Origin of the sequence: Pseudomonas marvdashtae, from assembly GCF_014268655.2 — a bacterium.
GTDB classification, from domain to species: Bacteria; Pseudomonadota; Gammaproteobacteria; order Pseudomonadales; family Pseudomonadaceae; genus Aquipseudomonas; species Aquipseudomonas marvdashtae.
On record NZ_JABWQX020000001.1, the window covers coordinates 3,333,699 to 3,390,283 of the forward strand.

Annotated in this window: 52 protein-coding genes (2 of these 52 cut by a window edge); 24 read left to right on the forward strand and 28 right to left on the reverse strand. The window is 61.2% G+C overall.

Translation table 11 applies throughout. The features are described 5' to 3' along the window. The 4 genes in view from HU742_RS14925 to fabI are tightly spaced (at most 19 nt apart) and all read left to right on the forward strand, a layout consistent with a single transcriptional unit that may run on beyond the window. Positions 1-854, forward strand: partial view of a microcin C ABC transporter permease YejB gene (locus tag HU742_RS14925; RefSeq protein WP_186644610.1) — the 3' portion only. The gene continues 220 nt to the left of window position 1, outside the view; only the last 854 of its 1,074 coding nucleotides appear in the window; its start codon lies beyond the left edge, outside the window; the stop codon is at positions 852-854. Position 855: 1 nt separating this feature from the next. Further along, a complete protein-coding gene (locus HU742_RS14930; protein WP_186614950.1) occupies positions 856-1,875 on the forward strand; it encodes an ABC transporter permease in 1,020 nt (339 codons plus the stop codon). Between the two features lies 1 nt (position 1,876). Further along, positions 1,877-3,487: an ABC transporter ATP-binding protein gene (locus HU742_RS14935; protein ID WP_186640117.1), complete on the forward strand. Its 1,611-nt coding sequence runs from the start codon at positions 1,877-1,879 to the stop codon at positions 3,485-3,487. A 19-nt stretch (positions 3,488-3,506) separates the two neighbouring features. Beyond that, entirely contained in the window at positions 3,507-4,301 is a 795-nt protein-coding gene (fabI, locus tag HU742_RS14940) for an enoyl-ACP reductase FabI (RefSeq protein WP_150802880.1), read from the forward strand. A 53-nt stretch (positions 4,302-4,354) separates the two neighbouring features. On the opposite strand, the gene HU742_RS14945 is transcribed toward fabI, so the two are convergent. From HU742_RS14945 to HU742_RS14955, 3 genes are all read right to left on the reverse strand, one after another. Next, positions 4,355-4,768 (reverse strand): hypothetical protein, encoded by a 414-nt coding sequence (locus HU742_RS14945; RefSeq protein ID WP_186644611.1) that lies wholly within the window; start codon positions 4,766-4,768, stop codon positions 4,355-4,357. Between the two features lie 6 nt (positions 4,769-4,774). Continuing rightward, complete coding sequence (locus HU742_RS14950) at positions 4,775-5,599, reverse strand: lipid II-degrading bacteriocin (protein WP_186644612.1); 825 nt, start codon at positions 5,597-5,599, stop codon at positions 4,775-4,777. 300 nt (positions 5,600-5,899) lie between these two features. Then, positions 5,900-6,859: a GGDEF domain-containing protein gene (locus HU742_RS14955; protein WP_186644613.1), complete on the reverse strand. Its 960-nt coding sequence runs from the start codon at positions 6,857-6,859 to the stop codon at positions 5,900-5,902. Between the two features lie 118 nt (positions 6,860-6,977). Between HU742_RS14955 and HU742_RS14960 the strand changes: the two genes are divergently transcribed. Then, positions 6,978-7,802 carry a helix-turn-helix transcriptional regulator gene (locus HU742_RS14960; protein WP_186644615.1) on the forward strand — a complete coding sequence of 275 codons (825 nt, stop codon included), beginning with the start codon at positions 6,978-6,980 and terminating at the stop codon, positions 7,800-7,802. 18 nt (positions 7,803-7,820) lie between these two features. Here the strand turns inward: HU742_RS14960 and HU742_RS14965 are convergent, their stop codons facing one another. Then, a complete protein-coding gene (locus tag HU742_RS14965) occupies positions 7,821-8,408 on the reverse strand; it encodes a LysE family translocator (protein ID WP_186640112.1) in 588 nt (195 codons plus the stop codon). A gap of 173 nt (positions 8,409-8,581) precedes the next feature. Between HU742_RS14965 and HU742_RS14970 the strand changes: the two genes are divergently transcribed. From HU742_RS14970 to HU742_RS14985, 4 genes are read left to right on the forward strand one after another with little or no spacing between them, the layout of a single operon-like run. Beyond that, positions 8,582-10,036 (forward strand): TrkH family potassium uptake protein, encoded by a 1,455-nt coding sequence (locus tag HU742_RS14970; RefSeq protein WP_186644617.1) that lies wholly within the window; start codon positions 8,582-8,584, stop codon positions 10,034-10,036. Between the two features lie 59 nt (positions 10,037-10,095). Further along, positions 10,096-11,178, forward strand: coding sequence for a bifunctional transcriptional activator/DNA repair enzyme AdaA (locus HU742_RS14975; RefSeq protein ID WP_186644618.1), 1,083 nt, complete (start codon positions 10,096-10,098; stop codon positions 11,176-11,178). A 23-nt stretch (positions 11,179-11,201) separates the two neighbouring features. After that, complete coding sequence (locus HU742_RS14980; RefSeq protein ID WP_186644621.1) at positions 11,202-11,819, forward strand: DNA-3-methyladenine glycosylase family protein; 618 nt, start codon at positions 11,202-11,204, stop codon at positions 11,817-11,819. A 45-nt stretch (positions 11,820-11,864) separates the two neighbouring features. Beyond that, entirely contained in the window at positions 11,865-12,353 is a 489-nt protein-coding gene (locus HU742_RS14985; protein ID WP_186644622.1) for a GFA family protein, read from the forward strand. Here HU742_RS14985 and HU742_RS14990 read toward each other — a convergent pair. After that, on the reverse strand, positions 12,350-12,952 hold the full coding sequence (locus tag HU742_RS14990) for a MiaE family protein (RefSeq protein WP_186640102.1): 603 nt from the start codon (positions 12,950-12,952) through the stop codon (positions 12,350-12,352). The two genes, HU742_RS14985 and HU742_RS14990, sit on opposite strands and share 4 nt — an antisense overlap. 160 nt (positions 12,953-13,112) lie before the next feature. Between HU742_RS14990 and HU742_RS14995 the strand changes: the two genes are divergently transcribed. After that, the gene (locus tag HU742_RS14995) at positions 13,113-13,976 is read left to right on the forward strand and encodes a universal stress protein (protein ID WP_186640100.1); all 864 of its coding nucleotides are present in this window, start codon (positions 13,113-13,115) and stop codon (positions 13,974-13,976) included. Between the two features lie 335 nt (positions 13,977-14,311). On the opposite strand, the gene HU742_RS15000 is transcribed toward HU742_RS14995, so the two are convergent. After that, positions 14,312-14,782: a DUF1289 domain-containing protein gene (locus tag HU742_RS15000; protein ID WP_186614915.1), complete on the reverse strand. Its 471-nt coding sequence runs from the start codon at positions 14,780-14,782 to the stop codon at positions 14,312-14,314. Positions 14,783-15,190: 408 nt separating this feature from the next. Here HU742_RS15000 and acnB point away from each other — a divergent pair, with 408 nt between their 5' ends. After that, entirely contained in the window at positions 15,191-17,791 is a 2,601-nt protein-coding gene (gene acnB / locus HU742_RS15005; RefSeq protein WP_186640225.1) for a bifunctional aconitate hydratase 2/2-methylisocitrate dehydratase, read from the forward strand. A gap of 81 nt (positions 17,792-17,872) precedes the next feature. On the opposite strand, the gene HU742_RS15010 is transcribed toward acnB, so the two are convergent. Continuing rightward, complete coding sequence (locus HU742_RS15010) at positions 17,873-19,153, reverse strand: serine/threonine transporter (RefSeq protein WP_186640098.1); 1,281 nt, start codon at positions 19,151-19,153, stop codon at positions 17,873-17,875. 297 nt (positions 19,154-19,450) lie between these two features. Between HU742_RS15010 and HU742_RS15015 the strand changes: the two genes are divergently transcribed. The 4 genes from HU742_RS15015 to HU742_RS15030 all read left to right on the forward strand — a co-directional run bounded on the left by HU742_RS15015 (position 19,451) and on the right by HU742_RS15030 (position 23,667). Further along, positions 19,451-20,404, forward strand: a complete 954-nt coding sequence (locus HU742_RS15015) for a 2-hydroxyacid dehydrogenase (RefSeq protein ID WP_186644624.1) — start codon at positions 19,451-19,453, stop codon at positions 20,402-20,404. 184 nt (positions 20,405-20,588) lie between these two features. Beyond that, positions 20,589-21,656, forward strand: a complete 1,068-nt coding sequence (locus tag HU742_RS15020; RefSeq protein WP_186644625.1) for a phosphotransferase family protein — start codon at positions 20,589-20,591, stop codon at positions 21,654-21,656. A gap of 24 nt (positions 21,657-21,680) precedes the next feature. Beyond that, positions 21,681-22,448 (forward strand): SDR family oxidoreductase, encoded by a 768-nt coding sequence (locus HU742_RS15025; RefSeq protein ID WP_003180553.1) that lies wholly within the window; start codon positions 21,681-21,683, stop codon positions 22,446-22,448. Between the two features lie 103 nt (positions 22,449-22,551). Beyond that, the gene (locus HU742_RS15030; protein WP_186644626.1) at positions 22,552-23,667 is read left to right on the forward strand and encodes a Gfo/Idh/MocA family protein; all 1,116 of its coding nucleotides are present in this window, start codon (positions 22,552-22,554) and stop codon (positions 23,665-23,667) included. Between the two features lie 36 nt (positions 23,668-23,703). Here HU742_RS15030 and HU742_RS15035 read toward each other — a convergent pair whose 3' ends face one another. Continuing rightward, the gene (locus tag HU742_RS15035) at positions 23,704-25,155 is read right to left on the reverse strand and encodes an FAD/NAD(P)-binding protein (protein ID WP_186644627.1); all 1,452 of its coding nucleotides are present in this window, start codon (positions 25,153-25,155) and stop codon (positions 23,704-23,706) included. Between the two features lie 15 nt (positions 25,156-25,170). Further along, positions 25,171-25,734: a helix-turn-helix domain-containing protein gene (locus HU742_RS15040; RefSeq protein WP_186640088.1), complete on the reverse strand. Its 564-nt coding sequence runs from the start codon at positions 25,732-25,734 to the stop codon at positions 25,171-25,173. A gap of 91 nt (positions 25,735-25,825) precedes the next feature. Between HU742_RS15040 and HU742_RS15045 the strand changes: the two genes are divergently transcribed. Further along, entirely contained in the window at positions 25,826-26,758 is a 933-nt protein-coding gene (locus tag HU742_RS15045; RefSeq protein WP_189664456.1) for a DMT family transporter, read from the forward strand. 40 nt (positions 26,759-26,798) lie between these two features. Here the strand turns inward: HU742_RS15045 and HU742_RS15050 are convergent, their stop codons facing one another. The 3 genes from HU742_RS15050 to HU742_RS15065 all read right to left on the reverse strand — a co-directional run bounded on the left by HU742_RS15050 (position 26,799) and on the right by HU742_RS15065 (position 31,937). Further along, a complete protein-coding gene (locus tag HU742_RS15050) occupies positions 26,799-28,634 on the reverse strand; it encodes a pyocin-S2/colicin E7-DNase domain-containing protein (RefSeq protein ID WP_186640084.1) in 1,836 nt (611 codons plus the stop codon). 253 nt (positions 28,635-28,887) lie between these two features. After that, positions 28,888-29,364 (reverse strand): DUF6392 family protein, encoded by a 477-nt coding sequence (locus HU742_RS15060; RefSeq protein WP_186644628.1) that lies wholly within the window; start codon positions 29,362-29,364, stop codon positions 28,888-28,890. Further along, a complete protein-coding gene (locus HU742_RS15065) occupies positions 29,364-31,937 on the reverse strand; it encodes a pyocin-S2/colicin E7-DNase domain-containing protein (RefSeq protein ID WP_186644629.1) in 2,574 nt (857 codons plus the stop codon). The genes HU742_RS15060 and HU742_RS15065 overlap by 1 nt, the downstream gene beginning before the upstream one ends. Positions 31,938-32,195: 258 nt before the next feature. Between HU742_RS15065 and HU742_RS15070 the strand changes: the two genes are divergently transcribed. The 6 genes from HU742_RS15070 to HU742_RS15095 are packed head-to-tail and all read left to right on the forward strand — an operon-like array spanning position 32,196 to position 38,253. Then, positions 32,196-35,117, forward strand: coding sequence for a monovalent cation/H+ antiporter subunit A (locus HU742_RS15070; RefSeq protein WP_186640080.1), 2,922 nt, complete (start codon positions 32,196-32,198; stop codon positions 35,115-35,117). After that, positions 35,117-35,461: a Na+/H+ antiporter subunit C gene (locus HU742_RS15075; protein ID WP_038579788.1), complete on the forward strand. Its 345-nt coding sequence runs from the start codon at positions 35,117-35,119 to the stop codon at positions 35,459-35,461. Before HU742_RS15070 ends, HU742_RS15075 begins: the two co-directional genes overlap by 1 nt. Next, positions 35,458-37,143, forward strand: coding sequence for a monovalent cation/H+ antiporter subunit D (locus tag HU742_RS15080; RefSeq protein ID WP_186644630.1), 1,686 nt, complete (start codon positions 35,458-35,460; stop codon positions 37,141-37,143). The genes HU742_RS15075 and HU742_RS15080 overlap by 4 nt, the downstream gene beginning before the upstream one ends. Continuing rightward, positions 37,140-37,628: a Na+/H+ antiporter subunit E gene (locus HU742_RS15085; protein ID WP_186640076.1), complete on the forward strand. Its 489-nt coding sequence runs from the start codon at positions 37,140-37,142 to the stop codon at positions 37,626-37,628. The genes HU742_RS15080 and HU742_RS15085 overlap by 4 nt, the downstream gene beginning before the upstream one ends. Further along, positions 37,625-37,903 (forward strand): K+/H+ antiporter subunit F, encoded by a 279-nt coding sequence (locus HU742_RS15090; protein ID WP_186640074.1) that lies wholly within the window; start codon positions 37,625-37,627, stop codon positions 37,901-37,903. The genes HU742_RS15085 and HU742_RS15090 overlap by 4 nt, the downstream gene beginning before the upstream one ends. After that, complete coding sequence (locus HU742_RS15095; RefSeq protein WP_186640072.1) at positions 37,900-38,253, forward strand: Na+/H+ antiporter subunit G; 354 nt, start codon at positions 37,900-37,902, stop codon at positions 38,251-38,253. Before HU742_RS15090 ends, HU742_RS15095 begins: the two co-directional genes overlap by 4 nt. Before the next feature lie 173 nt (positions 38,254-38,426). On the opposite strand, the gene HU742_RS15100 is transcribed toward HU742_RS15095, so the two are convergent. From HU742_RS15100 to HU742_RS15110, 3 genes are all read right to left on the reverse strand, one after another. After that, entirely contained in the window at positions 38,427-38,864 is a 438-nt protein-coding gene (locus HU742_RS15100; RefSeq protein WP_186640070.1) for a DUF3995 domain-containing protein, read from the reverse strand. A 137-nt stretch (positions 38,865-39,001) separates the two neighbouring features. Then, positions 39,002-40,012, reverse strand: a complete 1,011-nt coding sequence (locus tag HU742_RS15105; RefSeq protein WP_186644632.1) for an ABC transporter substrate-binding protein — start codon at positions 40,010-40,012, stop codon at positions 39,002-39,004. A 189-nt stretch (positions 40,013-40,201) separates the two neighbouring features. After that, complete coding sequence (locus tag HU742_RS15110) at positions 40,202-40,651, reverse strand: hypothetical protein (protein WP_186640221.1); 450 nt, start codon at positions 40,649-40,651, stop codon at positions 40,202-40,204. A 783-nt stretch (positions 40,652-41,434) separates the two neighbouring features. Here HU742_RS15110 and HU742_RS15115 point away from each other — a divergent pair. Both HU742_RS15115 and HU742_RS15120 read left to right on the forward strand, forming a co-directional pair. Then, positions 41,435-41,665: a hypothetical protein gene (locus HU742_RS15115; protein ID WP_186640066.1), complete on the forward strand. Its 231-nt coding sequence runs from the start codon at positions 41,435-41,437 to the stop codon at positions 41,663-41,665. Between the two features lie 87 nt (positions 41,666-41,752). After that, positions 41,753-41,989: a DUF2789 family protein gene (locus HU742_RS15120; RefSeq protein WP_186640064.1), complete on the forward strand. Its 237-nt coding sequence runs from the start codon at positions 41,753-41,755 to the stop codon at positions 41,987-41,989. A 146-nt stretch (positions 41,990-42,135) separates the two neighbouring features. Here the strand turns inward: HU742_RS15120 and HU742_RS15125 are convergent, their stop codons facing one another. The 13 genes from HU742_RS15125 to iolE form a co-directional block, all read right to left on the reverse strand. Then, the gene (locus tag HU742_RS15125; RefSeq protein WP_186640062.1) at positions 42,136-43,743 is read right to left on the reverse strand and encodes a methyl-accepting chemotaxis protein; all 1,608 of its coding nucleotides are present in this window, start codon (positions 43,741-43,743) and stop codon (positions 42,136-42,138) included. A gap of 171 nt (positions 43,744-43,914) precedes the next feature. Further along, the gene (locus HU742_RS15130; protein WP_186640060.1) at positions 43,915-44,319 is read right to left on the reverse strand and encodes a TraR/DksA family transcriptional regulator; all 405 of its coding nucleotides are present in this window, start codon (positions 44,317-44,319) and stop codon (positions 43,915-43,917) included. 326 nt (positions 44,320-44,645) lie between these two features. Further along, positions 44,646-45,668, reverse strand: a complete 1,023-nt coding sequence (locus HU742_RS15135) for an ABC transporter permease (RefSeq protein WP_186640058.1) — start codon at positions 45,666-45,668, stop codon at positions 44,646-44,648. 34 nt (positions 45,669-45,702) lie between these two features. Beyond that, entirely contained in the window at positions 45,703-47,256 is a 1,554-nt protein-coding gene (locus HU742_RS15140) for a sugar ABC transporter ATP-binding protein (RefSeq protein ID WP_186640056.1), read from the reverse strand. Between the two features lie 74 nt (positions 47,257-47,330). Beyond that, positions 47,331-48,257, reverse strand: coding sequence for a sugar ABC transporter substrate-binding protein (locus HU742_RS15145; RefSeq protein WP_186615374.1), 927 nt, complete (start codon positions 48,255-48,257; stop codon positions 47,331-47,333). Positions 48,258-48,309: 52 nt separating this feature from the next. Then, complete coding sequence (locus HU742_RS15150; RefSeq protein WP_186615376.1) at positions 48,310-48,462, reverse strand: hypothetical protein; 153 nt, start codon at positions 48,460-48,462, stop codon at positions 48,310-48,312. Positions 48,463-48,586: 124 nt separating this feature from the next. Continuing rightward, positions 48,587-49,657: a Gfo/Idh/MocA family protein gene (locus HU742_RS15155; RefSeq protein ID WP_186644634.1), complete on the reverse strand. Its 1,071-nt coding sequence runs from the start codon at positions 49,655-49,657 to the stop codon at positions 48,587-48,589. 33 nt (positions 49,658-49,690) lie between these two features. After that, on the reverse strand, positions 49,691-50,701 hold the full coding sequence (gene iolG / locus HU742_RS15160; RefSeq protein ID WP_186615380.1) for a bifunctional inositol 2-dehydrogenase/D-chiro-inositol 1-dehydrogenase: 1,011 nt from the start codon (positions 50,699-50,701) through the stop codon (positions 49,691-49,693). Between the two features lie 31 nt (positions 50,702-50,732). Continuing rightward, positions 50,733-52,664: a 3D-(3,5/4)-trihydroxycyclohexane-1,2-dione acylhydrolase (decyclizing) gene (gene iolD / locus HU742_RS15165; protein WP_186644636.1), complete on the reverse strand. Its 1,932-nt coding sequence runs from the start codon at positions 52,662-52,664 to the stop codon at positions 50,733-50,735. Positions 52,665-52,769: 105 nt separating this feature from the next. Then, on the reverse strand, positions 52,770-53,591 hold the full coding sequence (locus HU742_RS15170) for a TIM barrel protein (RefSeq protein ID WP_186640048.1): 822 nt from the start codon (positions 53,589-53,591) through the stop codon (positions 52,770-52,772). A 32-nt stretch (positions 53,592-53,623) separates the two neighbouring features. After that, positions 53,624-55,126 (reverse strand): CoA-acylating methylmalonate-semialdehyde dehydrogenase, encoded by a 1,503-nt coding sequence (locus HU742_RS15175; RefSeq protein ID WP_186644637.1) that lies wholly within the window; start codon positions 55,124-55,126, stop codon positions 53,624-53,626. Between the two features lie 30 nt (positions 55,127-55,156). After that, entirely contained in the window at positions 55,157-55,966 is an 810-nt protein-coding gene (gene iolB / locus HU742_RS15180) for a 5-deoxy-glucuronate isomerase (RefSeq protein WP_186640044.1), read from the reverse strand. After that, positions 55,963-56,585: the 3' portion of a myo-inosose-2 dehydratase gene (gene iolE, locus HU742_RS15185; protein WP_186644639.1), read on the reverse strand. Its footprint extends 271 nt past the window's final position; 623 of the gene's 894 nt are visible here — the last part of the coding sequence; its start codon lies off the right edge, out of view; it ends in the stop codon at positions 55,963-55,965. The genes iolB and iolE overlap by 4 nt, the downstream gene beginning before the upstream one ends.

Genomic DNA, 56,585 nt, shown 5'->3' on the forward strand with positions numbered 1-56,585 from the left:
CGGCGCTGGTCAAGGAAATCGAGCGCATGTACGGCTTCGACAAGTCGGCCCCCGAACGCCTGTGGATCATGATCAAGAACTACGCCAGCCTGGATTTCGGCGACAGTTTCTTCCGCGACGCCAAGGTCATCGACCTGATCAAGGAAAAGATGCCGGTGTCCATTTCCCTCGGGTTATGGAGCACGCTGATCATGTACCTGGTGTCGATCCCGCTGGGGATCGCCAAGGCGACGCGCCACGGCAGTCATTTCGATGTATGGACCAGTTCGGCAATCATCGTCGGCTACGCGATTCCCTCGTTCCTCTTCGCCATCCTGTTGATCGTGGTGTTCGCCGGCGGCAGTTATTTCGACTGGTTTCCGTTACGCGGGCTGACCTCCAACAACTTCGACGAATTGAGCATGGGCGGCAAGGTCCTCGACTATTTCTGGCACCTGGCCTTGCCCGTGACGGCGCTGGTAATCGGCAACTTCGCCACCATGACCTTGCTGACCAAGAACAGCTTCCTCGATGAAATCAACAAGCAATACGTGGTCACCGCCAAGGCCAAGGGCCTGACGCGCAACCGCGTGCTGTATGGCCATGTCTTTCGCAACGCGATGCTGCTGGTGATCGCCGGTTTCCCGTCGGCATTCATCGGGATTTTCTTCACCGGCTCGTTGCTGGTGGAAGTCATTTTCTCCCTCGACGGCCTCGGGCTCATGAGTTTTGAAGCCGCCATCAACCGCGATTATCCAGTGGTGTTTGGCACCCTGTTCATCTTCACCTTGCTGGGGCTGGTGGTGAAACTGATCGGCGACTTGACCTACACCTTCGTCGATCCGCGCATCGACTTCGAAAGCCGGGAGCATTGAGATGAACCTGTCCCCTCTCAATCGCCGACGCTTCGAACTGTTCAAGGCCAACAAGCGTGGCTGGTGGTCGCTGTGGCTGTTCCTGATCCTGTTCGGGCTGAGCCTGGGCGCCGAACTGATCGCCAACGACAAGCCACTGGTGGTGCATTACGACGACGGCTGGTATTTCCCGGCCCTCAAGCGCTACCCGGAAACCACCTTCGGTGGCGAATTCCCCTTGGAAGCCAACTATAAAAGCCCGTACATCCGCGAACTGCTCGCCGCCAAGAACGCCTGGGTGCTGTGGGCGCCGATTCCGTTCAGCTACCAGAGCATCAATTACGATTTGAAGGTCCCGGCCCCCGCGCCGCCCTCCTCGGTGAATTGGCTCGGCACCGATGACCAGGGCCGCGATGTAATGGCGCGGGTGATCTATGGCTTTCGCATTTCGGTGCTGTTCGCGCTGACGCTAACGGTGCTCAGCTCGATCATCGGCGTGATCGCCGGCGCCCTGCAGGGCTTCTATGGCGGCTGGGTGGACCTGGCCGGCCAGCGCTTCCTGGAAATCTGGTCCGGGCTGCCGGTGCTTTACCTGCTGATCATCCTCGCCAGTTTCGTCCAGCCGAACTTCTGGTGGTTGCTGGGCATCATGTTGCTGTTTTCCTGGATGAGCCTGGTGGACGTCGTGCGCGCCGAGTTCCTGCGCGGGCGCAACCTGGAATATGTGCGGGCGGCACGGGCGCTGGGCATGCAGAACGGCGCGATCATGTTCCGCCACATCCTGCCCAATGCCATGGTCTCGACCATGACCTTCATGCCGTTCATCCTCACCGGCGCCATCGGCACCCTTACCGCCCTGGACTTCCTCGGTTTCGGCCTGCCGGCTGGTGCGCCGTCCCTGGGCGAACTGGTGGCCCAGGGCAAATCAAACCTGCAGGCGCCGTGGCTGGGTATCAGCGCGTTCGCCGTACTGGCGATCATGCTGAGCCTGTTGGTGTTCATCGGCGAGTCCGCTCGCGATGCCTTCGATCCGAGGAAGTGATATGAACCAGGACAATCTGATCGAAGTGCGCGATTTAGCCGTCGAATTCGTTGTCGGCGAACGCCGCCAGCGCGTGGTTGAGGGTGTCAGCTTCGACATCAAGCGTGGCGAAACCCTGGCGCTGGTAGGCGAAAGCGGCTCGGGCAAATCGGTGACGGCGCATTCGATCCTGCGCTTGCTGCCCTACCCGCTCGCCCACCACCCCAGCGGGACCATTCGCTACGCTGGCCAGGATCTGCTGGGCCTGAAGGAAAAAACCATTCGCCATATCCGGGGTAACCGGATCGCGATGATTTTCCAGGAGCCGATGACCTCGCTCAACCCTTTGCACTGCATTGAAAAACAGATCAACGAGGTGCTCGGTATCCACAAGGGCCTGACCGGCAAGGTCGCGACCCGACGTACCCTCGAACTGCTGGAGCTGGTCGGCATCCCTGAACCGCACAAGCGCCTCAAGGCCTTGCCCCATGAACTGTCCGGCGGCCAGCGCCAGCGGGTAATGATCGCCATGGCCTTGGCCAATGAGCCGGAGCTGCTGATCGCCGACGAACCGACCACCGCGCTGGACGTCACCGTGCAGCTGAAAATCCTCGACCTACTCAAGGAATTGCAGGCGCGATTGGGCATGTCGCTGCTGCTGATCAGCCACGATTTGAACCTGGTGCGAAGAATTGCGCATCGCGTATGTGTCATGCAGCGCGGTTGCATCGTCGAACAGGCATCGTGCGCAGAGTTGTTTCGCGCGCCGCAACATCCGTACACTCGGGAACTGCTGGCCGCCGAGCCCAGCGGCAACCCGGCGACCAACGTCGTCGGCCCGCCGTTGTTGCAGGTCGAGGACCTGAAAGTCTGGTTTCCGATCAAGAAAGGCCTGTTCAAGCGCACGGTGGATTACATCAAGGCCGTGGACGGGATCCGCTTCAGCCTGCCCCAGGGCCAGACCCTGGGCATCGTCGGCGAGAGCGGTTCGGGTAAGTCCACGCTGGGGCTGGCGATCCTGCGGTTGATCGGAAGCCAGGGCGGGATTCGCTTCGAAGGCAAGCAGCTCGACAGCCTGACGCAACAACAGGTCCGGCCATTGCGCCGGCAGATGCAAGTGGTGTTTCAGGACCCGTTCGGCAGCCTGAGCCCGCGGATGTGTGTGAGCCAGATCGTCGGCGAAGGCTTGCGGATCCACAAGGTCGGCACCGAAGCCGAACAGGAACAAGCGATAATCGCGGCATTGAAGGAGGTAGGCCTGGACCCGGAAACCCGGAACCGCTACCCCCATGAATTTTCCGGAGGGCAACGGCAGCGTATCGCCATCGCCCGGGCCCTGGTGCTCAAGCCGGCGTTGATTCTGCTGGATGAACCAACGTCAGCCCTGGACCGCACCGTGCAACGCCAAGTGGTGGAGCTGTTGCGGTCGTTGCAAACCAAGTACAACCTGACGTACCTGTTTATCAGCCATGACCTGGCTGTTGTCAAAGCGCTGAGCCACCAGCTGATGGTGGTCAAGCATGGCCAAGTGGTCGAACAAGGTGATGCCCGCAGCATATTCGCCGCGCCGCAACACCCCTATACACAGCAGTTGCTGGAGGCCGCTTTCCTGGCTCCAACAACTGCCGAATAACCTGAAAGAGGAGCAACACATGGGTTTTCTCGCCGGTAAGCGCGTACTGATCGTCGGTGTCGCCAGCAAGCTGTCCATCGCATCCGGCATCGCCGCCGCCATGCATCGCGAGGGCGCTGAGCTTGCCTTCACTTATCAGAACGACAAACTCAAGGGTCGTGTCGAAGAGTTCGCGCAAGGCTGGGGTTCGAGCCCTGAGCTGTGCTTCCCGTGCGACGTGGCCAGCGATGAAGAAATCGCCAAGGTCTTCGAAGCACTGAGCAAGAAGTGGGACGGCCTGGACTGCATCGTGCACTCCGTAGGCTTCGCCCCGGGCGACCAACTGGACGGCGACTTCACCGAAGCCACCACCCGCGAAGGTTTCCGCATTGCCCACGACATCAGCGCCTACAGCTTCGTGGCCCTGGCCAAGGCCGGTCGCGAAATGATGAAAGGCCGCAACGGCAGCCTGCTGACCCTGTCGTACCTGGGCGCCGAGCGCACCATGCCGAACTACAACGTCATGGGCATGGCCAAGGCCTCCCTGGAAGCCGGCGTACGTTACCTGGCCGGTTCCCTGGGCCCGGACGGCACCCGCGTCAACTGCGTATCGGCTGGCCCGATCCGCACCCTCGCCGCTTCCGGCATCAAGAACTTCCGCAAGATGCTGGCCGCCAACGAAGCGCAAACCCCGCTGCGTCGCAACGTCACCATCGACGAAGTCGGCAACGCCGGCGCCTTCCTGTGCTCGGACCTGGCGTCCGGCATCAGCGGTGAAATCATGTACGTGGACGGCGGCTTCAACACCACCGCCATGGGCAACCTCGAAGAGTAATCTTCACGTTGCAACAAAAACGCCGCTTGCCCTGGAAAGGCCAAGCGGCGTTTTTAATTCGATTTTTGTGGAATGGCCAGCAGCAGCGAGGCGAAGGAAAACAGAAACATCAACGCCGCCAGCACCCCGGATACGGTGTCGTACGAGTAGGCCAAGGAGACTACCCCACCCAAGAGTGACGTAAAAAATAGCGGAGCATTGGCAAATACATACACGCCAATACGCAGTGTGAAAGATCGATGCCTGAGAAACTGCTGGGCGAAACTGCCTAATCCCGTCAGGGCCACAGACGTCGCAGTCAGCATGATCAATATGACCAAGTACATCGCAACTGCGGGAACTCCTTGAGTATCGTTGGGGTTCTCAGGGTTCTCCATCACAGTGTCCGCTGGAAAAAAAAACAGCATTGCGCACGCTGCCATTATGCAAATGATAGCGCCCCCCAGTCCTTTCTCTTCGCGCAACATCGTGGGTCACCTTGAAAAATTAATGGGAAGCTCGCCAGTAATTCGTATTTCATAATCCTGCGCTCGGGCAACTCGCCCCACTTGACGCAGCGCAGTCGTCACCTTTTCATCAAATACCGGACGATGATTGCTGGCATTCGCGTCGTAGCGATCCGAGAAAGCTTTGGCAGTACCGGTAAACTTAAGGCTACCTGATGTATTGCGAATCACCTTACCGGTGATTTGAAGCGTGATGTTTCCAAGATAGATCCTTGCGATATTCGAGTCTTGAGCTGTGGAGTAAGGAACCTTCAGATCTACAGTGGTTACTCCTATTCCGGCGGTGTTGATAACCGCCATCAAGTCGGGAATTTTATTCGGCGCCGGGCTGATTCCCGTTCGGTCGAGTCGAACGCTGGCCGGTTTACCTTTCCCGAGTAGCCAATGGCTTATAGCTTTGAAAGGAGTGAAAACGCCTCCAGAAAACTCCTGCTCGATAGCCAATTGTTCTATTTTTTTGATCTTCGCCCCCTCCTTTATCCCGAGCCTCCAGGCACTGGCTGTGTCAAGCTTGGAGTTTTTCAGCATCAATAAATCAGCGCCGTGTGCGACCTTCAATTCACCAATGATGATACCGTCCAGTCCATAACGTACAGGTGAGTTATTACGCATGGCTACAAGATGGCGCCCCAGCATTTGAGGCCAATGACCTCGTGCGTACGCCACGTTGCGTTCTTCGATCATTTTTCCAATCATCGCCATTGGGGCAGGTGATGGAAGTCCTCTCCCGCTTCCGCGCGACGTGCCGAACTCATCGGGATAAACAAATGTGATGGGTAATTCATTGTTCATAGGGGTACCAGTCAAGTCGAATGATCGATAACGCTGCGGTTACAAGTCAGCATTACGCCGCGTAAAACTCATTCTGCGTGCTTACCGCACCCCTCGTGCGGTACATATGTATCGCGTTGTGCCGGTTAAAATGTCGCGCTGTTTATAACCGCGCCTTCGAACTCAACCCCTTCAATACCCCTCCGGAAACGTCGGCAACGTCACCAGGGGTAGCATTCCAGCAGCTTTCGAAACGCATAAAAAAACGCCGCTTGCCCTGGAAAGGCCAAGCGGCGTTTTTTGTCTTCCGTAAATCCCTTCTCAGTGCCGTCCCTGCTTCTGCGCATACATCGCCGCATCCGCGTCGGCCAACAGGCTGTCGATCGATGCGTGCCGCTTGGGGTCGTATTCGATCTGGCCGACGCTGAAGCGAATGTCATAGCCGCGCTGCAAGGTCGCGTTGCGCTCTTCCGGGATCTCCCCGAGCCGCGCCATGATCGCCGCGGTCTCGACATGGGAAGCGCCGGTGAGCAAGGCGACGAACTCATCGCCGCCCAGGCGACCGATGACATCGCTTTCGCGAAAGGCGATACGCAGCACGTCGGCAAAGGTTTTCAGGGCGCTGTCACCCTCGGCATGGCCGAAGCGGTCGTTGATCGGCTTGAAGTCATTGAGGTCGAAGAACAGCAACGTGGCCGGTCGCGACAGCCGATTACACACGCCCAGCGCATGCTGGGCCAGCGTCTTGAAGCCTCGCCGGTTGGACAACAGCGTCATTTCATCCATGCTCGCCATCTGCACGGCAATCATTTCCTGCTCGGCCATGCTTGCCAGGTCGCGCAGCATTTCGCGTTCGTCGTCGCTGAGCTTTCGCGGCTTGGTGTCCAGCAGGCACAAGGTGCCCAACTTGCTGCCATCCTCCAGGCCCAATGGATGCCCGGCGTAGTAGCGAATACCCGGCCTGTCCGTGACCAGCGGATTGTCGTAAAACCGTTCGTCCTGTTCCGCGTCGCAAATCTCCAGGATTTCATCCTTTAGGATCGCATGTCCGCAGAAGGAAACCTCGCGCGGGGTTTCACTGGCGTCCAAGCCCGCATTGGACTTGAACCATTGCCGGTTGGCATCCACCAGCGACACCAGGGCAATGGGCACGTTGAACAAGCGTCGGGCGAGACGGGTCAAGCGGTCAAATCGTTCCTCGGGTGCAGTATCCAGCAGCTTGAGCGACTGCAGGTGCTTGAGACGGACGGCTTCATTGTCCGGTTTGCGTGGTTCAAGCATCGTGAGCTCCGTTGGCGAGACTCACTGCAGTCTAGTTCACTGCCGTAGCGAACTCGAACAGCATTTTGCGGCGCAGGCTAATACAATCAGGCACAGCCCATCACACAGGACACGGACGATGAAGCCTGCCCAACATGACGCCGCCCCGCGTTTCTGGCGCGACGCGGCCCTGCCCTTCATCGAGGCGCGGGCCATCGCCGATGGGCGCAAGGTCTGCTATTCGCGTCACTCCCACGATCATTTCTCCATCGGCGCGATCACGGCCGGGCGCAGCACCTACTTGCATGAGCAATCGCGATTCCAGGTGCGCAGCGGGACGGTGGTGCTGATGAACCCTGGCGACGTGCACGCCTGCAACCCGATCGACGATCAGCCTTGGTCCTACGTGATGTTGTATGTCGACACCCACTGGCTGCGGGATTTGCAACGCCGCATTGGCTTTGATCCGTCGCTGGATTTCCAGGCGTTCGACACCACCCACAGCCGCGATGCCGCGCTCTACTCGGGGTTGTGCGGCCTTTATGAGCGGTTGGTGGATGAACAAGTCGGTACTGGCGACAAGCAAGCCGCCGTCGAAGCATTTTTCACCGACCTGCAGCATCGTCTCAACCCGGCCGGGCGCCCGGACCGGGGCAGCCATCCGGCGCTGATGCGGGCAGCGCAGTTTATCCATGATCACTGCACCGAAGCCCTGAAGCTCGAAGACATCTGCGCCTTCGCCCAGCTATCGCCATCCTACTTGAGCCGGGCTTTCAAGCGTCATTACGGCATGACGCCCCACGCCTTCCTGATCAACCGCCGCATCCAGTTCGCCCGCCAACAATTGCGCGAAGGCAAGTTGATCGCCGACGTGGCGCTGGACAGCGGGTTCGCCGACCAGGCGCATTTCCAACGGGCGTTCAAGCAACACCTGGCAGCCACGCCGGGGCAGTACCGCGGCTGATTGGCTTGTAGCGCTTCATCAAGGCAGCAACAGATACACCGCACTGGCGACCAGCAATGCCGCCATCGCCCGGTTGAACAGGCGCATGGTCGCCGGGTTGCCCAGCCAGGTACGCAAGAAACTCCCGGCATAGGCCCAGCAGCCCACCGAGACGTAGCAGATCACCAGGTAGATCGCCGCGAACTGCCACACCAGTAGCGCCTCGCCGTCAGCCACGAACGCCCCCATTCCCGCCACACAGGCCAACCAGGCCTTAGGGTTGAGCCATTGCATCAGCGCACCGTAGAACATCGTCGGCGCGCGGCCCTCGTCCCGCTCGCCCAGCTCACCATCGTCGATCGCCAGTTTCCAGGCCATGAACAACAGGAACGCTACGCCGGCCCATTGCACCACCCGGGTCAGGCCCGGCCAGCGCTGCAACACCTCGTGCAACCCGAGGCCCATCAAGACCAGCAACAGGACAAACCCGAGGGTGGCGCCGGCTACATGACGCAACGTGGCCCGAAAGCCATACCGCGCCCCGGAGCTGAGGGCGACGATGTTGACAGGGCCGGGCGTGATGGAGGCGACCAGGGCAAAGGCCGCCATGGAAAAAACAAGGCTCATCGCATACCTACTTCATTTGAGTGGGAAGGCTGCCAGGCTAAAGTACGGTGCCGGACGGGTATTGAAGAAAACTGCCTTGTCTTCGAACCTCATCGCTCTTTTTTACGCAAATTTTACGCGGCGAACGAGGGACCAAATCGATACTGTGCCACTCTTCCAATCAGGCGTTTCCCATGTCCATTGCGGTACTGCGTCTCATCGGTTTCATCCTCGGTATTTTCTTGACTACCCTGGCGGTCAGCATGGTGATCCCGCTGTTGACGCTGATCTACTACGACCGCAACGATGACGTGTCGGCGTTCCTCTGGTCGAGCCTGATTACATTCGTCTCTGGGGTTGCGTTGGTAGCCCGAGGCAGACCGGAACAGGCCCAGATGCGCCCCAGGGAAATGTACCTGCTGACCACCGCCAGCTGGGTCGTGGTTTGCGCCTTCGCCGCATTGCCAATGGTGTTCATCCAGCACATCAGCTACACCGATGCGTTTTTTGAAACGATGTCGGGCATCACGACCACCGGCTCGACCATCCTGACTGGCCTGGACACGGCATCCCCCGGCCTGCTGATCTGGCGCTCGATGCTGCACTGGCTCGGCGGGATCGGCTTCATCGGCATGGCGGTGGCGATCCTGCCGCTGCTGCGGGTCGGCGGCATGCGACTGTTCCAGACCGAATCATCGGACTGGTCGGAAAAGGTCACGCCGCGCTCTCACGTCGCGGCCAACTACATCTTATGGATTTATGTCGGGTTGACAGCCCTCGCGACACTCGCGCTGTGGCTTGCCGGCATGACCCCATTCGAGGCGATCAACCATGCGATGTCGTTGATTTCCACCGGCGGCTTTTCCACCTCGGATTCATCCCTGGGGCACTGGCCGCAACCGGCCATTCATTGGGTGTCGGTGGTCATCATGATGGCGGGCGCGCTGCCCTTCACTCTGTACGTCGCGACATTACGCGGCCACAAGCGCGCATTGCTCAGGGACCAACAAGTCAGGGGGTTCGTCGGTTTCCTGGTCATCACCTGGCTCGTGGTCGGGACCTGGCTGAGCTTCAACAGCGACCATACATGGTGGGACGCGGTCCGCATCGTAGCCGTCAACGTGACGTCGGTGGTCACCACCACGGGCGTGGCACTGGGCGACTACAGCCTGTGGGGCAGCTTTGCCTTGATGTTGTTCTTCTATCTGACATTCGTCGGCGGTTGCTCGGGATCGACCGCCGGCGGACTGAAAATCTTCCGTTTCCAGGTGGCCGGTGCGTTGCTAAAGAGCAGTCTGAAACAACTGATTCATCCCCGGGCGGTGATTCAGAAAAAATACAATAACCACCCCATCGACGAAGAAATCGTCCGCTCGCTGCTGACGTTTTCGTTTTTCTTCACCGTCACCATTGGCGTGATCGCCCTGGGGCTGGCGCTGATCGGCCTTGATTGGACAACGGCCCTGACCGGCGCGGCCACCGCAGTCTGCAACGTGGGGCCAGGACTGGGTACGATCATCGGTCCGGCTGGCAATTTCTCCACCTTGCCGGACGCGGCAAAATGGCTGCTGACCATCGGCATGCTGCTGGGGCGATTGGAGATCCTGACAGTGTTGGTATTGTTCACGCCGGTGTTCTGGAGATACTGAAAAAATTCACTGTCGATTTTTCGGTGGAGTCGGCCTGGGCCCGGTTCTATGCTCACCCCATGAACCTACAAGACACGCTACTGCCGCCGCACGCCGAAATGGTCCGCGCCATGCTCGAACGAGACACCGCCTACGAAGGGGTGTTTTTCACAGCGGTCAAGACCACCGGTATTTTCTGCCGCCCCAGTTGCACCGCCCGCAAGCCGAAACCAGAGAACGTGGAATTCTTCGCCCATGCCGACGAAGCCATGTCCGCCGGCTACCGCGCCTGCCTGCGCTGCAAGCCGTTGGATGCCGCCGCGATCGCCCCCGACTGGGTCCAGGCGCTGCTCCAGGCCGTGGATGCCCAGCCGGACCTGCGCTGGACCGATGCCCTGCTACAGGAACGAGGCATCGAACCGCTGAAGCTGCGCCGCTGGTTCAAGCAGCACTTCGGCATGACCTTCCACGCCTACCTGCGCACCCGGCGCCTGGGCATCGCCCTGGGCGGTATCAAGGAAGGCGCCTCGATCGACAACGCGGCGTTCGATTCCGGCTACGAATCGCTGAGCGGCTTTCGTGACGCCTTCGTGAAATCCTTCCACATCACGCCGGGCCGCGCCGGCCTCAGCGAGCCGTTGCTGTTCACCCGCCTGACCACACCGCTGGGGCCCATGCTGGCCATGGCCGAGCGTCATGGCCTGGTGCTGTTGGAGTTCCTCGACCGCCCGGCCTTGACCAAGGAACTGGAAGAATTGCGGCAACGCTACGGCTACACGGTCGCGCCGGGGCACAACGCTCATCTGCAACAGATCGAACGCGAGCTGGCCGACTATTTCGCCGGGAAGCTCACATGCTTCACCGTCCCGCTGCACATGCCCGGCAGCGCCTTCGCGGCGCGGGTCTGGGCGCAGTTGCAGAAAATCCCCTACGGCGAAACCCGCAGCTACGGTGCCATCGCCGCCGCCCTGGGCAGCCCCGGTGCCAGCCGCGCCGTGGGCTTGGCCAATGGCCAAAACCGCCTCGCCATCATCATCCCCTGCCATCGGGTGATCGGGGCGGATGGCTCGTTGACTGGCTATGGTGGCGGTCAGCCGCGCAAGGCGTTTCTGTTGCGGCTGGAGAGGGCCGCGGTGCAGGTTTCCCTGCCGCTGGCGTTTTGAACGATGCCCCGGACAAAGACCTGATGCCTGTGCCCTATCACCAAGCGACGGCATTCCTGGCAAACCTTGACGAAGACTGGCGACGCCATGTCGAGGCGACCGGCCCCTGCCTGCTGCAACCCAAGCCGGCCCGCGATCCCTATGAGGCGCTGGTGCGGGCGATTGCCTATCAGCAACTGCATGCCAAGGCCGGGGATGCAATTCTCGGCCGGCTGTTGGGGCTATTTCCCCAGGGGACCTTCCCGCGGCCCGAGCAAATACTGGCGACCGACGTTACGCAGATGCGCAGTTGCGGCTTTTCCGCCAGCAAGACCGCGACCATCCAAGGCATCGCCCAGGCGGCGCTGGACGGGATCGTACCGGATTACGCCACGGCGCTGGCCATGGACGATGAAGCGTTGATCGAACGCCTGGTCACCTTGCGCGGCGTCGGCCGTTGGACCGTGGAGATGCTGCTGATCTACAGCCTGGAGCGGCCCGACATCTTGCCAGCGGACGATTTCGGGGTTCGCGACGGTTATCGGCGGCTCAAGGGACTGGACGCTCAGCCGAGTCGCAGGCAGATGATCGACATCGGCCAGGCTTGGAGCCCTTATCGGACCGTCGCGGCGTGGTACTTGTGGCGGGTGCCTAACCGCTGACCGTCTAAACTATCCGGGTCATTTCAATTCGGACCGGAGGCAACCATGCAGCTCGAAGGATCCTGCCACTGCGGCGCCGTAACGTTCAGCCTGGACTGCGTTCACCCCTACCCCTACCAGCGCTGCTACTGCTCGATTTGCCGCAAGACCCAGGGCGGCGGCGGTTATGCGATCAACCTGGGGGGCGACGCGAAAAGCCTGAAGGTGCAAGGTCGCAAGCACATTACGATCTACCATGCGCGCCTCAAGGACGAAAGCGACAAGCGGTCCCACCGCAGCAGCGCCGAGCGGCATTTCTGCTCACTGTGCGGCTCGGGATTGTGGCTATTCAGCCCGCAATGGCCGGAGTTGATCCATCCTTTTGCCTCGGCCATCGATACACCGCTGCCGGTGCCGCCGGAACACACCCATCTCATGCTCGGTTCCAAGGCGCCGTGGGTCGAAGTCGAGGCGCACCCGGGCGACCAACAATGGGAGGTGTATCCAGAGGAATCGATTGCCCAATGGCATGAGCGCCTGGGTTTGACCCGTTAGGCTGGCACGCCGCTGTGGAACCGAAACTCCGCGTCCGCCGACTCGATCAGCTCGCGCTCGGCGGCACGGACTCGGTCGATGACCTGGGCAATGTCCTTGGCGTCACCGTATTGGTAGGCCAGTTTCAAGTAACCCTGGAAGTGCCTGGCTTCGCTTTTCAGCAGGCCGAAATAGAACTTGCCGAGCTCCTCATCCAGATGCGGCACCAAGGCCTCGAAACGCTCGCAACTGCGGGCTTCGATGAAGGCGCCGACCACCAGCGTGTCCACCAGTTTCACCGGCTCGTGGCTGCGCACCACCTTGCGCAAACCCGAGGCATAGCGTCCGGCGGAGAGCTGGCGCAACGCGACCTTGCGCTTTTTCATCAAGCGCATGACTTGCTCGTGATGCACCAGCTCTTCCCGGGCCAGGCGCGACATCATGTTGATCAGGTCGACATGGGAGTGGTACTTGGCAATCAGGCTCAGGGCGGTGCTGGCGGCCTTGAACTCGCAGTTCTTGTGGTCGATCAGCAACGTTTCCTGGTCGGCCAGCGCGGCCTGGACCCAGGCATCGGGGGTGCGGCAGCCGAGGAATTCGTGGATTTCGGGAAGGATCATGGGGCTCACGGCAAGAAGGTAGTCGAGCGAAGGGCGCCGATTATACCGGCCTGCCCCCAGACCACCAGCCACCGCTGTTGATATGCATCAAGTCGACGGACCGTTCATAGCAACTATAGTTGAGCAACGCAGTGCCTTTTCATTGCTGGAGACACCGATCATGCAAGCCATTCGCAGCATCCTGGTGGTCATCGACCCCGAACATTCGGAAAGCCTGGCACTCAAGCGCGCCAAACTGATCGCCGGCGTGACCCAGGCGCACCTGCACCTGCTGGTGTGCGACAAACGGCACGATCACGCTGGCATGCTCGGCGTACTGAAGGCGGCCTTGGTGGCGGACGGCTACAGCGTCACCACCGAGCAAGCCTGGAACGAAAGCCTCTACGAAACCATCATTGACGTGCAGCAGGCCGAAGGGTGCGGCCTGGTGATCAAGCAGCATTTCCCCGACAGCCCGTTGAAGAAGGCCCTGTTGACACCCGCTGACTGGAAATTGCTGCGCCATTGCCCAACCCCGGTGCTGCTGGTCAAGACTACGGGCTCCTGGAAGGACCGGGTCATCCTGGCCGCCGTCGATGTCGGCAATGCCGATGGCGAGCATCGCCACCTGCACTCCACCATCATCGATCATGGCTATGACATTGCCAGATTGGCCAAGGCGCACCTGCATGTGATCAGCGCCCATCCGTCGCCGATGCTCTCGTCCGCCGACCCGACCTTCCAGCTCAAGGAAACCATCGAGGCTCGCTATCGCGAGCAATGCCGCGCGTTCCAAGCCGAATTCGATATCGATGACCAACACCTGCATATCATGGAAGGCCCGGCGGACGTGCTGATTCCCTTCATGGCCCACAAGCTCCAGGCGGCGGTCACGGTGATCGGCACCGTGGCCCGCTCGGGTTTGTCAGGGGTGCTGATCGGCAACACCGCCGAAGCCGTGCTCGATACCCTGGAAAGCGATGTGCTGGTGCTCAAGCCGCAGGAAGTCGAGGATCACCTGGTGGAGCTGGCGGTCAAGGAATGAGGCGCGGACGATAAGGCTGTTGTGGCGAGGGAGTCCCCGCCGCGTCGCCGACGCTGCGCTGTCGCGCAGGGAACAGGTCTTGTGGCGAGGGGATAACGGTCCAACTGAGCCACACTGCAGCCTGTTGAAAAGTACTTTAAAAACATGGATTTGTAATTTGTTCCATAAGGGCTTGCTCCCGCTCGGCAGCGCAGCAGACGCCTGGATTTTCCAGGTTCAGGAATTATCAGGATCAAGAGCGAGGGTCGCTTCGCAACCCAGCGGGAGCAAGCTCCCTCGCCACAAGAGCTACCTGGTCCAAAAACTAAAAGTAACTTGCCACACATGAAGGCCTGTCAGCCGCCGATCGCATCCTTGAGAAACCCCGGCGCGATGTAGCGCTGGTAATGGGCTTCGGACAGCAGGAAAAATTCCCGATCAATGGCATCACGCAGGTCCGGCAGCTCCCAATCGCGAAATTCCGGCATCAGCACCATGCCGTAGGCTTCGAGGTTGTTGATTACTCGCGCGCCCCGGGCGATCAACTGGTAGGCCCAGCAGTATTCCGACTGGTGGGGCACGAAGCGGATCTTGCGTGTCTCCAGTTGCTGGCGCAGCAGGCCCGGGTCGAACACCTCCAGCTTGGCCACCATCACCTGCACCAACAGCTGCTCCAGCCGCATCCACACCGCGCGTTTTTCCTCCTCGTTGTAGCCGTTCCAGTGAATCACTTCGTGGTGGAACCGCTTGCAACCACGGCACACCAAGTCACCGTAGACAGTGGAACAGAGGCCGACGCAGGGGGTCTTGATGAGCTGGTTGGGCATAGGTAACGCACACGCAAAAAAACAGGACAGGCCGGCATGTTAGCCCTTTGTCTAAGATTGATCACCCCTTCAAACTTCATGGGCCAACTTACCTTTAATATTTTTTTCCCGTAGAATCAGCCAGCCTTTTAAGGCGCCAATGTCCGTTAGAAGCTGTTTTCAAAGCGTCACGAGCACAGTCGTTCCTTCAGAGCGGTGTTGGCGAAGGGTCTTTCCAGCGGGGAAAGCCCAACGCCAACCCTCATCAGCTCCCGTTCTGCAGGCGTAAAACTTTGAAAGCAGCTTCTGTGAGGAACTCCGGCAACTCTGGCGTGGAGGCCCAAAAGGCCCCTGACGCGCATGAGTGCCGTGAGTTTCTGGATGAGCGTCCCGGACACCCATTTGGGACCACTGATGAGGGTAATAACTGTGCTTGAAGCCTACCGCAAACATATCGAAGAGCGTGCAGCACTGGGTATCGTTCCCCAGCCGCTTAACGCCGAACAAACCGCAGGCCTGGTCGAGCTGCTGAAGAATCCCCCGGCTGGCGAAGAAGCTTTCCTCGTTGACCTGATCACCAATCGCGTTCCGCCTGGCGTCGACGAAGCCGCCTACGTCAAGGCCGGTTTTCTCTCCGCACTGGCCAAGGGCGAAGCCCAGTCCCCTCTGATTGACAAGAAGCGCGCGGTCGAACTGCTTGGCACCATGCAGGGCGGCTACAACATCGTCACCCTGGTCGAGCTGCTGGACAACGCCGAGCTGGCGCCGGTAGCGGCCAAGGAACTCAAGCACACCCTGCTGATGTTCGATGCGTTCCATGACGTCGCTGAAAAAGCCAAGAACGGCAACGTTCACGCCAAGGCCGTGCTGCAATCCTGGGCCGATGGCGAGTGGTTCAAGAACCGCCCGGTGCTGGCCGACAAGATCAGCCTGCGCGTGTTCAAGGTGACTGGCGAAACCAACACCGACGACCTGTCCCCTGCCCCTGATGCCTGGTCCCGCCCGGACATCCCGCTGCACGCCCTGGCCATGCTGAAAATGGCCCGTGACGGCATCGTCCCGGACGAGCAAGGCAAGACCGGCCCGATGAAGCAGATCGAAGAGATGCGTGGCCAAGGCTTCCCGATCGCCTACGTCGGTGACGTGGTCGGTACCGGTTCGTCGCGTAAATCGGCAACCAACTCGGTGCTCTGGTTCTTCGGCGATGACGTTCCGTACGTCCCGAACAAGCGTGCCGGCGGCTTCTGCTTCGGCAGCAAGATCGCGCCGATTTTCTACAACACCATGGAAGACGCCGGCGCCCTGCCGATCGAATTCGATGTGTCCAACATGCACATGGGCGACGTGATCGACCTGTACCCGCATGCTGGCAAAGTCTGCAAGCACGGCACCGATGAAGTCCTGACCACCTTCGAAATGAAGACTCCGGTCCTGTTGGACGAAGTCCGCGCTGGCGGCCGTATCCCGCTGATCATTGGCCGTGGCCTGACCGAAAAGGCACGCGCCGAGCTGGGCCTGCCACCGTCGGAGCTGTTCAAGAAGCCTGAAGCACCGGCCGAAAGCACCAAGGGCTTCACCCTGGCGCAGAAAATGGTCGGCAAGGCCTGCGGCGTGACCGGCGTTCGCCCGGGCACCTACTGCGAGCCGAAGATGACCACCGTCGGTTCCCAGGACACCACTGGCCCGATGACCCGTGACGAACTCAAGGACCTGGCGTGCCTGGGCTTCTCGACCGATCTGGTGATGCAGTCGTTCTGCCACACCGCGGCTTATCCGAAGCCGATCGACGTGACCACCCACCACACCCTGCCTGACTTCATCATGACCCGCGGCGGCGTGTCCCTGCGTCCGGGCGACGGCATCATCCACAGCTGGCTGAACCGCATGCTGCTGCCGGACACCGTCGGCACCGGTGGCGACTCCCACACCCGTTTCCCGATCGGCATCTCGTTCCCGGCCGGCTCCGGCCTGGTGGCCTTCGCCGCCGCCACCGGCGTCATGCCGCTGGACATGCCCGAGTCGATCCTGGTTCGTTTCAAGGGCAAGCTGCAACCGGGCGTCACCCTGCGTGACCTGGTCCATGCCATCCCTTACTACGCGATCCAGAAAGGCCTGCTGACCGTCGAGAAGAAAGGCAAGAAAAACGCCTTCTCCGGCCGCATCCTGGAAATCGAAGGCCTGGAAACCCTGACCGTCGAACAAGCTTTCGAGCTGTCCGACGCCTCGGCGGAACGCTCGGCCGCTGGTTGCACCATCAAGCTCTCCAAGGAATCGATTGCCGAGTACCTGCAGTCGAACATTACCCTGCTGCGCTGGATGATCGGCGAAGGCTACGGCGATCCTCGCACCCTGGAACGTCGTGCCCAGGCGATGGAAGCCTGGCTGGCCAACCCTGAGCTGCTGGAAGCCGACAAGGACGCCGAATACGCCGAGATCATCGAGATCGACCTGGCCGACGTCAAGGAGCCTGTGCTCTGCGCGCCGAACGACCCGGACGACGCCCGTCTGCTGTCCAGCGTTGCTGGCGAGAAGATCGACGAAGTGTTCATCGGCTCGTGCATGACCAACATCGGTCACTTCCGTGCTGCCGGTAAACTGCTGGAGCAGGTCAAGGGTCAGCTGCCAACCCGTCTGTGGCTGTCGCCGCCGACCAAGATGGACGCTCACCAGCTCACCGAAGAAGGCTACTACGGCATCTACGGCAAGGCCGGCGCACGCATGGAAATGCCAGGCTGCTCGCTGTGCATGGGTAACCAGGCGCGCGTTGAACCGAACTCCACCGTGGTGTCGACGTCGACCCGTAACTTCCCGAACCGCCTGGGCGACGGCGCGAATGTCTACCTGGCTTCGGCCGAGCTGGCGTCCGTGGCGTCCATCCTGGGTCGCCTGCCGACCGTCGAGGAGTACATGGAATACGCCGGCAAGATCGACAGCATGGCAGCGGACGTGTACCGCTACCTGAGCTTCGACCAGATCGCCGAGTTCCGTGAAGCGGCTGCAAATGCCAACATCCCGGTCGTTCAAGCCTAACGCTTAAAACGCCCGACTAAAAACGCCGCCCCTCTCGCGAGGGGCGGCGTTTTTTTATGCCTGCCTACAGAGCGGCGCCGGTCAGGCCGTCAGCGAATAGACCAGCGCGGTAATCGCCACCAGACCCACCAGCCCCACGAAGACATTGGACGCCTGGCCGCGATAGCGCGCCATGGCCGGGACTTTGCGGATGGCGTACATCGGCATCAGGAACAAAATCGCCGCAATGACTGGACCGCCGAGGGTTTCGATCATGCCCAGGATGCTCGGGTTGAGCGTGGCGACGATCCAGCACACCAGCAACATGAACGCCGCAGTCAGGCGATCGAGGGTCTTGGCGGCTGGACGGCGTCCGCTCTTGACGATCAGGCCCTTGAGACCTTCGCTGGCACCGATGTAATGGCCGAGGAATGACTTGGAGATCGCCACGAACGCAATCAATGGCGCTGCGAAGGCAATGGTCGGATTGCTGAAATGGTTGGCCAGGTACGACAGGATCGACAGGTTCTGCGCCTTGGCCTCGGCCAACTGCGCCGGGGACAGGGTCAACACGCAACTGAACACGAAAAACAGCACCATCACCACCATCAGCAGATGGGCACGCGACAGGATCTGCGCGCTGCGCTCTTCAGCGCGAGGACCGTAGCGACGCTTCTGATCCACCGCAAACGCCGAGATGATGGGCGAATGATTGAACGAGAACACCATCACCGGAATCGCCAGCCACAGGGTATGCAGCAGCGCCGAAGGCTGCGGCAACGTGGAGGCCGTGGCCAGGATGCCGCCGTTCCAATGCGGAACCAGGAACACCGCCAGGAACAGCAGCGCCACGATGAAAGGATAGACCATCAGGCTCATGGCCTTGACGATCGCCTGCTCGCCGCAGCGGACCACGGCCAGCAGGCCCAGGATCAGCATCAGCGATAGCACGGCGCGAGGTGGCGGCTGCACATGCAGTTGGTGCTCCAGGAAGCTGCCCACCGTATTGGTCAGCGCCACGCTGTAGATCAGCAGGATCGGAAAAATCGCAAAAAAGTAGAGCAAGGTGATCAGCGCACCGGCCTTGATACCGAAATGCTCCTCCACCACCTCGGTGATGTCCGCGCCTTCACGGCCGGACAACACGAAGCGGGTCAGGCCACGGTGCGCGTAAAAGGTCATGGGGAACGCCAGCAAGGCGAGGATCACTAGCGGCCAGAAACCGCCGAGGCCGGCATTGATCGGCAAAAACAGCGTGCCGGCGCCAATGGCGGTCCCAAACAGGCCCAGCATCCAGGTCGTATCGTGGCGACTCCATTGGCTGAGGGTGGCAGGGGCTGTCGTTTCAAAGCGCTCTTCGACGCTATTGGCCTGATCATTCATCCGGTCGGATCTCCGCATTCCGGTCACATGCACCCGGCCGGGACGAGTCGGAAAAACCCGACAGGCAGCGCCCTGGCCGAAACAGGGGCGCGATTGTCCGGGATTCGTGAGCAGAAGCAAAGGCTTAGCTGAAGAGCGGTCAAGCGGATCAGAGGGTTCAAGTTCGAAACGCAAGTCGAAAATCCATGACCGCCAGTGGATCCGAAATGAACAGCTAAAAAGCCCCGCCTCCCGTCCTTCGCCCCCTACAATCAAGTTCATTACCGATGATCAACAAACCGCCCACAGGAGCACAGCATGACCGCAACCGTTCTGGTACTGGTGGAAACTGTCAACGAATACCTGCCGATCCTGGAACGCCAGGGCTATCACCTGGAATTGGCGCCAACCCCTGCCGAACGCAGGACGGCGATATTCGAACACGGCGATCGCTTCAGCGCCGTATTGACCCGCGGCCCGCTGGGTTTGACGGCGGAGGAAATCGCCGCCCTGCCCAACCTGAAAATCATCTGCGTGATCGGCGCCGGTTATGAACAAGTGGACCTGCAAGCGGCCAGCGACCGTGGCATCGTCGTCACCAACGGTGCCGGGGTAAACGCTTCCTCGGTGGCCGACCATGCCATGGCGCTGCTGCTGGCGCTGGTGCGTGACATTCCTCGCGCCGATGCCAGCGTGCGCCGTGGTGAATGGGCGAAAGTCATGCGCCCGTCCCTGGCCGGCAAGCGCCTGGGTGTACTCGGCCTGGGCTCCGTGGGCATGGCCATTGCCAAGCGGGCGGCCCTCGGTTTCGACATGAGTGTCAGCTACCACAACCGCAGGGTGCGCAATGATGTCTCCTATACCTTCTGCGCCACGCCCATGGAACTGGCTCGCGCCTCCGATTTCCTGATCATTGCCACGCCCGGTGGCCTGGACACCCGCCAGCTGATCAACAAACAAGTCCTCAATGCCTTGGGGCCCAACGGCTTTTTGGTCAACATCGCCCGGGCCAGCGTCGTCGCGACTGGCGATCTGCTCAACGCCCTTGAACAACGGCGAATTGCCGGAGCGGCCCTGGACGTGTTCGATCACGAACCCGAGGTACCCGATGCGTTGAAAAAACTGCCAAACGTGGTGCTGACGCCCCACGTCGCAGGCCTGTCGCCGGAAGCGACCCGCGGGACGGTGGAGCTGGTGGGCCAGAACCTGACCGCGTTCTTTTCCGGTAAACCAGTGCTGACCCCAGTGCCATTGCCCGAGGCGCAGATTTGAGCCGAACACTGGCTCAACTCCACCGTTGTCCTCGGGACAGACTGGCAAACCCGCAGGCCATCAGGCCGGCTGATTACCTTGCAACACGCTAACCTATAAGACCCGTGCGTGCTTGTGGCGCCTGCGTCACCCCATTAGATTAGCCAATGATCGATGGCCTCCAAAATAAGCAGAAGGGATAAGCATGGCAGTTACTGATCAGTCCACCCGGGTGCGCGACGGTGAAGAACTCGATGCCAGCCTGATCGACCCGTACCTCAAGGCCCACATTCCCGGCCTGACCGGCACACCGGTGATCAGCCAGTTTCCTGGCGGCGCGTCGAACCTGACCTACCTGCTGGAATATCCCGAACAGGAATTCGTGCTGCGCCGTCCGCCGTTCGGCCACAAAGCGAAATCCGCCCATGACATGGGCCGCGAGTTTCGTATTCTCAATCAGTTGCGCGACGGTTTCCCGTATTGCCCGAAAGGCTATGTGCATTGCACCGATGAGTCGGTGATGGGCGCCGAGTTCTACGTGATGGAACGGGTCAAAGGCATCATCCTGCGCGCCGAGTTGCCGCCGGAACTGGGCTTCGACGCAGCCCGTACCGAAGCGCTGTGCAAGAGTTTCATCGACCGTCTCGTCGAACTGCACCGGGTCGATTACCAGGCGTGCGGCTTGGCCGACCTGGGCAAGCCTGAAGGCTACGTGGCCCGACAGATTCGTGGCTGGAGCGACCGCTACGAAAAAGCGCTGACCCCCGACGCGCCGAAATGGGAGGTGGTGAAGGCCTGGCTCAACGACAAGATGCCCGCCGATCACCCCACCTCAAGCATCGTCCACAACGACTATCGCTTCGACAACGTGATCCTCGACCCGGAAAACCCGATGCAGATCATCGGCGTGCTGGACTGGGAACTGACCACCCTCGGCGACCCGCTGATGGACTTGGGTAACAGCCTCGCCTACTGGATCGAGGCCGGCGATCCGGCGCCGGTGCAATTGCTGCGCCGCCAGCCCAGCCATGCGCCGGGCATGCTGACCCGTCGGGAATTCGTCGATTATTACGCCGAGCGCGCCGGCATGCGCATCGACAACTTCGACTTCTATTACACCTACGGGCTTTTCCGCCTGGCGGGTATTGTCCAGCAGATCTACTACCGCTTCTTTCATGGCCAGACCCAGGACAAACGCTTCGCGCAGTTCGTTCAGATGAACCAGCTGCTGGAACAGATGAGCCTGCAAGTCATCCATAAATCCACGCTCTGAGCGCACCTATAACAAGGAAACAGCATGTCCAAGACTCAGTTGTTCGACCTCGACGGCAAGATCGCCTTCGTTTCCGGCGCCAGCCGCGGCATCGGCGAGGCCATCGCCAAACTGCTGGCCCAGCAAGGCGCCCATGTGATCGTCTCCAGCCGCAAGCTCGACGGTTGCCAGCACGTGGCCGATGCGATCATCGCCGCTGGCGGCAAGGCCACCGCCATCGCCTGCCACATTGGTGAAATGGAACAGATCAGCCAAGTGTTCGCCGGGATTCGCGAGCAGTTCGGTCGTCTGGACATCCTGGTAAACAACGCAGCCACCAACCCGCAATTCTGCAACGTGTTGGACACCGACCTGGGCGCGTTCCAGAAGACCGTCGACGTCAACATTCGCGGCTATTTCTTCATGTCGGTGGAAGCCGGCAAGCTGATGCGTGAAAACGGTGGCGGCAGCATCATCAACGTCGCGTCGATCAACGGTATTTCGCCGGGCATTTTCCAAGGCATCTACTCGGTGACCAAGGCCGCGGTGATCAACATGACCAAGGTCTTCGCCAAGGAATGCGCGCAGTTTGGCATCCGCTGCAACGCGCTACTGCCGGGGCTGACCGACACCAAGTTCGCCTCGGCGCTGGTCAAGAACGACGCCATCCTGAAAACCGCCCTGGCGCAGATCCCCCTCAAGCGTGTGGCCGATCCAAGCGAAATGGCCGGCGCAGTGTTGTATCTGGCCAGCGATGCGTCGAGCTACACCACAGGTGTGGCGCTGAATGTGGACGGGGGTTTCCTGTCCTGAGATGCTCCTCGCAAAAATGAATATTTATTCCACCAATTGCAATTTAGGAATATTTATTCCATAAAGAGCCCTTCTGAAAATAAAAATTCAAAGGGCTCTTCTCATGCGTGAACTCGGCATCGGTCTGATTGGCACCGGCTTCATGGGCCGTGCCCATGCCTTGGCGTTCCACAATGCCAAAGCGGTGTTCGACCTTCCCCTGGACCTGAAACTGGCCGCCCTGGCTGACGCCGATCCGCAGCGTGCCCGACAGTGCGCCCAGAGCTGGGGGTTCGAGACGTCCCACGGCGACTGGCAGCAACTGATCGACAATCCCAACGTCCACCTGATCGCCATCACCACGCCCAACCATTTGCATTATCCGATGGCCTTGGCCGCGCTGGCCGCGGGGAAACCTGTCTACTGTGAAAAACCCCTGTCAGTTTCCCTGGAACAGGCCGACCGCATGCGACAGGCCGCCAAGGCCGCCGGCGTGGTGACGCGGGTCGGCTACAACTATCAGCACAACCCGATCATCCAATTGGCGCGGGAGATGATCCAGCGCGGGGACTTGGGGCGGATCGTCAGTTTCCAGGGCGAATTCAGCGAGGACTTCATGGCCGACCCCACCTCGCCGTGGTCATGGCGCTGCGAAGCCGAGCATGCCGGCGGTGCCTTGGCCGACCTGGGCAGCCACTTGCTGGCCATGGCCCGGCATCTGCTGGGTGACATCGAAGCGGTATGCGCCGACAGCCAGACCGTGCACAGCCAACGCCCCGCTCGCGCAGGCACCGCCGAACAATGTGCCATCGCGGTGGACGACCAGGTCCACGCGCTCTTGCGCTTCGCCAATGGCGCGCGGGGCACGGTCAGCAGCAGCTGGCTCAAGCACGGCTACAAGAACCACCTGAGTTTCGAGATCAGCGGCACCCTCGGCACCCTGGCATTTGATCAGGAACGGCTGAACGAATTGCGCGTCTGTCGCGCCGGCCAGCCGGGCTTCCAGCGCTTGCTGGCCGGGCCGGACCTGCCCGGCTATGCCGCATTCAGCCCGGCCGCCGGACACCAGTTGGGGTACAACGAATTGAAGACGTTGGAAGTGCAGGAACTGATCATGGCCCTCGCTGGCGAAGGCGGCAGCGGCACGGATTTCGAGGAGGCTTGGGAGGTGGAGCGACTGGCGGCGGCGATTCGCGTGGCGGCGCGGGAGGAGCGTTGGGTGAAAGTCAGGGAGCGCTAGCCACTGATTTCCCACTCTGGCCATACAGAGGCATGTTCAGCCTGAATTTTCTTGGGCTTGCAACCCAACCAACCGCCCCGCCAACGCCTTGGCCTGGCTCGCCACATCAGTTACGGCAGTACTTTCCCACCACATCCCCCGCAGTGGCGGGCCCATGGCGAACAGGCGGCTGGCCGGCTCGCCTTTGGCATCCAGCACCGCGCCGTCGGCACGCGCGGCGATGCCCAAGGCCAGCGGCCCCGGCTGGATCAGCCCTCGGGCCAGCAACTGTTGCGGCAACGGTCGTGCAACGCGTCGCCAGTCATATTCGATGCCGCTGGAGTTGATCAACGCGGCGCCCTGCACCACTTCCAGTCCGGCCTCTCCCCGTCGGCGAACATTAATGGCCACCGATCCCCCGCCAGACACCGCCAGTCCCTTGAACGACGCCGCCTGGATCCGCAGCCGCCCTTCCTCGTGCAGACGCGCCACCAGCTCCGCGCTCAACGGTGGCGAGCGATGGTGATGGCTTTCCCACCACGGCCGCACATGCCGCACGAACTGTCGGCGCTGCACATCGCTGGCCTGGTTCCACAAACGCCCGATGTGCGCGCGCACGGTGTCCAGCGGTGCCTGCCAATCAACCCCTTCGGCCTGCGCTTGACGGCATTGCTCGCGCAGGGCGCGCATCAACTGGCGGGGCGAACGCAGGTTGTGATCTTCGGCGAGGAAGTCCACCCAGGCCGGTGGCTGGCGGCGCACATGGGGCAGCAGGCCGTGGCGGGAAAACACTTCGATCGGCCCGCGATGCCCGGCCTGCTCAAGCGATACCACCGCGTCGACCATGGTCAGCCCCGAGCCGATGATCAGCACGGTGGATTGCGGATCCAGTTCACGCATCGCGGCCACATCCCAGGGATCCAGGGCCGCGGCATTCAAGCCGCTGGATTCGGTTTGCGGAGTGCGCGCCGCCGGGAACATGCCCGTGGCCAGCACCGCGAAACGGCCACGCAGGACTTGGCCGTCGTTCACCGTCACCCTCACGGCATCGTCGACAAGCCGCAGGTCCACGGCCTCCCCACGCACGTGCTCGGCGGTCGAACCGTTTTGTGCGCCCCACTCCCGAGCCTCGGCCAGGCGCTGCTGCACATAAAGGCCAAACAGCCCTCTTGGAGGAAACAGCTCGCTGACCGGCACGTGCTGCTGGTCCGACTCAGGCCAGCCGCCCGCCTCGATGAACTCGGTAAGCCATTGCGTAAGGTCGTCGGCATTGTCCGGGTCGACGCTCATGCGCGCCGCGTTGCCGTTCAGCGTATGGCCCAACTCCACCGCGCTATAGGCCTCGCCCCGGCCCAGCTCACTGCGCGGCTCGACAATCAACACCTCGCGCCGGCCCGGCAGGCGCAGCAACTGCGCGGCCAGCATGGCCCCGCTCAGGCCGCCGCCGATGATCAGGATGTCGGCTTCGCGGGTATTGCCTTTCATCGTTTGCGCCAGCGCTGTGTCCATACCGCTCTCCAGGAATCAAATCACCACATTGCGTACGAATCGCGCCGCCACCGCGCCATCATTGCGATAGGCATGGGGCTGGTTGCTGGCAAACATGAAAAACTCACCGACGCCTATGCGGCGCTCTTCACTGCCCAGCAGCAACGTCAGGCAGCCTTCGAATACATAAAGTTGTTCGCTCCATCCATCTGCATCGCACTCGGAATGGTAATGCTCGCCCGGCTCCAGCCGCCATTCCCAGAGTTCTACCTCACGGCTGGCGGTGGCCTTGGCGAGCAACACAGCTTTGCTGCCCGGGATCACACCGGCCCAGACCAGTTCGTTGATGCGGCTCGGGTCGCGGGCTTCGGGGGCCTGGATCAAATCGCTGAAGGCCACGTCAAGGGCTTCGGCGACCCGATCAAGGGTGGTCAGGCTGACATTCTTTTCGCCGGCCTCGATGGCCACCAGCATCCGCCGGCTGACCCCGGACCGTTCGGCCAGCGCCGTCTGGCTGAGCTGGGCGGCATGCCGCAAGCGGCGGACGTTCTGGCTGACGTGTTGCAGGACGGAGGCCCGCTGCCCATTTTCTTTGTGCACTATATTGCTCATTTGCCGGGGTTGCGCATTATACTGCCCACCTTCTTCATCCGGGCGCATTGTGCGTCCGCCTCATGTGGCGCGCAAGGTCATGGCATCGGTGAATTCCCCTCAAGCATCCTCCCGTTTTCCAAGGCTCAGCAAGGCCGAATGCGTGCTCGTGCTGATCACCATGATCTGGGGCGGCACCTTCCTGCTGGTGCAGCACGCCATGACGGTCAGCGGGCCGATGTTTTTTGTCGGCCTGCGCTTCGCTGCCGCGGCGGGCTTCGTTGCGCTGTTCTCCTGGCGCCATCTGCGAGAACTGACACTGTTCGAACTCAAGGCTGGGTGTTTCATCGGCGTGGCGATCATGCTCGGTTATGGCTTGCAAACCGTCGGCCTGCAAACCATTCCCAGCAGCCAATCGGCGTTCATTACCGCGCTCTATGTACCCTTCGTGCCCTTGCTGCAGTGGCTGGTGCTGGGTCGGCGGCCTGGATTGATGCCGAGCATCGGCATCATGCTGGCGTTCACCGGGTTGATGCTGGTGTCCGGCCCGGCCGGGGCGTCGTTGAATTTCAGTCCGGGCGAAATCGCCACGCTGATCAGCGCCATCGCCATTGCTGCGGAGATCATCCTGATCAGCGCCTATGCCGGCCAGGTCGATGTGCGCCGGGTGACCGTGGTGCAACTGGCAAGTACGGCGGTGTTGGCCTTCCTGATGGTGGTGCCGACCCAGGAAGTGATTCCTGACTTTTCCTGGCTGCTGTTGATCAGCGCCGTCGGCCTGGGCGCCGCCAGCGCAGCGATCCAGGTGGCGATGAACTGGGCACAGAAAAGCGTCTCCCCCACCCGCGCCACGCTGATCTATGCCGGCGAACCGGTGTGGGCCGGCATCGCCGGGCGCCTGGCGGGCGAACGGTTGCCGGCGATTGCACTGTTGGGCGCTGGATTGATCGTGGCGGCGGTGATTGTCAGCGAGTTGAAGACCCGGGGCAAAAATGCCGTTGAGGTGATTGAAGTGCCTGAACGCGAGGGTTGATTACCCTTCCCTCGCACGGATTTGAAAGATCCGGACGAAGTCAGCCACGAACAATCAAGTTATCTAGATCGTAGACGCCACCGCCTTGCATGACGTCGACACGGTGCAAGATGCGCAGCGCCCGATTACCGGGTTGCTCGCTGCGAGGCGCCGAACCGCTGAGCAGTAACGCCCTGTTGTCCAACGTGAACTGTGCGTTGAGTGTCGGCGTCGCCGCGACAGCTTTCCAGAAAGCATGTTTGAACAGGTCGAAACGCTCGAAGACTTGCCCGCGCAATTGATCGGCAACCAACGCCGGGACAGGGGCACCCTGGCTGCTCGCCGCTTGCGTCTGCCAGGCCTCAGCCACCGCCAGCCCTGCTCCGCTGACGACACCGGGACAATCCCGACGGTCGTTGAACATCACGTAGACCGGCTCCAGCCCGGAATCGTGGGGGAACACCACGACGTAATCATCGAATCGCACCTCTTCGACAGAGTCGAACGAGGCCAATTCTGGCACCGATGAAGACCGGACAAAGCCAGCGGAGTCGAGCCGATCCTGCTTGGGCGTCGCGGCTGATTCCACGCCACGGGGTAGCGCCCATTCGACAACGGAGGACTGCGGGCCATCCGTCGTCAAACGGTAAACCCTCTCGTCTTCATGCCAGAGCGCCGGCCTGACACGAACCTTTGCGGGCAACGCCCCGGCGCAGGGAGTGATGTAGATTTCAAAAAGCTCGCGTATTGCTTTCAGCCCATAAGACAGGCTGCCGGGTTTCACGGCGACCGTCGTGGTGCCCATTCGCATCGGCAACTCGACTTCGCCACGCTGAGCGGCAAGTGCCTGCCAATCAGGATCGATCAGCGAGAGTTCGGCCAACGCCACGCAGAGGCCAAAGCGCACTGCCTTGGCTCGACTGGCGAACCTGAAGTTCAGCACGCCGACGTATTTTCCGAGATGCTCCCGCGCGCCGTCAGTCATCGACCAATTGAACTCGGCGACTGCGGAACGGAGCGTCTTTTGCAGGTCTGTTCGCTGGCGGGGCACCAGCGGCTGCGCATTGCTGATTAACAGACTTGGGCGTTCCAGATTGTCGGCGGCAGACAGACGAAACAAAGTGGCGCCGAGGTCTGTTCCCCGTATATGCACAAGCTGCCCCAAGGTATTGTCCAGCGCGGTTTCGGCCTTGGAGTGAAGCTCCGCGTGGCGCTGGGCAATCAACGACAAACGCGCAATATAACGGCTGTGGTTGACAGTCGCCTGCTGCAGATTGGCTTGCCAGGTGGTCCCGTCCGCTTTGTTGTAGGCAAGATTTTGCTTGGCTGCGTTCTTCGCAAATTCAAGGCGCATTTTTTTGCGTCCGAATGCACCTACGGCCATGAGCACATCGTGCTGTGCGCGCTCGACGTGACGGATGGCTTTTTCCATGTTCGCCAGTGTCGCGCTTGGACTCTGTTGGGTTTGCAGCGCCTTGATAGAACTCTCAAGCAGCGTGAAGGCCGATTCGGTCGTTCGCTCCGCAGCGGCAAGGTCCGCTGTCACCCGCTGCGTGTTGGCAAGCTCGCGCTTGGCTCTCGCTGTCGCCTGCTCGGCTGAGCTCAACCTGGGTCCTGGCTTGACCGACGCCGGAAGCGCCCCGCCCTTGAAAGGAATGATGTTGTTTTTAAGATGCCAGTGTTTTACGTAATAAACGACTGCCCCGGAGGAGTTCCGGTTCGTGGTGTCCTCTGGGTAAAACAGCAGGTCCGCACCGCCGGGATGCCCCACTATTCGATCAAAGTGATTAATCAGCCTGTCATGATCTTCTTCACGAATATCGACGTTCCAGATCTGGTCGACGAACATCTGAAACTCGGACTCGGTGTAATCCTGGAGTTTTGCTTTAAGTTCCATCTTTGGTTTTCCTTGTTTAAGCGTGTGCCTTCGATGACGCGCCTGCTCACGACGGGTTGAGCAGGTGCGTTCAAAGGGCTGGTTTATTCTGGCTTGAAGCCTGGTTTGTTATGGCGGGATCGCCATTCCTTGACTTCTTTCAGGGTCCCTACGAGGCCGTCATCTTGGCCTTTGCTGGGGGACGAGAAATAACGCCATAACCGTCTGGATGCTCAGTGACAGCTTCGAAATAGGGAAGCGCTCATCACCTTGATCAACGGTGTCCTTTATCTATTAACGTGAAGACCAAGGTTTTTACTCTCATATCCTGGGTATATTGAAAAACAACCTTTTTATCGGGATACAATTCTGGGTCCAACGGGTACGAATCCCACCCCCCAGTCATCCCTATCGGAACTGGCATTTTTATAGGGCCTTTCGATTCCATCGGCTCACCAAAAATGGCATGGACATCAGACTGCGTCATCTCTGGCATATAGGGGGCAGGAAGCTCGCCTTGATATTTGGAGGTCGAAGGTGTGGTTCGTATGAGGGTAACGAAAAGCGTCTCGAATCTCCTTGTCTCCCGCCAGAAGTCCAGCTCTATGCCCGGTTCCGGGTCAAGTCCAAGTCGATCTCGCCCCTCATACATTTCGGTCAATGTTTGGTCGGGAAGTACACCCTGCCCTACCAATACCTCGTGCGAAGTTCCGATACGTTCGATTAGGACTTCAAATTCAAAAGCTTTCATCAATACCACCCCTGGTTTTTATGCAGATCGTGCAACAACTTTTGGGCCGCATCTATATCTGACTCTGAAGCTCCAGATTCGACAAGTCCCGGTTTTAGTGCTGCTAAATTACTGTTCACTGCTGCCTCCAGATCTGCAGCGTCATTCATGCTTTTCTCGACGCTGTTGCGCCCACCATACGTCTCACTGAATTTCTGATGAACACTCGAAGGAATAGCAATACACGGCGCCCGTCGGATGGCGTCCCGAATTTCGGAGGTGCTCATATTTTCATAATGCATACCCATATGAATTTCCAACGCCTTCCTAGACGGTATGTGATCAATGTCCAACCCATCCCCTCTGCTTCGACCACTGAGCTCGTTATACGGCCCTACCTCCAACGGTTCCACCGGAGGGCCGACAAACACCAATCCCGGCGAAGGCAGTTCCATATCCCCCGGATACCCCGGAATACTCGCACCGCCCTGCACCGGATCAATAGCCGGAAACGTCTGGTTTTCCGGTAGGACGGGGATGACAGGGTTGCCGGGGTAAACCTGCGACAGCGGTGGCGCACTCGGTAAGGTGGTCGGGCCGAGCAGTTCGATGCCCGGCGGGACCAGGGGTGTTCGGGTGCCGTCGCCGACAGGCGCCGCCGGCCAAGGTATGACGGCCGGGACGATACCCGGTGTGCCGAGCAGGCTGTTTGGCGTGGTGATGCTGATGCGGTCGAGGTTGAATGGGTTTTCACCCAGCTCTGCCCGCTCCTGGTAACGCAGTTCGAATTGGCGACGCTCACCCACCCAAGTGCTTTTCGGCGCATAGGGGGCAAAGCCTCGTTCGATGCGTTTCTGATTGACCTCGTCTGCGTTGCTGAACAGCGTCGGATGCTCGGCCAGGGTTTGCCATACGGCCTGATCGAAAGCACTGAACGACTTGATTTCCCGCGCCCGTAGCTGGTGGCCGAGCTGTTCGGGAATGGCCGCGCCCTGGGCCCGGCTTGCGGTGTTCCACCAATCATTCGCTGCCGGTTTGCCAGCGCCCGTGACGATGCCCGAGCCGAGGGGTGGCAAATCGAAAGAGAAATAGGTGGGTGGCAGGCCAGGCACGCAGACGATGCAGTCTTGAATGCGCAGGTCCACGCCCGCCGGCAAAGTCACCACCTGAGGCGCCATTGCCGTCAGCACCGGTGGGCTTGCAGGCATCGCCTGGCTGGCGGCATCGGCGGTAAATTGCAGGTGTCGGGTCGGTGAGCCGGGGACTTCGGCGTTGTAGAGGCCGGTCAGGGGATCAAATACCGCGCTGACGACAGGGACATGAGTTGCGATCATGTTGCCGGTATTGGCAACGTGAAGCGCAGTGCCTTCGGTCACAGCTTGTGGCTTGAGCCGGTACGCCACTTCAACCGAACCGCCGGCATCAGCAATCGATCGCAGCGCGGGGCTGTCGGTGACGCCGAGCGCTTGCGCCGGTACGCCGACGCCCTGGAACAAGCGGCTACGTTGTTCGGGCGTCAGCTCGCCGTTGCCCAGCTCCGGCGAGTAGACCATCGCGGTGACGAAGACCGGGCCCGTCCTGGCCAGGATCCGTCCGTAGTCCTTGAGCGTTTCGACGGACGCGGCGACAGCCTGTTCCAACACCGCTGCAGCTTGCTGGCCGACAAACACGGCGTCCCGCGTCAATACCATCCCGCCCGCAGTCATCGAAAGCGCAGGCACACTCAGGGTATGGACTTGCCTGAACCGCTCCAGTCGAATGCTTTCATCCACTTGCTGTTTAAAGCGGATGCGCTCCGCTCGCTGCTCGGCATACTGGCGTTGGCGCTCCCAGACAACCTCTCGCTCCCGCCAAACCACGGTCTGTTCGGCATGGTGCCGGGCCAGCGCGTTGGATTTTTCGGTCAGGGCCTTGATCTGCGCAGACAGTATTTGCGCCTCTTGGGCAGCGGTATAAGCCTGCTCCCAGAGTCGATGACCTTCTTCAGCCGCGGCGCCGAATTGAGCCAGTCGCGTGCGGTAGTCGTTCGCCGAACGGATGAGCGGATCCTGTCCGTCGAAGACACGGGCCGCGCTGTTCTTGGCGTTGAGTTCCGTGGTTTTTCGGGCGATCAGCCCGTCGATCTCATTTTTCTCTTTGGTGATGGTGTAAAGGTGCCAGCGCTCGGTCGAGTTCGAAGTGGGCGGCCGTCTTGCCGCAGAGATTTCCTTTTGCAGCGACGCGTCGAGTTGTTGCTTTTTATTCGCGAAGTGTCGATCCACCTCGGCCCGGGCGGAGGTGTGGCGCTGCACCATGGTCGCCAGCACTTGTTGGCGCGCTTGGTCCTTGGCCTTCGCGGCAGCGACGGCCTTGGCTTTCGCAGCGTCGGCTTTCGCTTTTGCAGCGGCTTTCGCTTCTTCGGCCTGGCGTTGGAGCGTCGCTCGCCGCCGCTTTTCCATCCCCTTGGCTGAACGCTTTGGGCCGCCTGTCGCTCCGACGCGGTTTCCTCCGAAGCCGCCGCCATACCCGCCGCCGGAACCGCCACCCGGTGCGGGCCGCCCCGGTCTGATGACTACTGTTCCATCTGATCCATCGTTAAGTGTTTGCTTTGCCATACAGTTCTCCTTTTCTGTATGGCGCAGCATGGCGATGGAGCCCTGTTCGGGTGCGGTACATATGCACCGCACCCGAACACTGTCTTTAAGGCAGGAGTGCCTTGTTACCCTTGGCCGATCCCAACGAACCGGCGCTTACCGAAACATCCAAAAATAGGAAAAATCCATCTGCCTTGTAGGATTCTGCGACACCCTCGCGGTTGGTGATCTGGAATACGCCACGTATGATCCCGGACAACCTTTGCCGAATAGAAACCTATGTCACTGATAGTTCTATTGCTTTTGCCCTTCATCGGCAGCTGCCTGGCGGCCTTGCTGCCGCATAACGCGCGTAACGCCGAATCCTTGCTGGCGGGCCTTGTGGCGCTGGCCGGCACCGTTCAGGTGGCATTGTGGTACCCGCAGATCGCCGATGGCGGCGTGATCCGCGAGGAATATTCATGGTTGCCGAGCCTGGGCCTGAACCTGGTGCTGCGCCTGGACGGTTTCGCCTGGCTGTTTTCATTGCTGGTGCTGGGCATCGGCACGCTGGTGTCGTTGTACGCCCGCTACTACATGTCGCCGGACGATCCTGTACCGCGTTTCTTCGCGTTTTTCCTGGCGTTCATGGGCGCCATGCTCGGGTTGGTGATTTCCGGCAACCTGATCCAAATGGTGTTTTTCTGGGAACTGACCAGCCTCTTCTCGTTCCTGCTGATCGGCTACTGGCATCACCGCGCCGACGCTCGACGTGGTGCCTACATGGCGTTGATGGTGACCGGCGCCGGCGGGCTGTGCCTGTTGGCCGGGGTGATGCTGCTCGGCCATGTGGTGGGCAGCTATGACCTGGACAAGGTCCTGGCCGCCGGCAACCTGATCCGTGACCATGCCCTCTACCCCATCCTGCTGCCGCTGATCCTGATCGGCGCCTTGAGCAAAAGCGCCCAGTTTCCTTTTCACTTCTGGCTTCCCCACGCCATGGCCGCGCCCACGCCGGTGTCGGCGTACCTGCACTCGGCGACCATGGTCAAGGCCGGTGTCTTCCTGTTGGCGCGGTTGTGGCCTTCGCTGTCGGGCAGCGAAGAATGGTTCTACATCGTCGGCGGCGCAGGCGCTTGCACCTTGGTGCTGGGCGCCTATTGCGCGATGTTCCAGAACGACCTCAAGGGCCTGCTCGCCTATTCGACCATCAGCCACCTCGGGCTGATCACCTTGCTGCTGGGCCTGAACAGTCCGCTGGCGGCGGTGGCGGCGGTATTCCATATCCTCAACCACGCGACGTTCAAGGCTTCGTTGTTCATGGCCGCCGGGATCATCGATCACGAGAGTGGCACCCGGGACATTCGCAGGCTCAGTGGCCTGGTCAGGCTGATTCCGTTCACCGCGACCCTGGCCATGGTCGCCAGTGCGGCGATGGCCGGGGTGCCGCTGCTCAATGGTTTCCTGTCCAAGGAGATGTTCTTCGCCGAAACCGTGTTCATCTCGGCCACGGCCTGGGTCGAGTTGGCGCTGCCAATCATCGCCACCATCGCCGGCACATTCAGCGTCGCTTACTCCCTGCGCTTTACCGTGGATGTGTTCTTCGGCCCCACCGCCACCGACCTGCCCCACACGCCTCATGAACCGCCGCGCTGGATGCGCGCGCCGGTGGAGTTGCTGGTGTTCACCTGTCTGCTGGTGGGGATTTTTCCGGCCCAGGTGGTCGGTTCGTTGTTGGCCGCCGCGGCGCTGCCCGTGGTGGGCGACCCGCTGCCCGAGTACAGCCTGGCAATCTGGCACGGGCTGAACGCGCCCATGATCATGAGCCTGGTGGCGATGTCGGGGGGCATCGTCCTGTATCTGCTGCTGCGCAGCCAATTCAAACAAGGCCACATCAAGCATCCGCCGTTGATCGGTCGCCTCAGTGGCAAGCGGCTGTTCGAACGCTGCCTGGTGCTGATGATGCGCCAGGGCCGACGGCTGGAGCGCAGGATCAGCACCCGGCGCCTGCAAGCCCAACTGTTTTTCCTGGTACTGGCGGCGGTGTTGGCCGGGCTGATTCCGATGCTGCACAGCACGCTGGTCTGGGGCGACCGGCCGAAGATTCCCGGCTCCGTCGTGTTTGTCACCCTGTGGGTGCTGGCCATCGCCTGTGCCTTGGGCGCGGCCTGGCAGGCCAAGTATCACCGTCTCGCGGCGCTGACGATGGTCAGTGTCTGTGGCCTGATGACGTGCGTGACCTTCGTCTGGTTCTCGGCCCCCGACCTGGCCTTGACGCAACTGGTGGTTGAGGTGGTCACCACCGTGCTGATCCTGCTGGGCCTGCGCTGGCTGCCACGGCGGATCGAAGACGCGCTACCTCGGCCGAACAGCGAACGGCGCGCACGTATCCGGCGCCTGCGGGACTTGCTGCTGTCCGTCAGCGTCGGCGCCGGCATGGCGCTGCTGTCCTATGCAATGCTGACGCGCCAGACGCCCAATGACATCTCTTCGTTCTACCTCAGTCGGGCGCTGCCCGAAGGCGGCGGCACTAATGTGGTGAATGTGATGCTGGTGGACTTCCGCGGCTTCGATACCCTGGGGGAAATCACCGTGCTGACGGCGGTGGCCCTCGCGGTGTTCGCCTTGTTGCGACGGTTCAGGCCGCCCAGGGAAAGCATGCAACTGCCGGCGCAACAACGCCTGCTGGCGCCGGACGTGGTCACCGACCTGGTCAACCCGCGCCACGCCAGCGACACCGCGCTGGGCTTCATGATGGTGCCCTCGGTGCTGGTGCGGCTGTTGCTGCCCATCGCCTTGGTGGTGTCGTTCTACTTGTTCATGCGTGGCCACAATCAACCGGGTGGCGGCTTTGTCGCTGGGCTGGTGATGTCGGTGGCGTTCATCCTCCAATACATGGTCGCCGGCACTCAGTGGGTCGAGGCGCAAATGAGCCTGCGACCGCTGCGCTGGATGGGCACCGGGCTGCTGTTTGCCACCGTCACCGGCCTGGGTGCGATGGCGGTGGGCTATCCGTTCCTGACCACCCACACCTGGCATTTCACATTGCCGCTGCTGGGCGACATTCATCTGGCCAGCGCGCTGTTTTTCGACATTGGCGTGTACGCCGTGGTGGTCGGCTCGACGCTGTTGATCCTCACCGCCCTCGCCCACCAGTCGGTGCGCGCGCACAAACCGAGCCTGCATCCCAAACCCGTCGCACAACCGATAGGAGCCGCCTGATGGAAGAAGTCATCGCAATTGCAATCGGCGTGCTGGCCGCCTCGGGGGTCTGGCTGGTGCTGCGGCCGCGAACCTTCCAAGTGGTCATGGGCCTGTGCCTGCTGTCGTATGGCGTCAATCTGTTTATCTTCAGCATGGGCAGCCTGTTCATCGGCAAAGAGCCGATCATCAAGAACGGCGTGCCCCAGGATCTGTTGCACTACACCGACCCACTGCCCCAGGCCCTGGTGCTGACCGCCATCGTGATCAGCTTCGCCATGACCGCGTTGTTCCTCGTGGTGTTGCTCGCGTCCCGGGGACTGACCGGCACCGACCATGTGGACGGTCGGGAGCCCAAGGAATGATGCTGACGTCTCACCTGATCGCCGCGCCCATCCTGTTGCCGCTGCTGACTGCCGCGTTGATGCTGATGCTCGGCGAAAAGCACCGTCCGCTCAAGGCGCGGATCAACCTGTTTTCCAGCCTGCTGGGCCTGGGCATCGCCGTGCTGTTGTTGCGCTGGACCCAGGACCAGGCGCTGCCCGCGTCCATTGGCGTATACCTGCCGGGCAATTGGCAGGCACCGTTCGGTATTGTGTTGGTGGTCGATCGCCTGTCAGCCCTGATGCTGGTCCTGACCGGCATCATCGGTGTGTGCGCCCTGCTGTTCGCCATGGCCCGATGGGACCGTGCCGGGACGAGTTTTCATGCCTTGTTCCAGATCCAGCTCATGGGCCTGTACGGCGCGTTCCTGACGGCGGACCTGTTCAACCTGTTCGTGTTTTTTGAAGTCTTGCTGGCGGCTTCCTACGGTTTGATGCTGCATGGCTCGGGCCGGGCGCGGGTGTCGTCGGGGCTGCATTACATTTCCATCAATCTGCTGGCTTCGTCGCTGTTCCTGATTGGCGCGGCCCTGATCTACGGCGTCACAGGGACATTGAACATGGCCGACCTGGCCTTGAAAGTGCCCCTGGTGCCGGAAGCCGACCGCGGCCTGCTACACGCTGGGGCGGGGATTCTCGCGGTGGCGTTCCTGGCCAAGGCCGGCATGTGGCCGCTGAACTTCTGGCTGGTGCCGGCCTACAGCGCGGCCAGCGCCCCGGTGGCGGCACTGTTTGCGATCATGACCAAGGTGGGCGTCTATACGATCCTGCGCTTGTGGACGCTACTGTTTTCCGGGCAGGCCGGCGCGTCGGCGTATTTCGGGGCGGATTGGCTGATCTACGGCGGCATGGCGACGATCGTCTGCGCGGGGATCGCCATCCTCGCGGCCCAGCGCCTGGAGCGCATGGCCAGCCTGAGTATCCTGGTCTCAGCGGGGATCCTGCTGTCGGCCATCGGCTTTGCCCAGCCCAACCTCGTCGGGGCCGCGCTGTTTTACCTGGTGAGTTCGACCCTGGCGCTCTGCGCGCTGTTCTTGCTGGCCGAATTGATCGAACGGTCACGCTCGGCCAACGAAGCGCCATTGGACGATGACCTCGACAGCCTGCCGCGCCCGCTGGAATCCCTACAGCCGCCCAAGGGCATCAACCTCGACGACGAGCAGAAGGCCGTGGTCGGCCAAGTGATTCCCTGGACGATGGCCTTCCTCGGCTTGAGTTTCATTTTCTGTGCATTGTTGATTATCGGCATGCCGCCGCTTTCAGGCTTCATCGCAAAATTGGGTCTGCTCCATGCGTTGCTCAATCCCCAGGGGCTCGGCGCGAGTTCCGAGGTACCCGTGTCGCCCGCGGCGTGGGGCTTGCTAGGGTTGCTGATCCTGTCGGGGCTGGCTTCGCTGATTGCTTTTTCACGACTGGGCATCCAACGATTCTGGACGCCGCAAGAACGGCCCTCACCGCTGCTGCGACCGTTCGAATGTCTGCCGATCATCGTCTTGTTGGGCCTGGGGATCGCCTTGACCTTCAAGGCTGAGCCGTTGCTGCGCTACACCCAGTCCGCCGCCGACGCGCTGAACAACCCCGAACATTATGTGATGTCGGTGCTCGCCACCCGCACCGTGCCCAACCCTGAAACCCGCGCTGGGTTGCGCGAGGTGCAGCCATGAAGCGTCTGTTTCCCGCGCCGTGGCTGTCCCTCGCGCTGTGGCTGCTCTGGCTGGCGTTGAATCTGTCCCTCAGCGCCGGTCATGTCCTGCTTGGCGCTGCGCTGGGCTTCCTGGCGCCGTTGATGATGCGCCCGCTGCGACCACGCCCGATCCGCATCCGGCGACCGTGGGTAATGCTGCGGCTGTTCTTGTTGGTGGGGCGCGACGTACTGGTGTCCAACGTGGCCGTCGCCTGGGGCGTCCTGAATGCCGGGCGCCGTCCACCTCGCTCGCGGTTCCTCAAGGTGCCGCTGGATCTGCACGATGCCAACGGCCTGGCGGTGCTGTCGATGATCACCACGGTGATTCCCGGGACGGTCTGGTCGGAACTGGCGCTGGACCGCAGCATCCTGTTGATGCACGTGTTTGATCTGGAGGACGAAGCGGCATTCATTGCGCATTTCAAGGCCACCTACGAGCGGCCCTTGATGGAGATTTTCGAATGAGCCCGCTGCTCTCCAATGCGATCCTGCTGAGCCTGTTTCTGTTTTCGCTGACTATGGTCCTGACCCTGGTGCGTCTGTTCCAAGGCCCTTCGGCCCAAGACCGGGTCCTGGCGCTGGATTACCTGTACATCGTTGCGATGCTGATGATGCTGGTGCTGGGTATCCGGTATGCCAGTGACACGTATTTCGAGGCAGCGCTGCTGATCGCCCTGTTCGGCTTTGTCGGCTCGTTCGCCTTGGCCAAGTTCCTGTTGCGTGGCGAGGTGATCGAATGATGGGCGAACTGTCGTTGTGGGTGGAGATCCCGGTGGCAATCCTGCTGGTGTCCAGCAGTGTGTTCGCCCTGACCGGGGCGATCGGGCTGGTGCGGTTGAAGGATTATTTCCAGCGCATGCATCCGCCGGCGCTGGCCTCGACGCTGGGCGCCTGGTGCGTGGCGCTGGCCTCGATCATTTATTTCTCGGCCCTCAAATCCGGGCCGGTATTGCACGCGTGGCTGATACCGATCCTGCTGTCGATCACCGTGCCGGTGACCACCTTGCTACTGGCACGGGCGGCCTTGTTCCGCAAGCGCATGGCGGGGGACGACGTGCCGGCGGAGGTGAGCAGTCGCCGGACCGACTGACAGACATTTCGAGCTGGTACAGCTTTTGTGGCGAGGGAGCTTGCTCCCGCTGGGCTGCGCAGCAGCCCCAAGGCCTGCCACCTTGGTGTGTCAGGCTGATTGTGTTCAATTTTTCTGGGAGGGCTGCGCCCTCCAGCGGGAGCAAGCTCCCTCGCCACAACGGCATTCGTGAATCAAGCCCACGCCACCGTCAGCAACCCCGCCCCTAACACGACACACAACGGCGAGTAGACCCAGGTGTCGAGCCGGGCGAACGTCGAGTCCTTGACCTCCTTGAAGAAGCCCACCAGGTTCGACTCGCCGATGGCGCGGGCAAACATCACCAAGGCAATCGCGCTGATCAGCCACTGCAGGGCCCGGTGGGTGACGGGCGGCGCGAGCAAGCCGACCCGCAGGCACACCAGCACCGCAATCATCAGCAGCGCGATGGCCACCAACAACGTCAGCCATCCCGACGGGTTGAATGCCGGCCGCAACGTGCCGCCCTGCTTCACCGGAACCTGCGGCACCACCGCCGAAGCCGCCCATCGGCCACCGAGGGCCCAGTACATATGAATCAAGCTGATGGTCGCAAACACTGCGACCAGCGACCGAGCCACTAAAAGCGTCATTCGCCAGCCTCCTGAATAAGGTTGAACAATCATCCTAGCTGGAATTTGGCATTTCGCTGGACGGGCGCAGGTTGCCAGTTTCCAGCGAATGACGCCTTGCCCAGGATCAACTGTTCAATCGGCTGGCATCGAGCGCGCTACAGGGCGGCGGAAACCTTGTCGGCAACGTCCTTGGGCAACCATGCTTGCCAGACCTGGGGATGGGCCTTGAGGAACGCCTCGGCCGCTTCACGTGAAGGGGTGCGTTTCTCGCTCATGTCGGCCAGGGCCTTGTTCAGCGGTTCGATGGGCAAGTCGACCTTGCTGAAGAACTCGGCGATGTCGGGATGCTGCTTCTGGAACGGCGCGGACACGCCAATCGACAGTTTCGAGGCCAAGGACCGGGTTGGCTTCGGATTCGGGTTGTCGGCGTCGGTCAGGGTTTTCCAGGCCTCGGCATCGAACGGCGGCTCTTGCAGTTGCACCAGTTTAAAACGTCCGAGCAACGGCGTCGGCGACCAGTAATAAAACAGGACGGGCTTGCCACGACGGATCGAGGAAGTGATTTCCGCGTCGAGGGCGGCTCCGGAGCCGCTGCGAAAATTGACATAGCTGTCGGAAAGACCGTAAGCCTTGAGCTTCTGTTTATTGACCACTTCGGACGTCCAGCCGATGGGGCTGTTGAGGAAACGTCCCTTGTCGGGGCTTTCCGGGTCCTTGAACACGTGCTTGTAGCGCGCCAGGTCCTCGACGCTACGCAGGTCCGGCGCCAACGCCTTGATGCCCTTGGCCGGGTCACCCTTGATGACGTATTCCGGCACCCACCAACCTTCGGTCGCACCCTTGACGGTATCGCCCAGGGCGACCACCTTGCCTTCAGCCTCGGCCTTGACCCACACCGGGCTGCGCCCCGCCCATTCCTCGCCGATCACTTGGATGTCGTTATTGGCCAGGGCGGTTTCCAGGGTAATGGTGGTGCCCGGCAACGTATCGGTCGGTAGCCCGTAGCCCTTTTCGACGATGACCCGAAGGATGTCGGTGATCAGGCTGCCGCTCTCCCAGTTCAGGTCGGCGAAATGGATCGGCGCCGATGCGGCTGATGACGGGAGTGGCGAAACCAATGCAGCGAGGGTGGCCCAGGCAGCCAGCCACTGTCGAACGCGTTTCATGCTTGATACCTCATGCCGGATACAGCAGTGACCGAACGGCGTTGCGAACCAAGCGCAAGCCTGTGAATAATTCAGTCAATTGACTGTAGCCAAGGTTCCAGCAAGCGCCGTGTAAAAACTGTTACAGGTGCGCAAAGTCCGAAAGCGATTCAAACCGATGCGTCCGTTTACTTAGCTGCGGCGCACTTTCTATTCGCTGGCCTTGAATGTCACGAGTTCGCCCTTGCGCCATTTGGCTGCCTTCGCAGTGACCGCTTTCAGAGTCTTGGTCAAGCCTTCCAGCAACTGCTCGTTGGCCGCGAACACCGTCACCACGCTGTGGCCTTCCTTAAACAGGATGGCATGACCGTCTGCTGTCGTGACGAACGCGTAGTCACCCAGGCCATAGACTGTCAACTTGATCTCACGAAACTTGATTTCAAACTTGCCACCCTCGCGACTTGGCAATACCGCCGCGCGAAAATGGTCGCCAACCTTGAGTTCGAGCCTGGGCTTGTCATCCACCACCAGCGCCGATTCGGTATCGATTTCGGCAATGTAAATACCTTCGGCGGTCTGCTCGGTAACGTAGACAAACCGTGACTGGAATTGCTTGACCAGTTTTGCCCGCAGGTCACCCAGAACAAATAACGCATGCATGTCGAGATTACTTACTGCCAAGGAAACATCCCCATCTTTTTAAACGGCCCACGCTCCAGGCGTGGACCAAGAGAACCCGCACGGTCGCAAGGGACCTGTCATTGAATTCAAAAGTGAACGGCGCACCCTGACCCAGGGCGAGAGAAGACTAAAGGATCGCCACGCTCGCTGTCTTTCCCAGAGATCGTCAGGGGCTGAAGGAAAACACCACACTGATTATCGGAAAAGGTGGGACTACTAACTTTAGGGAAATTTCTCACTTAAAAAAGCATTTTTCTGACATCGAGACCAAAAAAAATTGCTTTAGATAGGCACCACATCCACACGGTGCTGCTGATTCTAGAGCAGCCAACGGCGTGGAGACTACTCGAAACAACCGACAATTCGTCGGTAAACCATAGAAAAGGAATTCACATGGGTACTTTCACAACCCTGATCCGCCCCGTTACCTCGCGTGTTGTCCAAGCACACGAGCCCGCTGATGGCTGCGAAGGCAGTGCAAATTCCTTGATCCAGCCGCAATACAGGGTCGTTCTGGCTGGCAAGTGCTTTTTTCATATCGAAGAGACGTCGACTGGACGTGTAAGAGGTTTCCGAGCCGATCATAACGAAGCCTGCCACTTGGCCAGGAGCCTGGAACAGAACCTTGCCGTCCCATCTGCGCCCTGTCCATGACTTAACTGAGCCGCCGACCTGCAACTGCTGCCATACTGGCGGCCCAGCGAAGACCGCCGCCTATCGGCGGTCTTCGCACAATAATATGACTTGAACGGAAGGCGCGACGTGACGGAACTTGATATTGGCGATTTTTTCATCCGTGGCGAAGCGAGAGAGGTCGAAGGCGAGTTCCAGGCCGTCATTGTAATGCGCGCCAAATCACCTTCGACCGCTGTCACCTATCACCAGGTGGAGAAGGATCGCTGGTTCAAGACCTCGGAAATCGCTGCCGAGGCCGCAAGGGATGCGGCAAAAGCCTTGAAGCTTGCGGTGGACGAAGGTGCGCTGAAAGCTTGAAATCGATCGAACTCCTGGTGAGCGCTTGCCCTCAGATAAGGGAAGCAACCGAGGCGCCATGACGGTGCCAGCCTAAAGGAGTCCCCCATGCAACAGCCATCCCATGATCTCAAGACCCTGTTCGACCAACTCGGGCTGCCCTCGGAGGGCACCGACATCGACGGTTTCATCGGGGAGCACCCACTGGACCCGGACACCAAGCTGGTCGATGCGCCTTTCTGGTCGGATCAGCAAAAGGATCTTCTCAGGGATTGGCTGCTCGCCGACGGTGAGGAAGCGGTGCTGGTGGATCAACTGAATGTGCGCTTGCACGACGGCAAGTAACCTCAACCACCAGGCGGCTCTTGTGGCGAGGGAGCTTGCTCCCGCTCGGCTGCGCAGCAGTCGCCGGCCTTATTGGGCCCGCTTCGCAGGCCAGCGGGAGCAAGCTCCCTCGCCGCAAGAGCTCGGCGCACAGGTTGCGTTGAGATTCAGCGCGCCTTCTCAGGCTTATAGCCCAACCGCAACCCACCCCAATGACGGCCCTTGAGCATGATCGGCACCGACAGGTCATGCATCAATTCACCCGTATCGCGCGTGTACGTCTGCAGCAGCACCGGCTGCTGGTGGCTGCCGCAGCGGATCCCGGTGCGATCGGAAAACTTGCGCTTGGTGCGGTTATTCAGGGTATCGACCTGAGGATCGCCGGTCAGCGGCTGGCAGAACGCATTGTTATGGGTCGGCACGTAGCCTTGCTGGGTACAAGCGATCGCAAACACCAGGCCCTCGTGCCGGGCCAACAACGGCTCCTGGATACCTGGCAACACCTGATCGGTGTAGCGGTCGAAACGCGTCTGGAACTTGGCCGGATGGGTGTTGGGGATGGGCTGGTAGCTGCGGTCGAACAGGTCGTCCAGACTGATACGACCCTGGTCGATGTCCGCTTCGAACTGCGCAGCAATCCGGCTCGCCCCTTCGCGCGCAAGGTCATAGACCCGCTGGTGATAATCGTCCAGGCCCACTTCGGCCAGGCGTTCGCTGATGGTTTCGGCCTGGCCTTCCATCTGGATGGCAGCCTCGGCCAGGCGCTGGGTCTGTTGGTCACTGACCGCCAGGTCGCTGCGCATTTGCTCGATGGCATGGAACAGGCTATCGAGTTGCCCACGGTTGGTGTCCGTGCCTTGGGCGATGGCGCTGACCTGGGTTTCGACGCCGGCCGCGAGCCGGGCAATGTTCTCCAGGTGTTGGCCGGTGTGCTCGACTTGCTGCACGCCGCTGTCCAGGTCGCCGGCCAGTTGGCGGATCTGTTCGACCACTTGCGCGGTGCGCTGCTGGATGTCCGCCACCATGACCCCGACCTCACCGGTCGCCGCAGCCGTGCGTCCGGCCAGGCCGCGAACCTCATCGGCCACCACAGCGAAACCGCGTCCATGCTCACCGGCCCGCGCCGCTTCGATGGCGGCATTGAGGGCCAGCAAGTTGGTCTGGCTGGCGATCGATTGGATCACCAGGGTGACACGCTGGATTTCGTCGCTGCGCACGCTCAGCGCCTCGATCAACTCGCGGCTGTCGTTGGCGCGCTGGCTGAGCTGGTGCATGCGGCTGATGGACTCCACCAGCTCGCTGCGCCCGGCCACACTGCTGCGATGGGCCTCGCTGGCCGCGCCCAAGGCCTGCTGGCTGAGCTGCGAGGTAGCCTGCTCGGTTGCGATCATCGCTTCGGCGTTGCTGACAATCTGCGCCGCAGCGCCGAGCTGCGACTGGACCTTGCCGGCCAACTGCTTGACGGAATAGGCCACGCCCGCGGCAGACAATGCGTTATGGCTAGTGGTGTAGGAGAGGTCGCGGGTCAGTTCGGCCAGGCTGTCGCTCGCCGCCGATACCGGCGCGCTGGCCAGGCGCGAGCGCAGGCGTGGCAACCAGACGATGAGCATCGCCAGGGGTAGGCCCACGTACAACGGCCAACCGCCCAGGGTCACGCCGCACAGCAGCAAGACCAGCGCGAGGCTTTGCAACGTCGGCGCAAGCCAGCGTGCCGTGCCACGCGTCGCGGGCACCGATGCCGGCACCGTCCCCGCCAGAGATCCGTCTGTCGCCATTTTCGCCACCATAGTTCTCATTGTTATGCACGCATTAAACGCCACTACGGGGCCATTATCCATGGTCCATTAGTCGTGTTTTTGCGTCAGCTCAAGAGAAACGGGCAGGCAGGCGAAAACAAAAGATCGCAGCCTCCGACAGAAGGCTGCGATCTTTTTACGGAACGCGGATCAGGCCTGACGCTGGTGCTTGTCGATCTGTTCGTGACGTTCCTGGGCTTCGATGCAGTACTTGGTGGTCGGGCTGATCAGCAGGCGCTTGAGGCCGATCGGCTCGCCGCTGTCGTCGCACCAGCCGAAGCTTGCGTCGTTGATGCGGTCCAGGGCCTGCTCCAGTTGCGGCAGCATGCGTTGGTCGCGATCGATGGCGTTGACCAGCCAGGTGCGCTCTTCTTCCACGGAAGCGGCGTCCGCCGGGTCGGCCGGGGTGTCCAGACTCTCAATGGCGATTCGGTTCTGTTCGATGCGCTCGTGGGTTTCAACCTTCATGTTCTGCAACAGCTTGGTGAAGTAAGCCAGCTGCTCGGCATTCATGTAGTCATCCGCCGGCATGGCCAGCAACTTTTCCTTTGTCATTGATTTCTCTATAAAAAAACGTGCATTAAGGCGAATTATGAAGCGTCCCGCATTAAGCCGCCACGCTCATCGGGAAGGCGCCGTCTATTCCAAGCGCCACCCGGCACTCAATTTACGAGGGGCGGCAGTCTAAGGCCGAGTTGTGGCGTCAGCAACTGAAAACATGGGGAAAATGTCCGACAACCCCTACAAATGCTGTCTGACAGGCTAAAGGCGGTCATCGGAGTGCGTTTATAACAAGAAATTCAGTGCAATGGATGTATTAAGAAGACAAATGGCAACGCCACGCGGGTCAGGCGTGGCGCGTTGTCGCATCGGCGGGAGGCCTAGCGCTTGAGTTTGCGTTTGTTGCGGTATTGGTCGATGACCACCGCGACCACAATGATCAGCCCCTTGATGATGTCCTGGATATAGGCATCGACGCCGACGAAGGTGAATCCGCTGGCCATCACCCCGAGGATCAGCGCACCGATCACCGTTCCGGTGATGCGCCCCACCCCACCGGCAAGGCTGGTGCCGCCGATCACCGCCGCGGCAATCGCGTCCAGTTCATAGGACATGCCCATGCCGGCCTGCCCGGTCGCCGCCCGCGCCGATGCCACCACCCCGGCCAGGCCCGCCAGCAACCCGGCGATGCTGTAGACAATCACCAAGTGACGCTTGACGTTGATGCCCGAGGTGCGCGCCGCCTGCATGTTGCCGCCGATGGCGTAGGTGTATTTGCCGTACTTGGTGTAGCGCAAGGCGATGTGGAAGATCACCGCCACCACCAGGAAGATGATCACCGGCATCGCGCCGTGGCCGATGGCGGTGTAGGAATCGGACAACATGCTCACCGGCTGGCCTTCGGTGTAATAACGCGCCAGGCCACGGGCCGAGACCATCATGCCGAGGGTGGCAATAAAGGGCGGGATACCGGTCATGGCGATGATGCTGCCGTTGATGGCCCCGGCCAGCAAGCCAACGCCCAGTCCGGCGATCACCGGGATCCACACCGGCAAGTCCGTCAGGGAAGGAAACACCGCTCGGGCGAAATCCGAAGTCTGGGCCAGGCTGGCGGCGATCATCGCCGACAACGCCAGCACCGAGCCGGATGACAGGTCGATGCCAGTGGTGATGATCACCTGGGTCACGCCGATGGCCAGCAGGCCAATGATCGACACTTGCAGGATCATCAGTACCAGGCGCTGGGAGTTCATCAGGAAACTCTGGTCACGCATGATCCAACCGAACATCTCGAACACCAGGCCGATGCCGATCAGCACCAGGAAGATGCTCAGTTCCGTCGGCAGCCGCCGACGCGGCCTGGCCGGTGTGGCCGCAGGTTTGTTTTCCAGTATCGCGTTCATAGCCACTCACCTTTTCTATTCGGACTGACGGGCATCAGGACAAACCCGAGGCCAGTTGCATCACTCGTTCCTGGGTCGCTTCGCTGCGCTCGAGGGTGCCCATCAGGTCGCCTTCGTGCATCACCATGACCCGGTCGCTCATGCCCAGCACTTCGGGCAGTTCCGAAGAAATCATGATGACCGCCATGCCTTCGCTGGCGAGGTAGGAAATGAGCCGGTAGATCTCGGCCTTGGCGCCGACGTCGATGCCGCGTGTCGGCTCGTCGAGAATCAGGATCCGCGGGTTGGTCATCAGCCATCGGGCCAGCAAGGCCTTCTGCTGGTTCCCGCCAGACAACGTGTCAATGCACTGCTCAAGGGACGGGGTCTTGACCCGCAACTTCTTGCACATGTCTTCACACAACGCACGCAGGGCCTTCTGCTGGATGAATCCATTACCGACGTAATGGGGCAGCACTGCCATTTCCATGTTTTCCAGCACCGAAAGGCACGGAAACAGCCCGCTGAGCTTGCGGTCCTCGGTCAACAGCGCGAAGCCCTTCTCGATCGCCATGTGCGGGTCGGTGATGCGCACCGGTTGTCCGTCCAAGAGGATTTCGCCACCGGTGCTCGGCGTCACGCCGAAGATCGCCTCGGCGACGTTGGTCCGGCCCGAGCCCATCAGCCCGGCGATACCGAGGATCTCCCCGGCGTGCAGGTCGAACGATACCCCTTTGAAAATGCCGTCCAGGCTCAGGTCGCGTACCGACATCACCAGATCACCGATGGGTTTGTCGCGCACCGGGAACAGCTGGCTCAGTTCACGCCCGACCATCATCGAAATCAGGCTGTCGCCGTCCATGCTGTCGGCCCGTTGCAGGCCGATGTACGCGCCGTCACGAAACACCGCCACTTCATCGGCGATGGCGAACACTTCATTCATTTTGTGGGTGATATAGATGATGCCCTTACCTTGGGACTTGAGGTCGGCAATGATCGAGAACAAGTGGGCGACTTCCGTCTCGGTGATGGCCGAGGTCGGCTCGTCCATGATCAGGATGTCGGAGTCGTACGAAACAGCCTTGGCGATCTCGACCATCTGCCGCTCGGCGATGCTCAGGTTGCCCACCTGCTCTTCGGGGTCGAGCTTGATCCGCAGGCGCTCCAGCAACCGGGCGGTGCAGCGGTGCATTTCGCCGTGGTCGACCATGTGCAGGCCGTTGAGCTGTTCGCGGCCGATCCAGATGTTCTCGGCGATGCTCATGTGCGGCATCAGGTTCAGTTCCTGATGGATCATCGCGATCCCGGCCTGCAAGGCCGCCAGGGGCGTGTCGAAAGTGACCGGCTTGCCGCGCAGGCGCAGTTCACCGGCGTCCGGCTGGTAGATGCCGGCGATGATTTTCATCAAGGTGGATTTGCCTGCGCCGTTTTCACCCATCAGGGCCAGCACCGAGCCGGGGCGTACCCGCAATTGCACGTCGGACAAGGCCACCACGCCGGGAAATCCTTTGCTGACGTTAATGACTTCCAACAGGTACGGTTCGTCAGGTATTGCGCCCGGTTGGAACATTGTCACCGGGACGCTCGAAGCAGTCGCTGAAGCGAACATGGTCAGGTACTCCCTTGGCGAGGTCGGCGCGGCGACCTCGCCTGTTTATTGTTGTGGTAAAAACAGCTGGAACGTCACTTGAACTGATCGACGTTCTCCGGCGTGATCAAGCGGTACGGCACCCACACGGACTGCTCGACCGGCTGTTTCTTGACCATTTTTACCGCGGTGTCGATGGAGCCGTCGGCCTGGCCCTTGGCGTCCTGGAACACCGAGACGGCCATTTCGCCTTTCTTGATGGCGTTCAAGCCGTCCGGCGTGCCATCGACCCCGGCAATCAATACGCTGCCTTTCTTGGTGCCCGCTTGCTTGAGCGCCATGGCCGCACCGATGGCCATCTCGTCGTTGTTCGACACCACCGCCTGGAATTCCCGGCCCTGGGTCAGCCAGTCGTTGACCAGGGTCATGCCCTTGTCCCGGGACCAGATACCGGTCTGTTCCTGTTCGATCTTGATACCAGGGTACTTGGCCAGTACTTCCTTGACGCCCTTGGTACGGTTGGTGGTGGAGTTGTTGGCCAGGTCGCCCAGCAGGATCACGATGTCGCCCTTGCCGCCCATTTTGTCGGCCAGGTACTGCATCTGCATGCGCCCGGCCTCCAGGTCATCCGAGGCAACGGTGACCACGCCGGCGGGCAGTTTCATGTCGTCGGGACGACGGTTGACGTAGACCAGCGGAATGCCTGCGGCCACGGCGGCCTTGGTGATGCGCTGGGTCGCGGCGGTGTCCACCGGGTTGACGATGATCGCGTCGACCTTCTGACTGATGAAGCTTTCCACCTGGCTCAGTTGCTTGACCACGTCGCTGCGCGCGTCCTCGAACTGCAAGGTGACGCCGTCCGGCAGGGCCTTGGCTTTCTTGTCCATGGATTCGCGCAGGTAGGTCAGCCAGGTGTCATCGAACTGAGACATGCTGACACCGATCTTCAGGTCCGCCAGGGCAGCGCCACTGGCGAGCATCAACGACAGGGCCAGCGAGGCAAAACGGGTCTTGGTCTTCATGAACGGTCTTACTCCACATTCTTGTTGGTTTTATGGATAAGGCGTGACGGATTCAGGAACGCGGCAAACGCACGATCGGCGCGCCGGGCATGCAACAGACCACGGCGTCCTTGCGCTGGATGCACAGGGATTCAAGCAAGGGAAGGATTGCGGACAGGCGCAAGGACAATGGCAGGTGAAACGCAGAGCGGTTGAAGGTTTTCATCGACGGTACCTGGCTGTGTTTCTTGTTTTTGTTTAGTTCGTCGTCTATTCAAGGCGGGCCTGGATAAACGCGAACAGGGTTGTCGGTCACCTGGAATCGACTTTATTGGAAAATATTTTCCATATCAACTCATTTTAGAATTTAATTCGTTTTTTATTCCATGGCCGACAGGCGTGGATAAACACACCACGCTGCCCTGCTCCGCACTCTGCCTTGCAGCGTCCAGCACATGGGTCGTGGCCAAGGCATCGCGGGCCGCTACCGGCAGAGGGCCGTCGCCCTGCAACGCGGCTTGGAGGCGTTGGTAGAACGCCAGCCAGCAACCTCGCTCCGAGGCCACGCGCTCTCGTTCGGCACCGTGTTCGAACCAGCCCCAGCGCCGATGTTCCTCGGCGCCCCAGCGCTCGCCCTCGGTGGCCGGGCTCAGGCCCGCCAATGCCTGGGCTTCTTGTCCATCGAGGCCTTCGACGGTATAGCAGCCTTGCGTGCCGCTGACCCGAAAGCGTGGGCGCGGCGCGTTTTGCAGGCAGCTACCGCTCAGGTGTGATACCACGCCGTTTACGTGGCTCAGTGACAGAAAAAAACCGTTGTCGTAGGCCTGGCCCGGCTGTCGATAATCCAGCTCGGCGTACACCCGTGCCACCGGGCCGAACAATTGCAGCGCCTGATCCACCAGATGGCTGCCCAGGTCCCGCAGGAACCCACCGCCGCTGCCTTTGCCCACCGATGTGGGGGAGTAGCGTTCGACACTCGATTCAAACCTAACGATTTGCCCCAAGGCGCCGGATGCCAGCAATTTTCGAACCGTCAGGAAATCCGAATCCCAGCGACGGTTCTGGTACACGGTCAACGGCACATTGCCCTGCTCGGAGGCCAATACCATCGCTTCGGCCTGGGCGGCATCGGCGGCGAAAGGCTTGTCGCTGACCACCGCCACGCCACGCTCGATCGCCTCCATCACAATGACGGGACGTCCATCCAAGGGCGTGGAAACCACCACGGCGTCGACGCCGGCCGCCACCAACTGTTCGAGGCTGTCGAACGGCTGGGCGTGTGGATGTTCGGTCGCCAATTGCTGGCGCCGCTCGGCGGACCGGGTCACCACGCCAACAAACGTAGCCCCCGGCAGACTGCTGATCAGCGGCGCATGAAAAAACCGTCCGCCCTTGCCATAGCCCACTAATCCGATTCGCATGAAAATCCCTTATGCAATTTCTATAGGAACGTCTCAGCCGTAGAAACGAGGACGCTGCGGCAACTCGACCTTCACGATCTGCCCACTCTGCTGCGCTTCGATGCACGCATCTGCCGCCACCGCCGCCGCGTAGCCGTCCCAGGCCGATGGCCCACCGACGCGCCCGGCGCGTACGCCGTCGATGAAGGCTTGCAGTTCAACGTCATAGGCGGCGATGAAGCGGTCTTTCCAATCCATCAGGATCGCGTTGGACAGCTTGGCGTCGCTGCGCAGTTGCACCTGGGACGGTTCTGGCAGCTTGGCGATGCCGGTCTCCCCCACCACTTCGCACTGGATGTCATAGCCGTACTGGCAGTTGACGAACACTTCGACGTCGATGCGCGTGCCCTTGGCGGTTTCCAGCAGGACGATCTGCGGATCCCGCAGGTGGGCCAGGGCCTTGCTGGTCTTGCGTGGGAATACGACCTGCACCGACACGTAGTCATCGGCCAGCAACCAGCGCAACACATCCAGCTCATGGATCAGGGTGTCGGTGATCGCCATATCGGTCTTGTAGTTTTCACCCACGCGAGGGTTTCGATGGGCGCAGTGCAGCATCAACGGCTCGCCGATCTGGCCGCTGTCGATCACCGCTTTGAGCGCCCGATAACCTTCGTCATAAGGGCGCATGAAACCCACCTGCACCAGGCGCTTGCCGTGGGCCACTTCGGCGTCGACGATCCGGCGGCAGCCTTCGGCGGTGACGGCCAGCGGTTTTTCACAGAACACCGGCTTGCCGGCCGCGATGGCCGCCAGTACGAATTCTTCGTGGCTCGGCCCCCAGGACGTGACCAGGATCGCCTCGACGTCCGGCGCTTTGATCAAAGCGTGGCCGTCGGGGTAGACCTCGGCGGTCAGCTTCAAGTCGGCCACCACCTTTGCCGCCTGGGCGAGGTTGATGTCGGTCACTGCCACGACCTGGCTGTTGAGCAAGGTCTGGCTGCAACGACGGATATGGTCCTGGCCGATGGCCCCGGTGCCGATGACGCCCAGCTTCAAAGACATGTGGAACTCCTTAATGTAGGTGTTGGGGCAATCAGTATTGACGGGCCTTGGCCAGTCGTTCATTGAGGGTCTTGGCGACGGCATCGGTGCGGGCGCTGGTGGAAACTTGCGCCACGCCGACACGCCACCACGACAGGTATTTGTGGATCATGGTCTTGGGCAAGACCTTGATGTCGATCAGCGTCGAGACCGTCTGGCGCCGGGCGTCGGCCAGGGCCGCGTGAAGCTCGTCGAGGGTCTTGACGGTGTAGGTCTTGCAGCCGTAGGCCGCCGCGCTCATGGCGAAGTCCACCGGCACAAAGCCGCCGTCGAGCTTGCCGGTGTCCGGGTTGCGGAAGCGGAACTCGGTGCCGAAGCTGTCCATGCCGTGTTCCATTTGCAGATTGTTGATGCAACCGAACGTCATGTTGTCCAGCAGCACGACGTTGATCTTGCGGCGCTCCTGGATCGAAGTGGCGAGTTCCGAATGCAGCATCATGTAGGAACCGTCGCCGACCAAGGCATAGACCTCTTTTTCCGGCTCGGCGAGTTTCACGCCCAGGGCAGCGTTCACTTCGTAGCCCATGCACGAATAACCGTATTCGACGTGATAGGTGTTCACCCCCAGGCTGCGCCAACTGCGCTGCAAGTCGCCGGGCAAGCTGCCGGCGGCCGCGACGATGATCGCGTCATCCGCCAGGGTTTCGTTGAGGGTGCCTAGCACCCGGCTCTGGGTCAGGCAGGAACCGGTGAGCTCGATGAATTCGCGAAACACCGCCGGGTCCATGTGATCGTTGATTTCCGGGACGAAGTCCTCGGTCTTGAAGTCAGCCTGATAAATCCGGTCCACTTCGGCATCCAACCGCGCCTTGGCCTCGGCGATCTGCCCGGCCCATTCGGCACGATAGTCGCCCATCGCGGCGGACAACGCCTCCAGGCCCGAACGGGCATCGGCCAGCAGCTGCACGCCATCGAGTTTCAACGCATCGCAGGGGTTGATGTTGAGGTTGAGGAACTGCACGTCGGGGTGTTGGAACAGCCATTTCGAAGCGGTGGTGAAATCGCTGTAGCGCGTGCCGACACCGATGATCAAGTCCGCTTCCTTGGCCAGCAGGTTCGCCGCCAGGCAACCGGTTTCACCGACGCCGCCGACGTTCAGTGGGTGGCTGGAAACCACGGCACTTTTGCCGGCCTGGGTCTCGGCAAACGGAATCTCGAAGCGTTCGGCAAAGGCCTGCAACGCGGCGTTGGCGCCGGAGTAGCGCACGCCGCCACCACAGATGATCAACGGCTTGCGCTTGCCCTTGAGCAGCGCCAGGGCATCGCCGAGCATCGCTTCGGTGGCCGGGCGGCGGTCGATGCGGTGCACGCGTTTTTGCAGGAAGTAATCCGGATAGTCGTAGGCCTCGGCCTGCACATCCTGAGGCAGCGCCAGGGTCACCGCGCCGGTCTCGGCCGGATCGGTGAGCACGCGCATCGCCTGGATCGCGGCGGTCATCAGTTGCTCGGGGCGATTGATCCGGTCCCAATATTTGCTCACGGCCTTGAACGCATCGTTGGTACTGATGCTCAGGTCGTGGAATTGTTCAATCTGCTGTAGCACCGGGTCGGGCTGGCGGCTGGCGTAGACGTCGCCCGGCAATAGCAGCAACGGAATGCGGTTGGCCGTCGCGGTGGCGGCGGCGGTCAGCATGTTCGCCGCGCCGGGGCCAACCGATGAGCTGCAGGCGTAGATCTTGCGCCGCAGGTGCTGCTTGGCAAACCCGATGGCGGCATGGGCCATGCCCTGTTCGTTGCGGCCCTGATGGACCACCAGGTCGCCACCGTCCTGTTCAAGCGCCTGGCCCAGGCCCAGCACATTGCCGTGGCCGAAAATGGTAAACACCCCGGCGACGAATTTGCTCTGGACGCCATCGACCTCGATGTACTGGTTATCGAGGAATTTCACCAGGGCCTGGGCCATGGTCAGTCGTGTTGTGGTCATGCTTGCACCTTATCTGGAATGCAGGTCTGGAATGCAGTCTGGAATGCAATTGGCGGCGCTCGGTTTCGGTTCCCCTTGCAGAGCCCGGCCAGATCGGCAGTCGCGTCAGGCCTGGGAGCTTTTCAGGTGATTCATGCTCGCCCCTAGTGCCTGGCGGATATCGGCCAGTTCATGGACGCTTTCGGCAAACGGCTCGAAGGACAAGTAGCCTTCATAACCTGCGGCCCGCAGCGCTTCGATCTGCCCAGCGTTGCCGAGGATGTCGGCCTCGCCGACCAGCACCCGATGACCGTCGCGAATGGTCGCCAACGGTGCCTGGGCATCCTCGACGCCGGAGATGTGCACCAGCCCGGTCAGTTCAGGGAAAAACTCCTCCTCGCCCGCCAAGTAATGATGAAAGGTGTCATGCACCAGGCGGAACACATCCAGCCCGCCGATGGCCTTGATCGCTTCCACTGCCGTGCGCTTGCGCCGCAATGAACACTCTTCGAAACCCAGCGGCTCGATGAAGCCGTAGATGCCAAAGGCGCGCAGGATCGGTGCCAGCTCACTGAGCGAGGTCCGCAGCCCCGCCGCGCGCTCGGCCTCGCTGCGCGGGTCGGCGCGGTCGTTGAGCGGGCACATCACCAGCCCCTCGGCGCCGCATTCACGGGCGTAGTCAGCCAATCGCACGGCCTGGGTGCGGCGCTCCTCGTTCCACACATCGAAGGGGTACAGGGCGTTGATCGACAGCACCTTGATGCCGCGTTCCTCGCACAGTTCACGGACCCGGGCCGGCGGCATGCCGTCTTCGATCTCGACGCCCTTCAAGTCGTTGCGGATCTCAATGGCATCGGTTTTCAACGCCAGGGCCAGGTCGATGAACGCCGGCAGTGACAGGCGCGGGGCAACCATTCGGTTCAAGGCAAAACGCAGGGGCTTGTTCATTGTTGTTCTCCCTCCGGCATTCATTTAATGAGTTATTGGGCAGTGGGCATGCTGAACTCAGGACCCTTGGCGATGCTGTCCGGCCAGCGCTGCATCACGCTCTTGTAGCGACTGTAGAAGCGCAGGCCTTCTTCGCCGTAGGCATGGTGATCGCCGAACAGCGAACGCTTCCAGCCTCCAAAGGAATGCCAGGCCATGGGCACCGGAATCGGTACGTTGATGCCCACCATGCCAACCTTGATGCTGCGGGCAAACGCCCGGGCGATGCCGCCGTCGCGGGTGAAGCACGACACGCCATTGCCAAACTCATGGGCGTTGATCAACGCCACCGCCGTGGCGAAATCCGGCACACGAACGATCCCCAGCACCGGGCCGAAAATCTCTTGCTGGTAGATGCTCATCTGGGCAGTTACCTGATCGAACAGCGTCGCCCCGACAAAAAATCCCTGCTCGGCCCCCGGCACCTTGAAGCCCCGACCGTCGACGATCAGCCGCGCACCCTCGGCCACGCCGGCGTCGATGAAACCTTCCACCTTGGCCTTGTGCTCGGCAGTGACCAACGGCCCCATGTCGGTGCCGGCCTGCTGACCGTTGCCGACCTTCAACTGGTCGATACGCGGCAGCAAGCGAGCGATCAGTTCATCGCCGACGTCGCCCACCGCCACGGCAATGGAAATCGCCATGCAACGCTCGCCTGCCGAACCGTAGGCCGCGCCGATCAGCGCGTCCGCCGCCTGATCAAGGTCAGCATCGGGCATGACGATCATGTGATTTTTCGCCCCGCCCAGGGCCTGTACCCGCTTGCCGTTCGCGGTGCCCTGCTGGTGGATGTATTCGGCGATGGGGGTGGAGCCGACAAAAGAAATCGCCTCGATGTCCGGATGCTGCAACAGCGCATCCACGGCCGTCTTGTCGCCCTGGACCACGTTGAAAACCCCGTCCGGCAAGCCCGCCTCCGTCAGCAACCGAGCCATCAACAGGCTGGCGGACGGGTCGCGCTCCGAAGGCTTGAGAATGAAACAGTTGCCGGCGACCAATGCCAGGGGAATCATCCACAACGGCACCATCACCGGAAAGTTGAACGGTGTCACGCCGGCGCACACGCCCAAGGGCTGGCGCAGGTTCCAGTTGTCGATGCCGCCGCCGATGTTGTCGCTGAAATCGGTCTTGAGCAGGCTCGGTGCACCACAGGCGTACTCGACGATTTCGATGCCGCGGGTGACTTCGCCGTGGGCGTCGGACAGCACCTTGCCGTGTTCGCGACTGATGATTTGCGCCAGTTCGTCATGATGACGGTCCAGTAGTTCCTTGAACTTGAACATGACGCGCGAACGGCGCAATGACGACTGTTCGGACCAGACCGGGAACGCCGAGAGCGCCGACGCGACCGCCGCTTCGACGGTCCCCGGTTCGGCCAGCGCCACCCGAGCCTGCACCGCGCCGGTGGCTGGGTTGAAGACATTGCTGAACCGGGCGGCGTCGTTGTCATGCACGCGACCGTTGATGTAATGGCCTATAACCGGGGTGTCGCTCATGGTGCGGGTTCTCCGTGCGGATTCTGTGGGTCAGAGGTCGAGCAGCCAGCTGTGCTGCGGATCGTTATGGAACTGCCAGACCCGCTTCGGACCGGCCATGACGTTCAGGTAGTAAGACTCGTACCCGTAAGGCACGCTGACCGGGTGATAACCCTTGGGTACGACCACCAGATCGCTGTTTTCCACGGCCATGGCCTGGTCGATGCTGCGGTCGTCGGTATAGACCCGCTGGAACACGAAGCCCTGGGACGGGTTGACCTGGTGGTAATAGGTCTCTTCAAGAAAGCTTTGATGCGGCAAGTCATCGGTGTCGTGCTTGTGCGGCGGGTAGCTGGACGAATGACCTGACGGCGTGCGCACTTCCACCACCAGCAGCGAATGGGCCGGTTCGCTGTCGGGCAGGATGTCGCAGACGTAGCGGGTATTGGCGCCCTTGCCGCGCACACTGCGCTTCATGCTCTCGGGACGGATCAGCCGTGGCCCGTATTCATTCGAGGCAGCACCCGGCGCTGCGCACACCGCCACCTGCACGTCGCTCAACGCGGTGACCTGGGCCTGGCTGCCGGGCGGCAGGTACGCGGCGTAAGGGGATTTATCCTCGAACACTGACTGGCGATCGCCGAGGTTGTCCCAGTCGAAGGCGCCCTGTCCCGGCGCTTCGCCCTTGAGATGGATACGGCCGCTGAGCAGTACCACGCACAACTCCTTGTCCCCGGCAGCCACCGGAAGGGTTTCGCCAAGGCTCAGGCGGTAAGCGCCGAAACCGACGTATTCCAGCGCGTCGCGCGGCAGTTCGACCATGGTTCGGCCGCCAGGATTGCTCTTGATCAAAAGGCTCATGCCGGGATCCTCTCTTGCAACAGGGCACGCAGCGTGTCGTAGCCCTTCTTGGCGTAGATATAACTCGGCGCCACCGCGGGGTCCTGCTCGGCTTCCACCACCAGCCACCCCTGATAATCGGCAGCCAGCAGCACGTCCAGCAAGGCGGCGAAATCGATATCGCCATCCCCCGGCACCGTGAACGTGCCATTGATGATGCAGTCAGGGAAACTCCAGAGGTTGTTGCGCGCCAGTTGCACAACAGGTTTGCGCACGTCCTTGAAGTGCACATGGCAGATGCGCTCGATGTGTTTGCGCAGCACTTGCAACGGTTCGCCGCCGCCCATGTAGCAATGGCCCGAGTCGAACAACAGGCCGACCTCGCTGCCGGTCAAGGCCATGAGTTTGTCGATGTCCGAAGGTGATTCGACGTAGGCACCCATGTGGTGGTGATACGCCAGGCGCACGCCTTGGGACAGCGTGAAGCGCGCCAGTTCGGTCAGCTTGTCGGCGTAGGTTTGCCAGGCTTCGTCGGTATGAAAGCGTGGCCGTTCGATCAACGGGATGCGCTGGCCCTGGATGGAATCGGCGACTTCGCCGTAGACCAGCACCGTCGCGCCGTTCTGCGCCAACAGCTCGA

What these genes read in the sequence shown, in the direction of transcription:
- HU742_RS15010 (WP_186640098.1), bottom strand. Translation starts at nt 19,153, where the DNA reads ATGAATGATCAGGCCAATAGCGTCGAAGAGCGCTTTGAAACGACAGCC.
- HU742_RS14950 (WP_186644612.1), bottom strand. Translation starts at nt 5,599, where the DNA reads ATGAACAATGAATTACCCATCACATTTGTTTATCCCGATGAGTTCGGC.
- HU742_RS15125 (WP_186640062.1), bottom strand. Translation starts at nt 43,743, where the DNA reads ATGGCGACAGACGGATCTCTGGCGGGGACGGTGCCGGCATCGGTGCCC.
- HU742_RS15085 (WP_186640076.1), top strand. Translation starts at nt 37,140, where the DNA reads ATGAAGCGTCTGTTTCCCGCGCCGTGGCTGTCCCTCGCGCTGTGGCTG.
- HU742_RS14955 (WP_186644613.1), bottom strand. Translation starts at nt 6,859, where the DNA reads ATGCTTGAACCACGCAAACCGGACAATGAAGCCGTCCGTCTCAAGCAC.
- HU742_RS14945 (WP_186644611.1), bottom strand. Translation starts at nt 4,768, where the DNA reads ATGTTGCGCGAAGAGAAAGGACTGGGGGGCGCTATCATTTGCATAATG.
- HU742_RS15075 (WP_038579788.1), top strand. Translation starts at nt 35,117, where the DNA reads ATGGAAGAAGTCATCGCAATTGCAATCGGCGTGCTGGCCGCCTCGGGG.
- HU742_RS15175 (WP_186644637.1), bottom strand. Translation starts at nt 55,126, where the DNA reads ATGAGCGACACCCCGGTTATAGGCCATTACATCAACGGTCGCGTGCAT.
- HU742_RS15080 (WP_186644630.1), top strand. Translation starts at nt 35,458, where the DNA reads ATGATGCTGACGTCTCACCTGATCGCCGCGCCCATCCTGTTGCCGCTG.
- HU742_RS15170 (WP_186640048.1), bottom strand. Translation starts at nt 53,591, where the DNA reads ATGAACAAGCCCCTGCGTTTTGCCTTGAACCGAATGGTTGCCCCGCGC.
- HU742_RS14980 (WP_186644621.1), top strand. Translation starts at nt 11,202, where the DNA reads ATGCCTGTGCCCTATCACCAAGCGACGGCATTCCTGGCAAACCTTGAC.
- iolD (WP_186644636.1), bottom strand. Translation starts at nt 52,664, where the DNA reads ATGACCACAACACGACTGACCATGGCCCAGGCCCTGGTGAAATTCCTC.
- HU742_RS15120 (WP_186640064.1), top strand. Translation starts at nt 41,753, where the DNA reads ATGCAACAGCCATCCCATGATCTCAAGACCCTGTTCGACCAACTCGGG.
- HU742_RS15130 (WP_186640060.1), bottom strand. Translation starts at nt 44,319, where the DNA reads ATGACAAAGGAAAAGTTGCTGGCCATGCCGGCGGATGACTACATGAAT.
- HU742_RS15060 (WP_186644628.1), bottom strand. Translation starts at nt 29,364, where the DNA reads ATGAAAGCTTTTGAATTTGAAGTCCTAATCGAACGTATCGGAACTTCG.
- HU742_RS15030 (WP_186644626.1), top strand. Translation starts at nt 22,552, where the DNA reads ATGCGTGAACTCGGCATCGGTCTGATTGGCACCGGCTTCATGGGCCGT.
- HU742_RS15110 (WP_186640221.1), bottom strand. Translation starts at nt 40,651, where the DNA reads ATGCATGCGTTATTTGTTCTGGGTGACCTGCGGGCAAAACTGGTCAAG.
- HU742_RS14990 (WP_186640102.1), bottom strand. Translation starts at nt 12,952, where the DNA reads ATGATCCTTCCCGAAATCCACGAATTCCTCGGCTGCCGCACCCCCGAT.
- HU742_RS14960 (WP_186644615.1), top strand. Translation starts at nt 6,978, where the DNA reads ATGAAGCCTGCCCAACATGACGCCGCCCCGCGTTTCTGGCGCGACGCG.
- HU742_RS15105 (WP_186644632.1), bottom strand. Translation starts at nt 40,012, where the DNA reads ATGAAACGCGTTCGACAGTGGCTGGCTGCCTGGGCCACCCTCGCTGCA.
- iolB (WP_186640044.1), bottom strand. Translation starts at nt 55,966, where the DNA reads ATGAGCCTTTTGATCAAGAGCAATCCTGGCGGCCGAACCATGGTCGAA.
- HU742_RS15095 (WP_186640072.1), top strand. Translation starts at nt 37,900, where the DNA reads ATGATGGGCGAACTGTCGTTGTGGGTGGAGATCCCGGTGGCAATCCTG.
- HU742_RS15065 (WP_186644629.1), bottom strand. Translation starts at nt 31,937, where the DNA reads ATGGCAAAGCAAACACTTAACGATGGATCAGATGGAACAGTAGTCATC.
- fabI (WP_150802880.1), top strand. Translation starts at nt 3,507, where the DNA reads ATGGGTTTTCTCGCCGGTAAGCGCGTACTGATCGTCGGTGTCGCCAGC.
- HU742_RS14930 (WP_186614950.1), top strand. Translation starts at nt 856, where the DNA reads ATGAACCTGTCCCCTCTCAATCGCCGACGCTTCGAACTGTTCAAGGCC.
- HU742_RS14985 (WP_186644622.1), top strand. Translation starts at nt 11,865, where the DNA reads ATGCAGCTCGAAGGATCCTGCCACTGCGGCGCCGTAACGTTCAGCCTG.
- HU742_RS15150 (WP_186615376.1), bottom strand. Translation starts at nt 48,462, where the DNA reads ATGAAAACCTTCAACCGCTCTGCGTTTCACCTGCCATTGTCCTTGCGC.
- HU742_RS14935 (WP_186640117.1), top strand. Translation starts at nt 1,877, where the DNA reads ATGAACCAGGACAATCTGATCGAAGTGCGCGATTTAGCCGTCGAATTC.
- HU742_RS15020 (WP_186644625.1), top strand. Translation starts at nt 20,589, where the DNA reads ATGGCAGTTACTGATCAGTCCACCCGGGTGCGCGACGGTGAAGAACTC.
- HU742_RS15135 (WP_186640058.1), bottom strand. Translation starts at nt 45,668, where the DNA reads ATGAACGCGATACTGGAAAACAAACCTGCGGCCACACCGGCCAGGCCG.
- HU742_RS15015 (WP_186644624.1), top strand. Translation starts at nt 19,451, where the DNA reads ATGACCGCAACCGTTCTGGTACTGGTGGAAACTGTCAACGAATACCTG.
- HU742_RS15025 (WP_003180553.1), top strand. Translation starts at nt 21,681, where the DNA reads ATGTCCAAGACTCAGTTGTTCGACCTCGACGGCAAGATCGCCTTCGTT.
- HU742_RS15140 (WP_186640056.1), bottom strand. Translation starts at nt 47,256, where the DNA reads ATGTTCGCTTCAGCGACTGCTTCGAGCGTCCCGGTGACAATGTTCCAA.
- HU742_RS15070 (WP_186640080.1), top strand. Translation starts at nt 32,196, where the DNA reads ATGTCACTGATAGTTCTATTGCTTTTGCCCTTCATCGGCAGCTGCCTG.
- HU742_RS14975 (WP_186644618.1), top strand. Translation starts at nt 10,096, where the DNA reads ATGAACCTACAAGACACGCTACTGCCGCCGCACGCCGAAATGGTCCGC.
- HU742_RS15035 (WP_186644627.1), bottom strand. Translation starts at nt 25,155, where the DNA reads ATGGACACAGCGCTGGCGCAAACGATGAAAGGCAATACCCGCGAAGCC.
- HU742_RS14965 (WP_186640112.1), bottom strand. Translation starts at nt 8,408, where the DNA reads ATGAGCCTTGTTTTTTCCATGGCGGCCTTTGCCCTGGTCGCCTCCATC.
- HU742_RS15100 (WP_186640070.1), bottom strand. Translation starts at nt 38,864, where the DNA reads ATGACGCTTTTAGTGGCTCGGTCGCTGGTCGCAGTGTTTGCGACCATC.
- HU742_RS15050 (WP_186640084.1), bottom strand. Translation starts at nt 28,634, where the DNA reads ATGGAACTTAAAGCAAAACTCCAGGATTACACCGAGTCCGAGTTTCAG.
- HU742_RS15090 (WP_186640074.1), top strand. Translation starts at nt 37,625, where the DNA reads ATGAGCCCGCTGCTCTCCAATGCGATCCTGCTGAGCCTGTTTCTGTTT.
- HU742_RS15145 (WP_186615374.1), bottom strand. Translation starts at nt 48,257, where the DNA reads ATGAAGACCAAGACCCGTTTTGCCTCGCTGGCCCTGTCGTTGATGCTC.
- iolG (WP_186615380.1), bottom strand. Translation starts at nt 50,701, where the DNA reads ATGTCTTTGAAGCTGGGCGTCATCGGCACCGGGGCCATCGGCCAGGAC.
- HU742_RS15045 (WP_189664456.1), top strand. Translation starts at nt 25,826, where the DNA reads ATGGCATCGGTGAATTCCCCTCAAGCATCCTCCCGTTTTCCAAGGCTC.
- HU742_RS15000 (WP_186614915.1), bottom strand. Translation starts at nt 14,782, where the DNA reads ATGCCCAACCAGCTCATCAAGACCCCCTGCGTCGGCCTCTGTTCCACT.
- HU742_RS14995 (WP_186640100.1), top strand. Translation starts at nt 13,113, where the DNA reads ATGCAAGCCATTCGCAGCATCCTGGTGGTCATCGACCCCGAACATTCG.
- HU742_RS15155 (WP_186644634.1), bottom strand. Translation starts at nt 49,657, where the DNA reads ATGCGAATCGGATTAGTGGGCTATGGCAAGGGCGGACGGTTTTTTCAT.
- HU742_RS14970 (WP_186644617.1), top strand. Translation starts at nt 8,582, where the DNA reads ATGTCCATTGCGGTACTGCGTCTCATCGGTTTCATCCTCGGTATTTTC.